Raw genomic sequence first — 55,383 nt, 5'->3', positions numbered from 1 at the left:
TCGATCTGCTCGTCCGACCCGAGCATCACTATCGAGCGCAGCGCGAGGCCGCCCTGCACGCCGCCGATGGTGGTCACCGAGCCGTCGCCGCGCGACATCTCCATCGCGGCCAGGCCCGATGCCATCTTGGAGATCCTCGGGAGGCCGGGCACGTCCACGCCGTCGCGCAGGAAGTCCAGCTCGGCCATGCGCTTGACCAGGTCCATCGGGACCTCGTACCGCTCCCAGTAGCCGTCGATGACGGGCAGGACCTCGTCCTGCACGAACTGACGGACGGCGAGCTGGTGCGCCCGCTCCTCCTCGGTGACGTCGGCGAAGGCGCCGGCGAAGTCGATGTCGAGCGGCTGCGTGAGGTCGTAGTCGGGCGCCGTCACCCCGGGAGTCTGAGTCATGCGTCCATGGTGCGGGGAACCGGGTATCAGGTCAAGCGAGACTACGTCTCACCCGAGTGTGTCGTCGGCGTGGCGGCAGACACGCCCGTGGGCCCAGGCGCGTCGGCCGACGGTACGCGATCAGGCCGTCACCACTACGTTGTCCGGGTCGGCGCTCTCCTGGCGGCTGATGCGCCACCACGCGAAGAACCCGAACAGCGTGAACAGGCCGTAGAACACGTACATCAGGGCGGTCGCCCAGTAGCCGGCGGAGAACAGCAGGGGAACGCCGACGAGGTCGACGGCCACCCAGATCAGCCAGAACTCGACCCAGCCCTTGGCCATGCCGTAGGTGGCGAGCACGGAGCCCATGAAGATCCAGGCGTCGGCCCAGACCGGCTCGTACGAGCCGAGGGTCCGGAAGAGCGGGGTGAGGAGCAGCGTGCCGGCGAACATCCCGGTCAGGAGGCCGACGCGGGCCCGCCACGAGGCCCAGCGGGGGTGCACCGCCACGGTTCCGACGCCGCCCAGCCGCTCGGTCTGCCGCCAGCGGTACCAGCCGTAGATCGAGACCGCGATGAACATGATCTGGCGGCCGGCCTGGCCCAGCATGTCGGCCCGCGTCGTCTCGCCGAACCAGGAGCCCATGAAGACGGTGAAGAGCAGGATGTTGCCGACGATGCCCACCGGCCACGCCCACACCTTGCGGCGCAGCCCACCCAGCGCGGACGCCAGCCCGAACAGGTTGCCGATGACCTCACGCCAGTAGATCTGCTGGTCGCCGACCAGGAACGTCGCGTCGTAGGCGGCGCGGAACCAGTCCATGTCTCTTCCCTCTCCGAATGTCCGCACACGGGGACTCCGGGGTGAGGGCCGGCGCGCCACGAGGGCGCCGACGACGGCGCGGAGACGTGGCCCGGAGGGGGCGACGGCGCGCGCCGCACGTGCTTCCTCCCATCCGGACTTTGACCGTCGGTCCTGGAATCTCACCAGGTCAACCGGGCCTTCCTTCAGGGAGGCCCGGGTCGCGGACTATGACCGCCGGCTCGGAATTTCACCGACCCCGGAGCACGTGTGCATCTGCTGCACGATGTCTAGCGGAACACAGGATGCCATGGGCTCATTCCCGCCCGGAACACCCCGGAGTGTCTGACTGCAGACTCAGACGAGCGCGTCCCGGACGGCGCGGGCCACCTCGTCGGGCCCGGCCAGGCCCTCGACGACGGCGACGACCACCCGGCGGGTGGGCGGGACGCCGTCGGCGGACATGCTGCTGGCCGCGGTGCCGAGGACGGCGGCCCGCCGCAAGTCGGCGAATGCCTCCTCGAGCTCAGGCCGCAGGTCCAGCGACGGGGTGCGCAGCCAGCGCCGCAGGATCGAGTTGTGGACCGCGACCACGGAGGCCGCGAACGCTATCGACGCCGTGGAGGTCGACCGATCGGGCGGCAGCGTGTCCCGCAGGTAGTGCGTGAACGCGCGCTCGTAGCGGTGCGTGGTGATGAGCTCGCGGTCGCGCAGGGCGGGCACCTGCTGCAGCAGTGCGTACCGGGCGAGCGACGTCTCGCGCTGGCCCACGTGGTGGTCGAAGACCATCCGTGCCGCGCGGCACACCTCGAGGTACGGGTCGACGTCGGGGTCCCACGCGCGGCCGAGGTCGTGCCCGGACTCCTCGCTGGTGCGGGCGTCGGGCCGGGTGGCGGCCAGCATGACCACTACCTCCTCGAGCAACAGCTCGTGGTCGGCGAAGACCACGTCCTCCTTCGAGCGGAACCGGCGGAAGAACGTCGCGCGGCTGACCTTGGCCGCGTCGGCGATCTCCTCGACGGTGGTTCCCTCGTACCCCTGCCGGGTGAACAGGTCCACCGCAACGTCGACTGCCTGCGCGTGCGTGTGGGTACGAACGGCGGTCATGCCAGGCAGGCTACCTCGTGCCCCAGGGGCAGCGTGAAGACTCTTTGAGCGATCAATGGTGTTCATGGCTCGAATTTTCCCGAATGGCGGAGATCTTCCCGGACCGCAGTCTGCGCAGGTAACGCACCTCGCGCACGGCCATCAAGAGACCGAGCACACCGGGCACCGCAGACCAAGGATGACCGAGCACGACGCCCACGAGACACACCAGAGAGATCACCCCGCCGCCGACGACGGTGGCGAGACTTCCCCAACGGATCCCGGTCACGCAGTGAGCGTAGTCTCCTGCGCGTGACTGAGACCGCTACCAAGCCCGTCGTCGACGTATATGTCGACCCCCTGTGCCCGTTCGCCTGGATCACGTCCCGCTGGGCCCTCGAGGTGGCCCAGCTCCGCGACGTCGAGCTGACCTTCAAGCTGATGAGCCTGTACCTGCTGAACAAGGACCGGGACATCCCGGCCGACTACCGGGCCCGCATCGAGCTGTCGCGCGGCATCGGCCGCGTCGCCGCGGCGGTCCAGACGGATCACGGCCCCGAGGCGTTCTCCGCGTTCTACACCGCGGCCGGGACGCGCATCCACAACCAGCGGGACAAGGACTTCGACGCCGTGACGGTAGCGGCGCTCGCCGAGGCCGGGCTGCCCGCCGCCCTCGCGGAGGCGGCGGCGTCCGAAGGCTACGACGTGGAGCTCGCGGCCTCCCACGAGGCCGGCATGAAGCCCGTCGGGGACGACGTCGGCACGCCCACCATCCACGTCGACGGCGTCGCCTTCTTCGGCCCCGTGCTCACGCGCATCCCGCGCGGCGAGGAGGCGGCAGCCCTGTTCGACGCCTCCGTGACGCTGGCGCGGTACCCGTACTTCTACGAGATCAAGCGCTCCCGCACGACGTCCCCGGAGTTCGACTAGCCCCTTGGCTGTGGGGGTGATCATTGCGCCTAAAAGGGGCGCGAAGTCGCAACGATCACGCCCACAGCCGACGTCGGAGTGGCGTGGCATTGTTGAGGCCGTGACTCTCGATCTGCGAATCTTCACCGAGCCCCAGCAGGGCGCGACGTACGACGACCAGCTTGCCGTCGCCCAGGCGACCGAGCGGCTCGGGTTCAGCGCGTTCTTCCGCTCCGACCACTACCTCGCGATGAGCGGTGACGGCCTGCCCGGCCCCACCGACGCGTGGACGACGCTCGCCGGCCTCGCCCGCGACACCTCCACCGTCCGGCTCGGCACGCTGGTGTCGTCCGCGACGTTCCGGCATCCAGGCGTCCTCGCCATCCAGGTGGCGCAGGTGGACCAGATGTCCGGCGGCCGCGCGGAGCTCGGCCTCGGCACCGGCTGGTTCGCACGCGAGCACAGCGCCTACGGCATCCCGTTCCCCGACAAGCGGTTCGGCATCCTCGAGGAGCAGCTCGCGATCATCACCGGCCTGTGGGGCACCACCGTCGGGGAGAAGTTCTCGTTCTCCGGCGAGCACTACCAGCTCACGGACTCGCCGGCCCTGCCGAAGCCCATCCAGCCGAAGATCCCGGTACTCATCGGCGGCGGCGGCCCCCGCCGCACGCCCGCGCTCGCGGCCAAGTACGCCGACGAGTACAACCAGTCCTTCCCGGAGATCGACGCGATCGGCCCGCGGATCGAGGTCATCAACAAGGCGCTGGCCGACGCCGGGCGCGCGCCCGAGTCGATGGTCCAGTCGGTGGCGCTCGTCGTCGCCGTCGGGCAGGACGAGGCCGAGTTCGCCAGGCGTGCCGCGGCGATCGGTCGTGAGCCGGCCGAGGTGCGCGAGCACGGCATCGCCGGGACCGTCGCCGAGGTGGTGGACCGGCTCAAGGCTCTCGAGGCCGACGGTGTCCAGCGGGTCTACCTGCAGGTGCTCGACCTGGCGGACCTCGACCACCTCGACGTGATCGCGCGCGAGGTGCGTCCGCAGCTCGGCTGATCCACGGCCACGATCGGCCGGCCACGCGAAGACCGCGTGGCCGACCGACCGGGACGAGCTACGGGCCGAGACCCTCAGCGGGTCACGGGCACCGGAAGAGGGCCGACGGCGAGTACCGCGTCACCGTCGTCGTCGTGCCGCCGCTCACGTGCTGGTAGCGGACCGTGACGGCGGTGCGCAGCGGGATCGTCTCGCCCGCGCCGGAGCAGGTGCCCCAGTTCGTGTGCTGCACGGTGTCGCGCTTCTCAAACCAGCCGTCCCTGTCGGCCTTCCAGGTGTTGGAGACGGGGCGCCACTGGCCGCCCAGGTATCCCTGGATCTTCAGGTCCAGGACCATGACGTTGTAGTTCCGGCCGCCGACGACGTCCGTGACGTGCGCCTCGCCGAGGAACTGTGGCCCGTCCTTGTGCAGGTAGACGCAGCTGCGGACCTGGGCAGGCTCGTGGAGCGCGGGAACGCAGGAGCGGTAGTACACCGCCTCGGTCGGGGCCATCTGCGAGGCGGAGGTCGGGGCTGCCGCGATGTCGGAGGTATCGCTGGCCTGTGCGGGAGCTGCGACCGCAAGGGCGGCAGCGACGCCGACACTGGCGACGGCAGCGGTGAAGCGGGAGATGGTTCTCATGTAGTTGTGTCCCTTTCTGGGGTGGGAGCTCGGCTACGAGCGCCGCCACGCTGGACGGCAATGTCTTGTACCGATATGTCCGGGGATCGCAATCCAATCACGAGGCGGGTCGCCGCACCGGCTGAACGCGTGTATAAGATGTTAAACATGCGTTCAGTCGAGACTGTCGAGGGGCGCGGGGGGACCACCCCGCCGTCGGGCAACGGTGTGCCCGCCGACGTCGACCGCACCGCGCGCGCCCGGATCCGCGACGCGGCGGTCCGCCGGTTCGCAGTGGAGGGGTTCGGCGCATCGGTGCGCGCGATAGCCAAGGACGCGGGTGTGAGTGCCGGACTCGTGATGCACCACTTCGGCTCCAAGGAGAAGCTCCGCACCGAGGTCGACGCACACATGCTGGCCACTATCCGCCGGCTCAAGCGCGAGAACGTCGCCGAGGCCGCTGCGGGCCAGAGCTTCCTGCACAAGTTCGCGGCCGTCGAGGAGAACGCGCCCATCGTCGGGTACGTCCTGCGGTCCATGCAGGACGGCAGCCCGCTGGCCCGGGAGTTCATCGACCACATGGTCGCCGACGCGGTGGGCTACACCCGGGATGGTGTCGCTGCCGGCGTGATCGTGCCCAGCCGGGACGAGGCCGCGCGGGCGCGCTACCTCACGCTCTCCTCGCTCGGTGCGCTGCTGCTCGAGGTGACGCTCAGCCCGCCGTCCGACCCGGGCGACCTCGGGGCCATAGTCCGCGACTACTTCGCGAACAGCTACCTGCCGATGATGGAGCTGTTCACCGAGGGTTTCCTCACGTCCCGGCGCATGCTCGACGAGTACCTCATGTACGTGCCGGACCCGCCGTCGCCGGGTGGGGGAGCGCCCGCGACCCCTGGCTGACCGGCGCCCGCCGGTCGCACGAGCGCCACCCCTGACACGTCCCCGTACCGACGTCAGAGAGCGAGCGAGCCATGACCGCGACACCAGCGATCGAGATTCACGACCTGTACAAGTCCTTCGGCAGCGTGCAGGCCCTCGCCGGCCTGGACCTGGCCGTCCAGCCCGGAGAGATCCGCGGCTTCCTTGGTCCCAACGGGGCCGGCAAGTCCACCGCCATCCGAGTCCTGCTCGGCCTGCTGCGGGCCGACTCGGGCTCCGCGCGGCTGTTCGGTGGCGACGTGTGGCGAGACGCCGTCGAGCTGCACAAGCGCATCACGTACGTGCCCGGCGACGTGAGCCTGTGGCCCAACCTGACCGGCGGCGAGTGCATCGACTACCTCGCCCGGCTCAGCGGGCGCACGGACAAGGCGCGGCTCAGGGCCCGCAAGGCCGAGCTGCTGGAGCGGTTCGAGCTGGACCCGCACAAGAAGGCGCGCACGTACTCCAAGGGCAACCGGCAGAAGGTCGCTCTGGTCGCGGCCTTCCTGACGGATGCGGAGCTGTACGTGCTCGACGAGCCGACCTCCGGCCTGGACCCCCTCATGGAGGCCGTGTTCACCGAGTACATCCGCGAGGCCAGGTCCGTTGGCCGGTCCGTGCTGCTGAGCAGCCACATCCTGTCCGAGGTCGAGAAGGTGTGCGACACCGTCACGATCATCCGCAACGGCACCGATGTCGAGTCCGGGACGCTGGACGAGCTGCGCCACCTCACCCGCACCAGCGTGACCGCGGTGGTGGGCGCCGACCCGTCGTCCGTCGAGCGGCTGCCGGGTGTCCACGACCTGGTCACCACGCCGGCCGACGGCGCCACGCGGGTCACGTTCGACGCCGACAACGCCGAGATCGGCGCCGTCCTGTCCGCCGTCACCGCGCTCGACGTGCACAGCTTCACCGCGACCCCGCCGTCCCTGGAGGACCTGTTCATGCGCCACTACGGCGACGTGCTGGACTCCTCCGACGCAGCCGCCGGGGCCGCCTCGGCCGCCGATGGATCGCCGGCGGCGAGCCGCAAGGCCGGTGCGCGATGACCGCCGCCGTCGCGACCCCACCGGTCGCCGTGCGCGGGCCGGCCTTCGGGTCCACGCTCACCGGCACGGGGCGCCTGCTGCGCTTCATGCTGCGCCGGGACCGGCTGCGGCTCCTCATCTGGCCGCTAGGTATCGCCCTGCTGTACGCGGGCAGCCTCGGCGAGTACGTGATCCTCGGGGACGACCCGGAGGCGATGGCGGTGCGGGCAGCCCTCATGACCACGCCCGCGATGATCGCCATGGCCGGCCCGGGGTACGGCGTCGACAACTACACGGCCGGAGCCGCTGCGGCCAACGAGCTCATCCTGTGGATACTGCTCACGCTAGCCGTGATGAGCATCCTCCAGGTTGTGCGCCACACGCGCGCCGAGGAGGAGAGCAGCCGGTCCGAGCTGATGCGCGCCGGCGCTGTGGGGCGGCAAGCGCCGTCGGTCGCGGCGCTGCTGCAGGTGCTGATCGCCAACGTGATCGTCGCCACGGTCTCGGGCCTCGTGCTGGTCGCCTACGAGTTCGACGCGGCCGAGTCGTTCACCATGACGTTCTCGATAGCCCTCGGCGCGCTCGTGTTCGGCGCCATCGCACTCGTCGCCGCGCAGGCCATGGAGCACGGGCGCGGCGCGACCGGGGCCTCGCTCGCGGTGCTCGGTGCCGCCTACGCGATCCGGACCATCGGCGACATCCAGGAGGAGCACGGCAGCGCACTGTCCTGGCTGTCCCCGATCGCGTGGGTGCAGCAGACCCGGGTGTTCGTGGACATGCGCTGGTGGCCGCTCGGCCTCTGCGCAGTCGCGATCCTGCTGCTCATCGCGCTCGCCACGGTCCTGGGCTCGCGCCGCGACTTCGGTGCCGGGCTCGTCGCGGTGCGCGGCGGCCGGGCAGACGCCGCGCCCACCCTGACCGGACCGCTCGCCCTTGTCTTTACCCAGCAGCGCATGGGCCTGATGTGGACAGCGCTCGGGCTCGGACTCATGTGGTTCGCCACAGGAAGCGTGGTCGAGGCCGTACCCGAGATGGCCGAGTCCGTGGCGGACAACCCGGTGTACGCGGCGATCCTGGGCCAGAGCGAGGACCTGGTCCGCACCTTCCTCGGGGTGTTCGGCCTGTACGTGGGGCTGGGTTCCGCGGCGTTCGCGGTGGCGATGACGCTCCGGGCCAAGGGCGAGGAGGAGAGCGGCCGCACCGAGCTGGCGCTCGCCAAGCCAGTGGGACGCGCGCGGTGGCTCGCCTCCGGTCTGTTCTGGGCGGCGTTCGGCACCGTTGTCGTGCAGGTGAGCGGGGTGCTTACCCTGTGGGCCGGCGCGATCTCCTCCGGCGTGGAGGAGCCCGGCTTCCTCGACTACCTCGAGCTGGCCCTCGCGTACCTGCCTGCTCTCGCGGTGATGGTCGGCCTCGCCGCCGCGCTCTACGCGTGGGTGCCGAAGGCGACCGGGATCGCATGGGTGCTGTTCGGCTACATGTTCGTGGTCGGCCTGTTCGCGGACTTGTTCGACCTGCCCGACTGGGCGCGCGGGATCTCGCCGTTCTGGTGGGTGGGCGACCCGATGCTGGAGGGTGTCGAGGCGTCTCACATGTGGGGCCTCTCCGGTGTCGCCGCCCTGCTGTTCCTGCTGGCCTTCATGGGCTTCCGGCGGCGTGACCTGCCGAGCGTCTGACCGCCGTCCACCGCCAGGCCCGCACCCTTCCGGCTGTTGTCGGCACGCGCGTTCCGGTAGGGTGCGGGACGCCGTCCGGCGTCAGCAGGCAGGTTTTCTCACCGCCACTCCCGGACCGTGCCCCGCCGAGTCCAGTGAGGATGGACCGATGATCTTCAAGGCCGTAGGAGACGGCCGCCCGTACCCTGAGCACGGGCGCTCGCAGACCCGCGACTGGGTGGACGTGCCGCCGCGCCAAGTGCGGCTCGACGAGCTGGTGACCACCAAGCGCACGCTCGATCTCGACACCCTCCTGGCGGAGGACTCCACGTTCTACGGCGATCTTTTCGCGCATGTCGTCGAGTACGAGGGGACCATGTACCTGGAGGACGGCCTGCACCGCGCGGTGCGCGCCGCACTCCAGCAACGTCCTGTCCTGCACGCTCGCGTGCTCATCCTCCGCTGACTCAGGTAGGTTTCATCGCGTGACATCCCCCGGGTACGACCAGGCGCGTGTGGAGCGCCGTCGCCGAGAGCACGAGCGCCAGGCCGTGGTCTTCGGCGTGCTCATCGCGTTCCTGGCGGTCTGCGGCATCTTCGCTCTCGCGGTCTATTCGGGCGCCATCAGCTCGCCGTTCAACCGGCCGTTCACGACGGTGGGCGTGACGGAGCAGGAGACCTACCCGGTGCCGTGCGTGCCGGAGGCCTCCGGGCAGCCCGACGGCGCCCTCCCGTCCGCATACTCGGACACTCAGGTCCGCGTGCTCAACGCCTCCGGCGAGTCGGGTCTGGCCACCGCGCACGAGTCCGTCCTGGCGGACCGCGGGTTCAACATCGTGGGCAAGGGCAACGTGCCGGTGCTGCTCCAGGAGTCGGAGATCCGGTTCGGCCGGAAGGCGATCGTGCAGGCGTACACGCTCGCCGCGCAGTTCCCGGAGATCCGGCTGGTCCTGGACGACCGGGTCGATCGCAAGATCGACCTGCTCATCGGCGAGGACTACGTGCCGCCACTCGACGTGGAGGACGTCCAGCTGACGGCCGACCAGCCGCTGCGGAACGCTGAGGACTGCGTGCCGGCGGACTCGATCGATCCTGTGGAACGGATCTTGCCGGCCAAGGACGACAACGAGGCGCAGCCGGCGAAGTAACGGCGGTTAGGGTCTGTGCTGTGCTGACGCCGTCCTCGGGAGCCGTGGGCTTCGGCCGCGCGCTCCTGTGGGCGGCGGTGGTGCTCGGGCTCGCCCTGACCGCCCACCTCGAGGCGGGTGGCCACGTCCCGCCGGCCGAGGCGATAGCGCTGCTCGGCGCGCTCCTCCTCGCGGTGACATCGGTGGCGGTGCGGCGGCAGATCCGCTGGCCGGGCGGCCTCGCCCTCGCGGGCATCGGCCAGTACGGCCTGCACCAGGTCTTCTCGTTCCTCGGCGGCGCCTGCGCGCCGTCCACGCTGCCCGACGGCGGGGCGTCCTCCGGGGCGCATGCGCACCTGGCCGGCTCTGCCGCGGGCACGCTCGGGGAGTGCATCGGGGCCGGGCCCACGGCGATCGGCCCGGGGATGTTCGTGTGGCACGCCCTGGCGACCGTCGTGTCCGTAGGGCTGCTCGTTGGCGTAGAGCGCGGTGTCTGGCTGCTCGCGTCCTGGCTGGTCCGGCCGCTCCTGGTGGAGCCGCTGTGGGTCCCCGTGACCCGGCGCGCCCCCGCGCTCGTGGCGCTCGAGACGCCGTCGGGTTCCGTGGACGTGGACGTCGCGCCGGGGCGAGGGCCGCCGTCGTCGGTCTGGGCGATGTACCTCGCGGCCTGACGGAACCCCACCCCGTGAAGCGTCTTCGCTCCGCTGCGGCGCTTCGAGCCGGGGAGTCGGGCGGGAGGTGCGTCGCCGTGCGCCACCCTCACCCACCAAGACCGAAGGATCCCAAGTACATGACTCGCTTCAGCATGCCCACCCGGCGCGCCCTCGCGGCCGTCCCCGCCACGGCAGCTCTGGTGCTGCTCCCCACATCCGCGTACGCGCACGTCACCGTGAACCCCGACTCGACCGCCGCCGAGAGCTACGCGAGCCTCGTGTTCCGCGTACCGACGGAGTCGGACACCGAGTCGACGGAGAAGCTCGTCGTGGACCTGCCCGCGGACACCCCGTTCCTCAGCGTCACGCCGCGCACCCTGCCCGGCTGGGACGTCGAGGTCGAGGTCAGCAAGCTCGACGAGCCGTACGAGGTCGAGGGTGCGACCGTCTCCGAAGCGCCCTCGCGCGTCACCTGGACCGCCGAGAAGGGCAACGAGGTACCGCCGCACGAGTACCAGGAGTTCGCCGTCCGGGTCGGCGCCCTGCCCGAGGCGGGCACCGATGTGGTGCTCCCCGCCCACCAGACGTACACCGACGGCACCGTCGTCGACTGGGACGACCTGGTCACGGGCGACGGCGAGGAGCCGGAGGCTCCCGCGCCCGTGTTCACGACCACCGCCGCCGAGGCGGGGGAGGGACACCACGGCGCCGCCGCGGAGTCGGACGACTCCGCCACGGTGGCCGGTGAAACCTTGGCCGCGGGCGCCGTCGACCCCGTGGGTCGCTGGCTCGGCGCGGCCGGCATCGTGGTCGGCGCCGCGGGGATCGGCGCGGTGCTGTTCACCCGCCGTCGTTCCTGACGCCTCGCGGACGGGTCTCGACAGGCTTGACCACCGGGTGGTCCGTTCCGGTGGTCGAGCCTGTCGTCGGTGCTCGGGCCTGGCGAGACCTGTATCCGTCAGATCTTCAGCAGGGCCTGGACCGGGGTGTGGTCGCTCGGGTAGCGGCCACCCCGGTTCCAGGTGTTGATCGCAGCCGCCAGCACCTCGATGCCGGGCGTGGCGAGGATCCAGTCGATCCGCACCCCGTCGGGGTTCGGCGTCTCGTAGTCGTGGAACGTGTCCATGTACGGGGTGAGCCGGCGGTCGGCGGCGAGCCAGGTGTCCTGTAGCCCGCCCTGGGTGACCAGGACCTCGTACGGCGCCGAGCCCTCGGCCGCGGCGTTGCAGTCGGCGGTGAACACGACGGGGAGGCCTGCCTCCGCCACCTGGTCGCGGACCACCTGGGCACTGCGCACCTGCGCGTTCTCCGACTCGTGGTCGAAGTGCGAGTTGATGTGCAGGAAGTCGCGCCCCGTCACGTTGTCGTGCAGCTCGGCCCAGGTGACGATGCGGGTCACGGTGTTGCCCCAGGTGGCGGAGGCAATCAGGTCCGGGGTGTCGGACAGCCAGAACTGGTCCCACCACTTCACGGTCAGCCGGCGCGCGTCGTAGAAGATGCAGGAGTGCTCCCCGCCGGCGCCGCCGTCGCGTCCGAAGCCCACCATCTTGTAGGCCTGGCCGAGCCCGGCCTCGACCGCGGAGAGCTGGTGGAAGAGCGCCTCCTGGACCCCCAGGATGGTCGGCTGCTCCCGCCGCAGGAACTCCGTGGTGAGTGGGGCGCGCTCCGGCCAGTGGTCGGGCTCGCCAGGCTGCGTCTCGCCGTCGTCGTAGCGGATGTTGAAGCTCATGGCGTGCAGCAGGTCGCCGCGTGCGGGGCCGATGATGCTGGACATGGGCTCTCCTCCCGGGCGACCTGCCCGGCTGTCTGATCGCCCGAATGACGAAGGGCTCGCACCGAATGGTACGAGCCCTTCTGACTGCGGAGGATGGGGGATTCGAACCCCCGAGGGCGTTAACCCAACACGCTTTCCAAGCGTGCGCCATAGGCCACTAGGCGAATCCTCCTCGCGCTCCACCAGGGCGGGCGCGCGGGCCACGGACCGGAGTCTGGCGCGGCCTGACGAGGATACCGGACGCCGTGCTCGGACAACGAATCGGAATTCGGTGCCAGGCTGTGAGGTCGCGTACAGCGGGCTCCACCTCGGTTCGGCCGGGCCGCCGAGATCGGTTAGGCTTGCGGTAGACCCCTCGTGCGGCACCACCTCGCCGAACTCCCCCAGGGCCGGAAGGCAGCAAGGGTAAGTGAGCTCTGGTGGGTGTGCGAGGGGTCGCCTATTTCCCCGTCTTCTGGCGGCTCCGCCAGCATGTGGACGCTCTTTCGTCCGCATCGTGGGATTTGCCCCCCGGAAATTCGCCCCGACGTCGTCCAGTGACGCACGATGTCCGCGTGACCCGCACCTGGACCGTCGCCACGACGTCGCGCATCTGCCGCGACGCCATGTGTAGCGGCCGCGTGCGCGGCGGGCGAATGTGCGAGCGCTGAGAGCGCCGCACGTTCCCGCGGCTCCCTGAGGGCCGCTCCGCACAGTCCCGCGAGCTCGCCACGTTGCTGATGGCCGTGGCCCGCCGCCGTTGCACCCCGGCCTGCGCCAGGCGCCGGCCCCCCGCTTCCTGAGCACAGGCATACCCGCGCCCGTGCGCCCCGAGAGGACCACCCATGTCTCGCTTCACCGCTGTGCTGTCCACCGGTCTCGCCGTCGCCGCCACCTTCGCCCTGAGCGGCTGCGGAGCCACGGAGGTCACGGCCGCCGCCGGCACCACCGACGACCCCGTCCGGATCGGTGTCGTCAACTCCGGCGACGACTACTGGAACACCTTCGCCGACCTGGCCGAGGAGGTGGGCATCAGCGTCGAGCTGGTGAACTTCAGCGACTACCAGCTGCCCAACCAGGGCCTGACCGACGGCGACCTCGACCTGAACCAGTTCCAGCACCTGCAGTTCCTCGCGGGCTACAACACCGCCTCCGAGGAGGACCTCACCCCGATCGGCGCCACCGCCGTCTACCCGCTGGGTCTCTACTCGCAGCAGCACGACAGCGTCGAGGACATCCCCGAGGGCGGCGAGGTCGCCATCCCGAACGACGACAGCAACCAGGCCCGCGCGCTGCTCGTCCTGCAGGAGGCAGGGCTGGTCGCGCTGCGCGACGGCGGGAGCGCGTTCTCCACGCCCGCCGACGTGCTCGAGGACGAGTCGCGCGTGACCGTGACCCCGGTCGACGCCGCCCAGACGGCACTCGCCCTGCAGGACGTCGACGCCTCGATCATCAACAACGACTTCGTGGGCGACGCCGGCCTGACCTCGGAGGACGCGATCTTCTCGGACGATCCCGACTCCGACGCCGCGGCCCCGTACATCAACGTGTGGGTCGCCCGCGCGGACGACGCCGACAACGAGGTGTTCCAGCAGCTCGTCGAGATCTACCACTCCCCGGAGGTCGAGAAGGGCGTGCTGGAGGCCTCGGGCGACACCGGCGTCATCAAGGACAACCCGTCCGGCGAGCTCCAGGAGATCCTGGCAGGCATCGAGGAGGACGCCACACGATGACGACCGCGACCGGCAGCATCGTGCGGTTCGAGGGCGCCTCCAAGGTGTTCCCCGGCAACGGGCGCGGCGGGGAGGTACGCGCCGTCGACGGGGTCACCCTCGACATCCACGAGGGCGAGATCTTCGGCGTCATCGGGCAGTCGGGCGCCGGCAAGTCCACGCTCGTCCGCCTGATCAACGCGCTCGAGCGCACCACGGGTGGCGACGTCGTGGTCGACGGCGTCTCGCTCGGCGCCCTGAACGAGGCGCGCCTGCGCCCGGTGCGGGCCGGGATCGGGATGGTGTTCCAGCAGTTCAACCTGCTCGCCTCGCGCACGGTGGCAGGGAATGTCGCCTACCCGCTCGAGGTGGCCGGCTGGCCGCGAGCCCGGCGCGATGCCCGCGTGACCGAGCTGCTCGACTTCGTCGGCCTGTCGGAGAAGGCGGGCGTGCACCCCTCCGCGCTGTCGGGAGGCCAGAAGCAGCGCGTCGGAATCGCCCGGGCGCTCGCCACCAACCCGCGGATCCTGCTGGCCGACGAGGCGACGTCGGCCCTCGACCCCGAGACCACGCGCGGCGTGCTGGACCTGCTCCAGCGCGTCAACCGCGAGCTCGGCGTCACGGTCGTCGTGATCACGCACGAGATGGACGTCGTCCGCTCCATCTGTCATCGCGTAGCCGTGATGGACAGCGGGCGTGTCGTCGAGGTGGGCGAGTCCTACCAGGTCTTCAGCGTGCCCTCGCACGACGTGACCCGGCGGTTCGTGGCCACCGCGCTGCGCGACCGGCCGTCGCCCGAGGTTCTGGCGCGCCTGCGCACGCGGCACGCCGGGCACATCGTGACCGTCGGTGTGGACGAGGCAGCCGGGTCGTCGGCGGTGCTGACGCGCACGCTGCGGGAGCACGGCGTCGACGGGACGGTTGTGTTCGGCGGCATCACGGAGGTCGCTGAGCGGCCGTACGGGTCCCTGACCGTGGAGCTCGTCGGTGATCCTGCCGCGGTGGACGCCGCCGTGGCGGCGCTGCGCGACGTCACCTGGTTGGACGACCACGGGAGGGCCGCCGCATGAGCTGGGACATGCTGACACCGCTGCTCTGGGAGGCCGCGGGGCAGACGGCGTACATGGTGCTGATCACCCTGCTGGTGGGCGGCTTCCTCGGCCTGGCCCTCGGACTCGGGCTGTACCTGGCGCGGCCCGGGAACCTGCTGGGCAACCGGCTCGTGTTCGCCGTGCTGAACCTCGGCGTGAACGTGGTGCGCCCCGTGCCGTTCATCATCTTCCTGGTGGCGCTCGGTCCGCTGACCCGCACGGTCATCGGCAAGACGATCGGCATCGAGGCGTTCACGTTCGCGATGTGCTTCATGGCGACGTTCGTCTTCGCGCGGCTCGTGGAGCAGAACCTCGTCTCCATCGACCCCGGCGTGGTCGAGGCCGCCCGGGCGATGGGCGCGTCGCCGCTGCGCATCGTGCGCACGGTGCTGGTCCCGGAGGCGCTCGCGCCCCTGATTCTCGGGTACACGTTCCTGTTCGTCGGCGTGCTCGACATGTCCGCCATCGGCGGGTACCTGGGTGCCGGCGGGCTGGGCGACTTCGCGATCGTGCAGGGCTACCGGCAGTACGACTGGGCGGTGACCGCCGTCGTGGTGGTGCTGATCGTGCTGATCGTCCAGGCGGTGCAGTGGCTGGGGAACGCCCTGGCGAGGCGTGCGCTGCGGCGGTGACGGGGCTCAGGTGTCCGACGACGTCGGGGCGAGGCTGCGGTCGGCCTCGGCAGTGAGGTTGGTCGCGAGAAGGACGGCCAGCCCGGACACGTCCTCGGCGTCGAGCATTGTGCGGTAGCTGGACCGCTGGTCGACGCGAACGATGGCCGGAAAGCCGTACTTCCGAACGGTCTGATAGGCGATGAGCGCCCGACCGGTCCGGCCGTTGCCGTCGCTGAACGGCTGGATGCGTTCGAACGCGATGTGGCTCTGCGCGAATGCCTCCAGGAGCGGAGGGCCGTCGAGGTTCGCGGTCTGCCACTCGGTCTGGTCGATCCACCGTTGCATGAGCTGCGGGACCTGGGAGGGTGCTGCCGGGCGCCCGGCAGCCCCGGTGGTGCGGTTGCTCGACGATCTGTACCGCCCATGGTCGTGAGCCAGATGATCCATGAGCACGCCGTGCAGGTCCGTGACCAGGCGACCGGTGAGCGGCTCGTCGACCGCGACAGCGCGAAGTACTCGAGCGAGCGCGTCGCGATGGTTCGACACCTCGTAGAGCTCGCGTAGTGGTGTCCCTGCCCTCGGGGTCAGCTCGTCGACGAGGAGGGTGATCGTGTCAGCGAGAGTGAGCGTGTTGCCCTCGATCGCGGACGAGTTGTACGCCAGGCGGGCGAGGACGTCGTCCGCGTAGGCCGGGTCGAAGACGCCGGTGGCCTGGACCTCGTCGTGGAACCTCGCGTGGTCCAAGGTCATCGGCGGATCCGCCGCTTGTCCAGGATCGCGGAGAGCTCGTCGAGGTTCATGCCCTCGTACTTGTTGACGGCACGAAGCTCGAGGACGCCGCCGCGGACCGTGACCTCGACGGGGTCGCCGACGCCGATGCCCAGCTCCTGCAGGTCGGCAGGGCTGATCGTGACGCCGGCAGAGTTGCCGATGGTGACAATCTTCTTCCGCATACGAACACGATAGCGCCACGTACGAACAAGGGCGAGGGTGGAATTTGACGGTGCCGGCGACTCGGTCTTGCGCGCCGAAGGAGTGGTGTGGATGGCCGTCCCCCGAGTGTCGGTGAGGCCGTCTATCGTTGCGGGGGTGAGCACCGCCCTTTACCGCCGCTACAGGCCCGAGACGTTCGCCGAGGTGATCGGCCAGGACCACGTCACGGGCCCCCTCATGCAGGCCTTGCGCAGCGGCCGGGTGAGTCACGCCTATCTCTTCAGCGGTCCGCGGGGCTGTGGCAAGACGACGTCGGCGCGCATCCTCGCGCGCACGCTGAACTGCGCGAAGAACACGCCCGAGTCGCCGATCGACACCCCCTGCGGCGAGTGCGCCTCGTGCGTCGAGCTGGCGCGCGGCGGGAGCGGGTCGCTCGACGTGGTGGAGATCGACGCGGCGTCGCACAACGGTGTCGACGACGCGCGTGACCTGCGCGAGCGCGCCACGTTCGCCCCGGCTCGCGACCGGTACAAGATCTTCATCCTCGACGAGGCGCACATGGTGACGCCGCAGGGCTTCAACGCGCTGCTGAAGATCGTCGAGGAGCCACCCCCGCACATCAAGTTCATCTTCGCGACCACGGAGCCGGACAAGGTGATCGGTACCATCCGGTCGCGTACGCACCACTACCCGTTCCGGCTCGTGCCGCCGGACGTCCTGTCCCCATACCTCGAGCAGCTCTGCGCCGCCGAGGGGATCGAGGTGGGCAGCGGCGTGCTCCCGCTGGTCACCCGGGCAGGCGGCGGCTCGGTGCGCGACTCCCTCTCGGTGATGGACCAGCTCATCGCAGGCGCGACCGGCGGCGTCGTGGACTACGACCTCGCCGTGGGCCTGCTCGGCTTCACCCACGCGACCCTCCTGGACGACGTCGTGGACGCGCTCGCCGCGCGCGACGGCGGCTCGATCTTCCGGGTCGTGGACCAGATCATCGCGACGGGGCACGAGCCCCGCCGGTTCGTCGAGGACGTCCTGGAACGCCTGCGCGACCTCATCGTCATCGGCGTCTCGGGCGACGCCGCCAGCGCCGTGCTGCGCGGCATTCCCACCGACCAGCTCGAGCGCATGCGCACCCAGGCCGGCCGGCTCGGGGTGGCGGAGCTGTCCCGGGCGGCGGACCTCGTGAACGCGGCCCTCACCGAGATGACCGGCGCCACGTCGCCACGCCTGCACCTGGAGCTCCTGTGCGCGCGTCTGCTCCTGCCGGGTGCCGACGACGGCGCGGCGGGACTCGCCGCACGCATCGACCGGCTCGAACGGGGCGGCATCGTCGCTTCCGGAGCACCGGCAGCTTCCAGCCCGGGCAGTGCGTCTGCCGCAGACCGCACGCCGGCCCAGGAGCCGACGCCGGGCGGGCTCGCCGGGTCTGCCGCCGCGCGGGCCGTGCTCGATGCGCGCAAGAAGCGCGGGGAGTCCGAGCAGCCGGCGCCTGTGGCCCGGCCTGCCGCCCCCACTGCCTTGCCAGGGCCGGAACCTGCTCCGGTGGCAGCGGCTCCGGTGGTATCGGCCGTTGTGCCAGAGCCCGGGCCGACGGCCGAGGCCCTTCCTGAGCCTGAGGCGCCTGTCAAGCGGGAACCCGTTGCTCCGGAGCCGGAATCGGCCCCCACCCCGTCCGCCTCTGCTCGGCCCACACCCGAGCCGTCGGCCACTCCGGCCGCACCGCCTGGCGCCGAACCGGGAGTCACCACGGAGACCGTCCGACGGCGCTGGCCGGAGGTGCTCGGAGCACTCGCCGCCGCACGCGTGACGTGGTCGCTCGTCGGGCCCAACGCCCAGGTCGCTGCGCTTGAGGGAGGCACGCTGAAGCTTGGCTTCGCGGCCCCCGGACTGGCCCGCGCGTTCTCGAACGCGCGGCACACGAGTGCCGTGGAAGAGGCGGTCTATCAGACGCTGGGCATCCGGGTACGGGTCGAGGCGACGCTCGACGAGGGCCCGCCCGGAGGTGGCGGTGCGCCCGGCGGTGGTACTTCCGGTGGCGGCCCGTCGGGCGGCGGGGGCTCGGCGTCGTCGGGCGAGCCGCGGCGCGAGGCCCCAGCGCCCGCTGCTGCTCCGGAGCCCGACTGGCCCGACGTGCCCGCGCCCGGCGGTGGCGGCGCCACTGTGTCCGCGCCCGCGGCCCAGGCGGTCGCGACGTCGGGCGCGCAGGTGGGGCTCGCCACGGCACCGGCCCAGGGGAGAGTCGCGGTCGCCGACCGCCCCGAGCCGTCTCGCCCCGAACCGTCCCGGCCCGAGCCCACGGGGCCCGAGGCGGGCCGCCCGGTGCCGTCGCGTCCCGCCGCCCGGCCGTCGGCGGCGAGCGCGGCCGACGAGGCCTGGCTCTCGGGCGCCAGCGCGACCGAGCCCCCCTCGGACTACGACATGCCGGAGCCCGAGCCGGTCTACGAGGAGCAAGCCCCGCCACCGGCGAAGGCCCCGATGTCGGGTGCGGGCGGCGCGCGGGAGGCCCTGCGACAGGCGACCGAACGTCGGGCACGTGCGGCGAACGGCCCGTCCATCGAACCGCGCGTCGGGGCTCCGGCGAGCTCAGCGCCCAGGCCGGCGCCATCGGATGACGGGCCGGACTTCTACGACGAGCCGTCCGCCGACGACCCGGACATCACGTCGGCCGGGCTTACCGGCGTGCCGCTCGTGGTCCAGGTGCTGGGCGGAACGGTGATCGACGAGATCGTGGAGCAGGCGTGAGCGAGGAGGCGTGAGCGGCGCCATCGGCCCGATCACCACGCTAAGGATCGTCGCGGCCGTCGTGGAGCGTTCCGACGGTCGGCACCTGCTCGTCCGCAAGCGGGGCACGCAGGCGTTCATGCAGGTGGGCGGCAAGATCGAGCCGGGTGAGGAGCCGCTCGCCGCGCTGGTGCGGGAGTTCGAGGAAGAGGTCGGGCTGCGGCTCGACCCGGCAGACATCGAGAGCCTCGGCCGGTTCGTTGCGCCCGCTGCGAACGAGCCCGACCACGTCGTCGACGCGCACGCCTACCGGGTGCGGCTGCGTCCCGGTACGGAGATCGCGGTCCAGGCCGAGCTCGAGGAGCTCGTCTGGATCGACCCGGCCGACCCGGTCGCGAACTACCCCCTGGCGCCGCTGTCCCGCGATCTGCTGGTCGCGGCGGGGCACTGAGCGGCGCCATCGACGGCCGTCTTGACGAGCCCGGAGAACGCCTCAGTGTTCGGCGCCCTCCGCCCGATACCGGGCCACACGCTCGGCGCGCTCGCGCTCCATCCGGCGTCGGGGGTCTCTGTTCTCCGACTGCTCGGCGGGTCCGGCCACGTGCAGGAGCAGCCAGTTGAGTCGCCACATGAAGCGGTAGCCCAGGGTCAGACCGTCGCGGTTGGGCATGCCCAGCCTCCATTCGCTTGGTGTACTAATAGTTAGCACACTAACTGATAATCTGGCCAACGTCCGAGAGGAGCCACATGACTGTCACACCCGGGGCCGCCGCGGCGTCGTCCGTCCCCGCCGAAGAGCTCGCCGACGGCGGCGCGCCCGACCCCGAGGATCTTCTGGCGCTCGACCGTCAGGTCTGCTTTGCCCTTGCCGTCGCCTCGCGCAGCGTCATCGCGCTGTACCGGCCGCTGCTCGAACCGATGGGACTCACGCACCCGCAGTACCTGGTCATGCTTGCCCTGTGGGAGCAGTCGCCGCTCTCGGTCAAGCAGCTCAGCGGACTGCTGCGGCTCGACCCGGCCACCCTGTCCCCGCTGCTCAAGCGCCTCGAGGCGATCGGCTACCTGACGCGGCGCCGAGACGAGCGCGACGAGCGGGCGCTCGCCGTGGAGCTCACGGAGGAGGGCCGCGCCCTGCGTGCGCAGGCGCTGCTCGTGCCGCCCGCGATCATGGGGCGCCTAGGCCTGTCCGTCGAGGAGCTCAAGGTGCTCCACAAGAGCCTCACCCAGGTCATCGCGGCTGCCGCCCCGTAGCCGACTGATCGGGAGGCGTGTCAGAGGCTCCTGGCACACTTCGTGCATGCCCCACAACACCACCCTCCGGACCGCCTCCGCCCGCTCCGTGGAGGAGCTGCGGATGCTCGTTGAGGCTGGAGCCACCGTCAAGTACCTGCACTTCTGGGGGCACCAGCCCGAGCCTGACGGGACCCCCGGCAGGGGCAGCCTCAGCCAGTGGTTCGAGGCGCCGTTCGTCGTGGACGGCGTCCGATACCGCACCGCTGAGCACTGGATGATGGCGGAGAAGGCACGCCTGTTCGGGGACCAGGAGGCGGAGCGAGCGGCGATCGACGCCGCGAATCCCGCGCTCGCCAAGGCCGCCGGGCGTACCGTCCGCGAATTCGACGACGCCGTGTGGGACCGCGAACGGTTCGAGATCGTGGTGCGCGGCAACACCCATAAGTTTGGGGCGCACCCCGACATGCGTGAGTTCCTGCTACGCACCGGGTCGCGAGTGCTCGTGGAGGCAAGCCCGCGAGACCGCGTCTGGGGTATCGGGATGGGCGCGAAGAACGAGAACGCCGAGAACCCGGCTGCTTGGCGTGGCCTCAACCTGCTGGGCTTCGCTTTGATGGAGGCCCGAGAGCGGCTTCGGGGCTGAGCTGCTGGACGACGGACGGGCGACTGGCCTCGGGCGGAAAAGATCGCGACTCCGCCGTCGTCCTGCCGCTACGTTCCGTGGATGCGCACAATCCCCGGCTCAATGAATCCGGACGTTGTCCGTGCCATCGACGCGCGCCTCGACCGTCTCGAGGAGGAGCACGACATCAAAGTGCTGTGGGCGATCGAGAGTGGCAGCCGCGCCTGGGGATTCCCGTCGCCGGACTCGGACTACGACTGTCGCTTTCTCTATGTGCGCCGCGTCGGGGACTACCTGAGCCTGCGTGCGCGGCGTGACGTGATCGAGACACCCCTCGACAAGGTCTTCGACGTCAACGGCTGGGATGTCCGCAAGGCCCTCGGACTGATGGTCAAGGGAAATGCGACGGTGGGGGAGTGGCTGCGCTCGCCGATCGTGTACCGCGGTGATGTGGCTTTTCGCGACGAGCTGCTGGCTCTGGCCGAAGACATCGTGGACCGGGACGCGTTGAGGAGGCACCACGTGCACGTGGCCAGGAACAACCTGGCTCTGCTGGCATCGAGCGGTGTGGCAAAGAAGTTCTTTTACGCGTTGCGTCCGGCCGTCACGCTGCGCTGGATGCGATTGCGCGAGACCACGGCACCGCCCCCGATGGATCTGCCGACACTCGTAGCGGAAGCCGCGCTTCCCGAAAGCCTCAGAGCGGTTGTCGACGAGCTGATCGGTCGCAAGGCGCGCACAAGAGAGATGAGCTCGATCGTTGTGCAAGACGTCCTCCTGGACTTCGTCGAGACGGAGCTGCGGACGGCGGAGGCGATGCTGTCAGACTTGAGGTCGCCGGGAACAGGCGAAGCCCGTGAACGTGCTTGGACCCTTGCGGAGGAGGCGTTCCGGCGGCTGATTGGTGACTCGTCGGGCGCTCGCTAGCCTGTGGGTGACCAGACAGCGGGCTGATCGGCCGCGCTGCCTCGCTCGACGTCGGGTGTCAGTGTCTCGTGGCAGAGTCGAGCCCATGGCGAACCTGCAGCTCGCGAAGCTCACCCCGGACAACCTCTTTGCGGCTATCCAGCTGCCGCCCCAGGCAGGCGACGAGGAACCCGTGGCACCGGTCGCCTGGTCGGTCGCCGAGGCGTACGTCAATCCCACCGCGTGGCCCCGGGTTGTCCTTGACGGCGACGAAGTGGTCGGCTTCATCATGGCGAACTGGAACCCGGACGAGGAGATCCCGGAGTTCCGGGCCGGGATCTGGCGTCTGAACGTGGCACGCGACGCGCGCATGCGCGGGGTGGGCAGGTTTGCCGTGGAGCAGGTCGCCGAGGAGGCCCGACGGCGCGGGCTCGACCGCATCACCGTCCTGTGGGTCCCGGGCACCGACGGGCCGGAAGAGTTCTACCTGCGCTGCGGCTTCCGCAAGACCGGGAACATCCTGTTCGGCGAGGTGGTGGGAGAGCTGCTGCTCTAACCGCCCAGCCAGGCCTGGATCCCGTCGAGCATCTCCCGCTTCAGCGCGGCCGGCGCGTGTGACGCCGCGACCGATGTCGCCGCGATCGTTGCGAGCTCCGGTTCGGCGCACGCTTGCCGCGCGATCTCGTACTGGCCCACCATCCCTACCCCGAACAGCAGCGGGTCGTCGGTCGCAAGGGCGACCGGGACGCCGTCGGCCAGCAACGCCGGCACCGCGTCCAGGGCAGGCGTGACGCCGAACGGCGGGTACGACGTCGGGCAGACCTCGAGCACGATCTGGCGCTCCGCCAGGAGCGCGACCACCGTCGGATCCTGGAGCGCCGTCAGCCCGTGCCCGATCCGCGTGGCGCTCAGCAGCTCGACACACTCGCGCACGTGCCACGCGCCCTCGTAGAACCCGGCATGCGGCACGCGCGCCAGCCCGGCGTCCGCCACCAGCCTGAATGCCGGGACGAAGTCGCTGACGCGTCCGCGCCGCTCGTCGTTCGAGAGCCCGAAGCCCACGACGCCGTCCGGCGCGTACCTCACCGCGAGCCCGGCGATGCGTTCCGCGTGCTGCGGGTCCGCGCCCCAGCTCGCGGCGAGGACCACGCCCGCCGGCCGGCCGCGCGCGGCGTCGAGCAGGGCCTCGACCACAGCTTCGAGCGATCCGAACCATCTCGCGTACGACGTCGGGTCCACCTGCAGCTCGGTCCAGCCGACGCCGTCGGCGGCGTCCTGCTCCACCGCCTCGCGGACCACCCGCGCGATGTCCTCAGCGGAGCGCACCGCCTCGCGCGCCGTGTCGTACCGCGCCTGGAACGCGTCCCAGCCGTGCACGACGCCGGGCGCGATCGGCACGGCGGGAAGCAGCGGGAGACCGTAGTACGCGGCGAGCTCGGCAGCGGTCGAGGGCCGCATCGACCCCGTCAGGTGCAGGTGCAGGTTCGCCTTGGGCAGCGCGCGCAGGTCGCGGGGCATGCCAGGGAGTCTGGCATGCCCCGCGCCACCTGCCACCGGCAACGGCTGCCGGCCACACCACCTGCAACGTCAGCCGTCAGGCGTCGGCCTTCTCCAGCGGTTCAGCGGCGTCGGGCCCGGGCTCCGTCACGGCGACCGGCTCGCCGGCCACGTCGGCACTGGAACCCGCCGAGAGTCCTCCCGACATCGCGTACTCCTCCTCGGGCGACAGCACCAGGCGCGTGCGTCCCACCAGCGCGAACAGCGCCAGCCCCACCACGAAGACGACCAGGAACGTCACCACCGCAACCTGGAACGCGCTGTTCAGCAGGATCCCGAGGAGTGCAGCTACCGAGATCACACCTGCGACCACCGCGCCCCAGACGCCCGTGGGGCTCTTGTAGGGGCGCACGGCGTCGGGGAACTTACGGCGCAGGATCACGAACGACACCATCTGCATCACGTACGCGATCACCGCGCCGAACACCGCGATGAAGAGGATCACGCCCGACGCCGCCCCCGCTGCGTCAGGGCTGACCGCCGGGACCACGAGGAGCACCAGCGTGAGGATCACGAATCCGATCACCGCGGTCGCGACCAGCGACACCCACGGCGTCTTGTGCTTGGCGCCGGTGAGCGACAGGAACGTGGGGTAGTAGCCGGCCCTGGAGAGCGAGTACATGTTGCGCCCGGCGGCGAACAGGATGCCCTGGAGCGAGGCGAACAGCGCCACCAGCGCGAGCAGGGCCAGCACGCCGGCCGCCTCCTCCGGGAGGAACGCGCGGAAGCCGGCCAGCAGCGGCTCGTCGCCGTCGCCGGGTGACACGGTGATGGCGGCGGTGCCCGTCACCGCGGGGTTGAGGAACAGCACGGCCACCCCGAAGATCGCGAGGGTGACGACGCCCCACACGGAGGCCCGGGGGATGTCGCGGGCCGGGTCGTGCGCCTCCTCGGCGGCGAGCGGCAGCTCCTCGATCCCGAGGAAGAACCAGATGGCGAACGGCAGGGCGTAGAGGATGCCGATCGTGCCGAACGGCATGAGCTCGGTACCGCCGTCGGCCGGCACCACGTCGTTCAGGCGGGAGAAGTCGACCGCCCCGGACGCGAGGGCGGCCACCGCGAAGAACGCCAGCACCACGAGCGAGATGACGGCGACCACCAGGGCCAGCCGGAAACCCACGCTCGCCCCGAGGGCGTTGATCGCCACGAAGGCCACGTACAGCACGATCCACCACACCCACTGCGGCAGCGACTGGCCGGTGAAGGCGCTCAGCGCGGAGTCCGCGTAGACACCGGAGAACCAGACGACGACGGCGGTGGTCACGACGTATTCGATGGTCTCGGCGAACCCGGTGACGAACCCGCCCCACGGCCCCATCGCGGCCCGCGCGAACGAGTACGCGCCGCCGGTGTGCGGCATGGCCGCGGACATCTCGCCGATCGAGAAGATCATCGTGAAGTACATGATCGTCACGAACACCATGGCGATGAGCATCGGGACCCAGCCCGTGGTGCCGAGGCCCACGTTCCAGCCCGAGAACTGGCCGGAGATCACCGCGGCGATCCCGATGCCCCACAGGCCCCAGAATCCGGCGCTGCGCCGCAGCTGCCGCTTCTCGAAGTACTGGCCGTCGGCCTGGGTGTAGGTGACGCCCGCGGCGCCGGGCGCCGTTCCGGTTGTTGCCATTCGGTCCTCCAGTGAGTTCAGTGGCCGAGCGCCGTGAGCGCGTCGGTGAAGCCGTCGATCAGGCGGTCGAGGTCCTGGTCGTCGAACACGAGGGGCGGGCGCAGCTTGAGCACGTTGCCGGGTCCGCAGACCGAGGTGAGGATCCGGCGCTCCCGCAGCGCCTCGACGACGTCGAGGGCGGCGGCGACGTCGGGCGCCTTGGTCTCCGGGTCCGCCACCATGTCGACGCCGACGTAGAGCCCCGCGCCGCGCACGTCGCCCACACGCGGGTGGTCCGCGGCGGCCTCGCGCAGGGCGGCGAGCATCCGGGCGCCGACGTCGGCGGCGTGATCCTGGAGCTTGTCCTCCTGCAGCACGTCCAGCACGGCCTGCGCTGCCGCCATCGACACGGGGTTGCCGCCGTAGGTGTTGAAGTACGGGATGTGGTCGCCGAACGAGGCCAGAACGTCGGTCTGCGCGGCCAGCGCGCTGACGGGGATACCCGCGGCCATCGGCTTGCCCAGGGTCACGATCTCGGGCACGACGCCGTGGCGGGCGAACCCCCACATCGCGTCGCCCGTGCGGCCGAAGCCCGGCTGCACCTCGTCGGCGATGAACACGCCGCCGGCGCGGCGCACCACCTCGATGGCGGGCGCGAGAAAACCTGCTGCGCCCGCTGGGTCGGGGAACACGCCGTCGGACGAGAAGATCGAGTCGGCGAGGAACGCGGCCACGCGCACGCCGCGCCGCTCGAGGTCGGCCACCTGCTGGGCCACCTGCTCGGCGAACCACCGCCCCAGGTCCTCGGCGGCGACGGGCGTCCGGTACGGGTCCGGTGCCGGGACGGTCCGCACGTCGAGCGCCAGCTCCTGCGCGGAGCCCAGGGCGGGCGACAGCGCCGACGTCAGCTCGGTGTTGCCGTGGTAGGCCTCGGCGCTGACGATGACGCCGGTGCCGCCCGTGTGCGCGCGGGCGACGCGGACGGCCAGGTCGTTGGCCTCCGACCCGGTGCACAGGTACATGACCCGGTCCACCTCGTCCGGCATCGTGCCCAGGAGCGCCTCGGAGTAGTCGACTATCCGCTCGTGCAGGTACCGCGTGTGCGTGTTGAGGGCCGCGGCCTGCTCCGCGATCGCCGCCACGACGCGCGGGTGGGCGTGGCCCACCGAGGCCACGTTGTTGTACACGTCGAGGTAGTCGTTGCCGTCCGCGTCGAAGACGTGGGCGCCGCTGCCGCGCACCAGGTGCACGGGCTCGCGGTAGAAGAGTCGGTAGGCGGAGCCGAGAACGCCCGACCGGCGGTCCACCAGCTCTGCGGTCCGCGGCGGCAGGCCGCCGGTGGGGTCACCGGGCCGGAAGGCATTGGTGTCCATGATCGTCGAACGGGTAACCACGGGCAGTGCTCCTCACGCTCGCGTCCCACCTCGCGTCCCAGGGAGGGATCCACGGCCGCCCGGCCGTCCGCAGGACGGTCCCATAGTGACGGCGGCGTGTAACCCCCGGCACAGCCTGGCGATGACGGTCTGGTAACCGTTCGGCGGGATACCCACCCGGCTTATTTCGCGCCGGTGACTTGCGTGAATTTCCCGTTGCGTCCCTTGTGTCCACGTCCCCCGCGGCGCACCATGGCAGCGGCCGCCCGCCTCCGCTCCCAGCCTGAGGAGCATCGACATGCCCGTCACCGCCGCAGCGCAGTCCGCATCCGGTCCGCAGCCACCCACGCCGTCGGCCTCGCTCGCCGCGTTCGACGCGCTGGTCCCCGGGGACCAGGCACCCGGCTGGCTCCGCGACGGCGTGGCCGCGTCCTGGCAGTTCGGGTCGGCCGCCGGCGGCGACGTCGCCATGCGCCTCATCACCGTCTCGGAGAACGCGACGTTCCTGGTGACAGCCGACGGCGACCCGGTCGCCGTCGTGCGGGTCGCCCGTCCCGGATACCTGGCCGGGGCGGACGCGTTCGAGTCGGAGGTCGCCTGGGTGGCGGCGCTCGCCGCCGACGGCGTCTGCCAGGTGCCGGCCGCGCTGCGAACCGGGTCCGGCACGTTCTGCGCGGCCCTGGCCGACGAGGCCGGTACCGACTGGTGGTGCGTCGCCTACGGCTACGTCACCGGGCGCATCCTGGAGGACCTCTTCAGCGACTCCGCCGCGGGTGCGGGCGCCGCCGACCCGACGTCGTACTACCGCGAGATCGGCGCCATCAACGCCCGGCTGCACGAGCACGCGCTCACCTGGGCCCCGCCCGCGGGGTTCGCCCGCCACTCGTGGGACGTCCCGGACATGCTCGGTCCGACGGCGCGCTGGGGACGCTGGGAGGACGCCGTCGACGGCGCGGAGCGCAGCCTGCTGGAGGAGGCCCAGGCGGCGGCGCTCGCGACCGTCGGCCGGGCCCCGCGCGACGCGGCCGCCTGGGGGCTGGTACATGCGGACCTGCGGCCGTCGAACATCATGATCCAGGGGGAGTCGCTGACCGTCATCGACTTCGACGACTGCGGCCACACCTGGTTCCAGTACGACTTCGCGGCCGCGCTGAGCTTCCTGGAGCACACGCCGGAGGCGCCCACGATGGCCCTGGAGTGGCTGGCGGGGTACACCTCTGTGCGGCCGCTGGCGCGGGACGCCGTCGAGCTCGGGTGCGCCCTGTCGATGGTGCGACGCCTGCAGATGCTCGGCTGGACCACGACCCACCGCGCCGACGCCCTGCCGCCGGACCTCTGGTCCGCGCAGGTGCCCGGCACGCTCGCCGTGGCCGAGTCCTATCTCCGCAACCCGACCTGGCTGCTGGACTGACCCCGACAACCGAGGGAGCCCCGACCGCATTACGGGCTCCGGTTTCGGCGCCGGACCAGGTGAGAAACAATGTCGCGTCGCCGAGCGAGAGGACGTGCCCGAGCATGTCGCGGATCCTGACCCGCTCCACCCCCCAGGCCGAGGGGGTCGATCCCGCAGCGGTGCGGCGTCTCGTCGACCACCTGGACCGTCTCGAGGACGTGCACAGCGTGATGGTGGTGCGGCACGGCAGCGTGATCGCCGAGACCTGGTGGTACCCGCACACGGCCGGTCGTCCGCACACCATGTTCTCGGTCAGCAAGAGCTTCACGTCGACGGCGGTCGGCATAGCGGTCCACGAGGGGCTCATCGCTCTGGACGACCACGTCGTCGACCTCCTGCCGGACGACGCCCCCGCCGACCCGAGCGACCATCTCCGCGCGATGCGCGTGCGCGACCTGCTGACCATGACGACGGGCCACAGCGCCTCCACCATGGAGGGCATCGACCGGACGATCTCCCTGCCCGGCTCGGGCTGGGCGCGCGCAATCCTGGCGGAGCCCGTGGAGCACGAGCCGGGCACGCAGTTCGTCTACAACACGGGCGCGACGTACCTGCTGTCCGCGATCCTGCACCGGCGGACGGGGCAGCGGCTGCTCGACTACCTGACGCCTCGCCTGCTGGAGCCGCTCGGCATCACGCACGCCGCGTGGGAGCAGGACCCGGACGGCATCGACGTGGGCGGTTTCGGGCTGTCGATCACCACTGAGGAGATGGCGGCGTTCGGCCAGCTCTACCTGCAGGGCGGCCTGTGGGAGGGTCAGCAGCTGGTCCCCGCGGAATGGGTGGCGGCGGCGACGGCGAAGCAGGTGCCGAACGGCACGGACGACTCGTCCGACTGGAACCAGGGCTATGGCTACCAGTTCTGGCAGTGCCGGCACGGCGCCTACCGGGCCGACGGTGCGTTCGGGCAGTACATAGTCGTCTGGCCCGAGAAGGACCTGGTGATCACCATGACGTCGGGCCTCTCCGACCTGCAGTCGGTGCTGGACGTGGTGTGGGACTCGCTGCTGCCCGACGACGCCTGGGTCGCCCCGGGCGCCGCCGAGGCGCCGATGCTCGGCCGGGCGGACACCGCCATCCCGTTCGAGCCGGCGCTGCGCACGCCGGCGGGGGCGGCGTCGACGCCGATCGAGGAGTCGCTGCGGGGCGTGACCTACGAGCTCGAGCCGAGCCAGTGCGACGTCAGCGCCCTGACCCTGGGCCGCGACGTGCACGGCCGGACCGAGGTGGCGTTCACGATCGGCGGGCTGGACCACTTCGTGCGGTTCGGGCACGGGGAGTGGAGCCAGGGCAGCTGCTCGCTCATGGGCGCTCCGGCCGACGTCGCGACCGCCGCGGCCTGGACCGACGAGTCGACGCTGCGCGGCCGGATGGTGTTTCTCGGCACGCCGTTCGAGTGGCGCGTGGCGCTGCGGTTCTCCGGCGACGGCGACGAGGTGGCGGTGCTGATCGACCAGAACGTGGCCTTCGGCGAGCGCGGCCTGCTGGACGTCACGGGCAAGGCGCGCCGAGGCTGACCTCCGGCGTCATCCCCTGGTCGTACGCCGGGTTCATCCCCTGGGTCGAGGGTTCAGGTCGGTCAGTCGCGCTAGTGTCCCGGGCATGACACCAGACGGTGGTATCCGTGCGCAGGGCGTGCGGCGTTCGTTCGGGCCGGTGCACGCCGTGGCCGACGTCGACCTGGTCGCCGCGCCAGGTCGAGTCACTGCGCTCATCGGGCCCAACGGGTCGGGCAAGACGACCCTCCTGCTCATGCTCGCGGGGCTCCTGACGCCCGACGCGGGCGTCATTCGCATCGCCGGGGCGGACCCGGTGGCCCAGAACTACGTGGCGCGCTCGCGGACCGGCTGGATGCCGGACGTGTTCGGCACGTGGGACTCCCTCACGGCGCGCGAGGTGCTGACCACGGTCGCGGCGGCGTACCGGATCGACGCGGCGGGCGGGCGGGCCCGCGCGAGCGAGCTGCTCGAGCTCGTGCACCTGTCCGAGCTCGCCGACCAGCCCGCGCACGTCCTGTCCCGCGGGCAGAAGCAGCGCCTCGGCCTGGCGCGCGCGCTGGTGCACGACCCCGACGTGCTGCTCCTCGACGAGCCCGCCTCCGGCCTGGACCCGCGCTCGCGCGTGGACCTGCGCGTGCTGGTCCGCCGGCTCGCGGCCGAGGGCAAGACGATCCTGGTCTCCTCGCACGTGCTCACCGAGCTCGACGAGATGGCCGACGACGCGGTGTTCATCTCGCGCGGGCGCACTGTCGCCACGCGGTCCGTGGCCGACGGCGACCGGCCGCGCGAGTGGCGCCTGACCGGGCTGGACCCCGAGGCCCTCGCGGCCTGGCTGGCCGAGAACGGCACGCCCCACCGCAAGGAGGCCGACGGCCCCGGCATGCTCGTCGAGCTGACCGGCGACGCCGCGGCCGCGGCGCTGCTGCGGTCCGCGATCGAGGCCGGTATCGACGTGTCGAGCATCGCCCCCGCGGGCGGCGTGCTGGAGCAGGCCTACCTGGCCCTGGAGGAGGAGCGACGATGAGCGTTGACGTGGAGGTCGTCGAGACGGCGCCGTCCGCCGGCGGAGCACCCGCCGGGCGTGGCGCCTGGTCACTGTCCTGGCACGGCCTGCGCACCGTGGCGGTGCTGGAGCTGCGGCAGCGGGTGCGGTCGACGCGGTGGAAGGCCGCGCTGATCGTGTGGTTCCTGGTGGTCGGGCTGGTCACGCTGCTCGCGACGGGCGCGTTCAGCATCCTGGCGGGCGACGAGATGGGCGGCGAGTCGTTCGGCGGGACGGTCTACAGCATCGTCGTCGGCTTCGTGCTGTTCCTCGGGCTGCTCGTGGCGCCGACCCTGTCGTCGGGCGCGATCAACGGCGACCGGAACGCCGGCACGCTCGCGACGCTGCAGGTCACCCTGCTGTCGCCGGCGGAGATCGTGCTCGGCAAGCTCGCCGCGTCCTGGATCGCTGCGCTCGCGTTCCTCGTGGCGAGCATCCCGTTCCTGGTGTGGGCGCTGGCCGGCGGCGGCGTGTACTGGCTGTCGCTGCTCACGACGGTGCTCATGCTGGCGCTGGTGCTCGGCGTCGTGTGCGCCATCGGGCTGGGCTTCTCGGCGCTGGTGGGCAAGACTTCCGGCTCGGCGGTGCTGACCTACCTGACCATCGGCGCGATCACCGCGGTCCTGCCGATCGTGTTCGGCCTGCTCGTGCCGGTGACCACCACCACGGAGACCGTGCGCGTGTGGGACATCGAGTCCGGGTACACCTGGGAGGAGACCAAGGCGCCCGACTGCGAGTGGCGAACGGTGGAGTACGAGGTGTGGCACAGCGAGCGCACCTGGTGGCTGCTGGCCCCGAACCCGTTCGTGGTGGTCGCCGACGCGCAGCCGCTCAACGGCGACCCGGACCAGCTCGCCGAGGACGGCAACATGCTCGCGATGCTGCAGTACGGCGTCCGGTACGCGCGGACCGGTGACACCGGGCCGTTCGACTGGTGCAGCGGTTACATGGGCGAGAGCGGGACGGACTCGCCCGTGGAGCCCGTCGAGGTCACCGACCAGCTCGTGTGGCCGTGGGGACTCGGCTTCGACCTGCTGCTCGGCGCGGGCGGCGTGGTCATCGCGGTGAACCGTCTGAAGGTCCCGACGGCGCAGCTCCCGAAGGGCACCCGCGTCGCCTGACCGGCGTCAGGAGTGGAGGGCGTCGTACTCCGCCTCGGCGGCTACGTCGTCCTCCACGTCCAGGCGCAGGTGCGCCAGCAGCACCTGCAGCACCCGCAGGGCCGACGCCGCGCGCTCGCCCCACAGCGAGAAGTAGGAGAACTGCCACCACCACAGGGCCTCGAGCTCGTGGCCGGTGTCGTAGTGCTGCAGGCCCTTGGCCATGGCCTCGGCGACGCACGCGAGGTCGCCGGACAGCGACGCCGCGCCGACGTCCTCGCCCAGCACAGGGTCCACGACCTCGGTGTAGTCGTCGAACCCGTCGAACATCTTGGACAGGGCCTCGCGCAGCGGGTCGAGGTCGGTGTCGGGGCCGGCGTCGGGCTCGTAGCGCTCCTTGGGCACCACGTCCACGATCGCGGCGAGCCGCGCCCCCGCCGCGAGCAGGTCGGACGTCGCGAGAGTGAGCAGCGAGAGCTCCGCCCCGGGCATCCCGCCGGACGCCACCTGGGTCACCGTGGACAGGAACGTGCGTGCCTGTGCGGACACCTGGTCTGCGACCTCACTGAGGTCCGAGCCGGGGGTTATCTCACTCATCGTGGTCCCACCTACTTGTCGTTGCCGATGACACGACGGCCTTCGAACGCGCGGCCGAGCGTCACTTCGTCCGCGTACTCCAAGTCTCCACCCACCGGCAGACCCGAGGCCAACCGCGAGACAGTGATTCCCATGTGGGCCATCAGTCGGGAAAGATAGGTCGCCGTGGCCTCTCCCTCGACGTTGGGGTCGGTGGCCAGGATGACCTCCTGCACCGTCCCGTCAGCGAGCCGGGCCAGGAGCTCGCTGATCCGCAGGTCGTCCGGCCCGATGTTCTCGATGGGATTGATGGCTCCGCCGAGCACGTGGTAGCGGCCGCGGAACTCCCGGGTGCGCTCGATCGCCACGACGTCCTTGGGCTCCTCCACGACGCAGATCACATCGTCGCTGCGCCGCGGGTCGAGGCAGATGCGGCAGCGCTCGGACTCCGCCACGTTGCCGCACAGCTCGCAGAACCGCACGCGCCGCTTCACCTCGGTGAGCGCGTCAACCAGCCGCTTGACCTCCTGGTTGTCGGTCGCGAGCAGGTGGAACGCGATGCGTTGCGCGCTCTTGGGCCCGACGCCGGGAAGCCGGCCGAGCTCGTCGATCAGGTCTTGGACCGCGCCTTCGTACACAAGAGGTCAGCCTACGGGTCGGCACTGACACCCGGGCTGTCCGGCGTCCTGCGGCGGCACGTGCCCCGCGGTGCCGCGATATAGGCACAATGCACCCGTGCCCGAACTCGATGTCCTCACCATCGTCCTGCTCCTGCTCGCCGGCCTCGCCGCGGGCTGGGTCGACGCCGTGGTCGGCGGGGGCGGCCTGATCCAGCTGCCCGCACTGCTGCTCGTCCCCGGGATCAGCCCCGTGCAGGCCCTGGCGACCAACAAGCTCGGCAGCATCATGGGCACCTCCACCAGCGCGATCACCTTCTACCGGCGGGTCCAGCCGGACCTGCGCACCGCGGGCCCGATGGCGCTGGCAGCCCTGGCGGGCGCGTTCGGCGGCGCCATCGGCGCCTCACACATCCCGGACCAGCTGTTCAAGCCGATCATCCTCGTGGTGCTCGTCGGCGTGCTGACCTGGACGCTGCTCAAGCCGAACGTCGGCCAGCACGACAACCTGCGCTGGGTCGGCAACGGGCACAAGCGGATCGCTGCCCTGATCGGCCTGCTCATCGGCGCCTACGACGGGCTGCTCGGCCCGGGCACGGGCACGTTCCTGGTCATCAGCCTCGTGAGCGCCCTCGGCTACTCGTTCCTCCCGGCGTCGGCCATCGCCAAGATCGTGAACTTCGCGACCAACCTCGGCGCGCTGATCTTCTTCGTCCCGAGCGGAGCCGTCATCTGGGCCCTCGGCCTCGGGCTGGGCGCGGCCAACCTGGTCGGCGCCTACATCGGCGCGCGGATGGCGGTGGCCAAGGGCTCGAAGTTCGTGCGCATCGTCTTCGTCGTCGTGGTGGGCGCCCTGATCGCCCGCCTGGCCTGGGACGTCTTCGCCTGACGTCGCCGGCTGACGTTGCCGCCCGACGCCGTTCTGAGGGGGCCGTTCGTCCCGCACGGTGAACGCCACAGCCACGCCCGCGCCCGGCGTCGTACGATCGAGCCGCAAACCCAAAGCACCCGGCGGGCCGTTGAGAGAGACGGAGGCCGGCTACAGAAGGCAGGCAGCATGGCACTCGTCGTGCAGAAGTACGGTGGATCCTCGGTCGGGGACGCGCGCAGCGTGAAGCGCGTCGCGAAGCGGATCGCCGAAGCGAAGCGAGCGGGCAACGACGTGGTCGTCGTGGTGAGCGCCATGGGCGACACCACCGACGAGCTCCTCGACCTCGCCCAGCAGATCACCCCGCTCCCGCCCCAGCGAGAGCTCGACATCCTCCTCACCGCGGGCGAGCGCATCTCCATGGCGCTCCTGGCGATGGCGATCAACAACCTGGGCGTGAAGGCCAAGTCCTACACGGGCCAGCAGGCGGGCGTCATCACCGACGCCGTGCACGGGCGGGCGCGGATCGTCGACGTCGTGCCGCACCGCATCCGCGAGACGCTGAACAAGGGGCAGGTCGCCATCGTGGCCGGCTTCCAGGGCGTCACCGAGTCAACCAACGACGTCACCACCCTCGGCCGCGGAGGCTCGGACACGACCGCCGTGGCGCTCGCGGCGGGCCTGGGCGCCGACGTCTGCGAGATCTATACCGACGTGGACGGCGTGTTCACCGCCGACCCGCGCATCGTCCCCGCCGCACGGAAGATCGACCGGGTCTCCTACGAGGAGATGCTGGAGCTCGCGGCCTGCGGCGCAAAGGTGCTGGCGCTGCGCAGCGTGGAGTACGCGCGCCGGTACAACGTTCCGGTGCACGTCCGGAGCTCGTTCAGCGCCCACGACGGCACGCGCGTGGTCGCGGCCGACCTGATGTCGAAGGAGAATGCCATGGAAGCCCCGATCATCTCCGGTGTCGCGCACGACCGGTCCGAGTCCAAGATCACCGTGATCGGTGTGCCGGACGTTCCCGGCATGGCCGCCCGCATCTTCGAGGTGGTGGCCGGCGCGGGCGCGAACATCGACATGATCGTGCAGAACGTGTCGGCCGCGGCCACGGGCCTCACCGACATCTCGTTCACGCTGCCCGACGGCGACGGCCCCGCCACCATGGCCGCCCTCACCGCGGTGCAGGGCGAGCTGGCCTTCGACTCGCTGCAGTTCGACGACCAGATCGGCAAGCTGTCGCTCGTCGGTGCCGGCATGAAGTCGCACCCGGGCGTCTCGGCGCGGCTCTTCGGCGCGCTGCGGGACGCGGGCATCAACATCGAGATGATCTCCACCTCGGAGATCCGGATCTCGGTGGTGACCCGTGCCGACTCGCTGGACGACGCGGTGCGCGCCGTGCACACCGCGTTCGAGCTCGACGTGTCCGACGGCGAGGCCGTCGTCTACGCAGGAACGGGGCGCTGACATGGTCGCCATCTCTGATCAGGGCGTGCACCTCGCCGTCGTCGGCGCGACCGGCCAGGTGGGCGGCGTGATGCGCCGCCTGCTGGAGGAGCGGGGCTTCCCCGTGGCGTCGATCCGGTTCTTCGCGTCGGCCCGCTCGGCGGGCACCACCCTCCCGTTCGCCGGGGTGGACGTCCCCGTGGAGGACGTCGCGGCGACCTCGACCGACGACCTCGCCGACCTCGACATCGCGCTCTTTTCCGCCGGGGGCGGCACGTCGCGCGAGCACGCGCCGCGGTTCGCCGAGGCGGGAGCCATCGTGGTCGACAACTCGTCGGCGTGGCGGCGCGACCCGGAGGTCCCGCTGGTCGTCTCCGAGGTGAACCCGGAGGCGATCGCGGAGGCCGTCAAGGGCATCGTGGCCAACCCGAACTGCACCACCATGGCCGCGATGCCGGTGCTCTCCCCGCTGGCGCAGGCCGCGGGGCTGGAGCGGTTGCGCGTGGCGACGTACCAGGCCGTGTCCGGCTCGGGCCTGTCCGGCGTGGCCGAGCTGGCCGGCCAGGTGCACGCCGCCGTCGGGCAGGAGATCGAGGGTCTGGTGCACGACGGCGGGTCCGTTGACCTGCCCGACCCCAAGGTCTACGTGGCGCCCATCGCGTTCAACGTGCTGCCGCTGGCCGGCAACCTGGTCGACGACGGCTCGGGCGAGACCGACGAGGAGCAGAAGCTCCGCAACGAGTCGCGCAAGATCCTCGGCCTGCCCGACCTGGCCGTGGCCGGCACCTGCGTGCGCGTGCCCGTGTTCACCGGGCACTCGCTGTCGATCCACGCGGAGTTCGGGCGACCCATCACGCCGGACGAGGCCCGCAAGCTGCTGGCCGACGCCCCCGGCGTCCAGCTGGCCGACGTCCCGACCCCGCTCGCGGCGGCCGGCGTCGACCCGTCCCTGGTGGGCCGCATCCGCACCGACCAGTCGGTCCCGGACGGGCGCGGCCTGGTCATGTTCGTCAGCAACGACAACCTCCGCAAGGGCGCAGCCCTGAACGCCATCCAGATCGCGGAGCTGATAGCGGCCGACCTGGCGGAGCTCGAGGCACTGGACGCCGCGGAGGCCTCCGAGGCAGGGGAGTCCTGACCCGCCCGAGGTGACAGGACCGCCCGAGAGGGGCGGGGCAGTGTGTGCACATCCGTGCACACGCTGCCCCGCCCCTCTCGTCGTTCCGCAAAGGGCTTGCGCATCACCGAACCTCTGTGGTTCAGTAGTCCAGTAATGAACCCTTGAACGTCAGGACCGACACATGTTCGACGGACCCGAGCCGATATACGTGCAGATCGCAACGTGGATCCGCGCCCAGGTGCTCTCCGGCGAGCTCGGCGAGGAGGAGCAGGTCATGTCCACCACGCAGTTCGCGACGACCTTCCGGATCAACCCCGCGACGGCCGCCAAGGCGTTCTCCGGGCTGGTCGAGGAGGGCGTGCTGTACAAGCGCCGCGGCCTGGGCATGTTCGTCGCGCCCGGGGCCCGCCAGAAGCTGCTCGCCGACCACCGGAAGCGCTACTTCGAGGAGGTCCTCGACCCGGCGCTGACCCAGGCCGACATCCTCGACATCCCAGTCGCCGACATCGTCGACTACGTGCTCGGCCGCACCCCTCGCTCCGGCGGCGGTGCCGCCACGAAGGAGAAGTGATGAGTATCGCCCCGTTCGGCGCCGCGCTGGACTCCGTCGCCGTGCACTACCCCACATCGTGGCGGATGACGCAGCAGGGCACCGTCGCGAGGGAGACGGGCGGCACAGCACTCGACGGTGCGACGTGCACGTTCCCCGCTGGTGCCATCACCGGCCTGCTCGGCCGGAACGGCGCCGGCAAGACGACCATGATCGGCCTGCTGGCCGGGTTCCGGCGGCCCACCTCCGGCACGGTCCGCGTGGGCCCGGAGGGCTACGAGCGGGACCCGTGGGAGAACCCGGCGATCGTGTCGGGCGTGCAGGTCGTCCGCGAGAGCGGCGACGTCATGCCCGACGAGAAGGTCGGCGTCACGCTCAGGCACTACGGGGCCGTGCGGCCCGAGTGGGACGCCGACTACGCGGAGCGGCTGCTCGACCTGTTCGAGGTCGACACCCGGAAGAACCCGGCGAGCCTGTCGCGCGGGAAGCGGTCGGCACTCGGCGCCACGATCGGCCTGGCGTCGCGCGCCCCGCTGACGATCTTCGACGAGGTGTACCTCGGCATGGACGCGCCGACGCGGTACGCGTTCTACGACGAGCTGCTCAAGGACTACGCGGAGCACCCGCGCACGATCATCCTGTCCAGCCACCTGGTGGGGGAGACCGAGCGGCTCTTCGAGCACGTAGTGGTCGTCGACCGCGGTCGGGTGCTTCTCGCCGAGCCGGCCGAGGACATGCGGGCCCGGGGAACGAGCCTCACGGGGAACGCCACCGCCGTCGACCACCTTGCCGCCGGGCACCGGCTGCTGCACCGCCAGGAGCTGGGCCCCACCGTCATGGTCACTGTCGAGGGCTCGCTCGCCGAGCAGGAGGCGGCCGAGGCCGCCGACTCCGGCGTCCAGGTCGGATCGGTCCCGCTGCAGGACCTGTTCGTCCACCTCACCAGCACCACCGCACAGAAGGAGAGCGAGCGATGAGCGTCGCCGGCAACCTCGAGGAACGCGGGCGTCTTGCCCGACGCCGCTCCACGCGCGCGGCCGAGAACGTGCTCACGAACGGCATGCTGGTCGTCGGCGCCTGGTTCTGGGGCACGATCATCCTGACCAGCGTGGTGATCGCCGCGGTCCAGGGCTGGTTCGGCGGCCTGGACGGCGGCACGCTGCAGTACACCCTCGGCTCCGCGCGCTGGTTCATGTTCTCGTTGGGCCTGATCCTCGCCACCACGACGCTGCCCATGCACCTCGCCGCCGGGGGCACCCGGCGCTCGTTCGTGGACGGGCTGATCCGGAGCTCGGTGTTCGTGGGGCTCGCGACCGGGATCGTGACGGCCGTGCTGCTGCTGATCGAGGAGCTGGCCTGGGGCGCGATCGGCTGGGACTGGCAGTTCAGCCAGGGGCTGGTGCCCGAGGGCAGCTTCGCGGTCACCGCCGCGAGCGAGACCCTCGTGATCGCCACCTACATCCTCATCGGGGCGATGCTCCCGGCGGGCTACCAGCGGTTCGGGGCGTGGGGCGGCAGCCTCTGGGTCCTGGCACTGCTGTTCCTCGTCATCTTCGTGGACTGGGCGGTGCACACCGGCTACGTCTTCGGCTGGGACACCCTGGCCGACGCCGGCCCCGGTAGAACGCTCCTCGGTCTCGGCGGTGGCGTCCTGGCCGTGGCGATCGCGTCGTTCGGCGTCGACCGCCTGTACCGCGGGGTGTCCCTGCGGTCGACGATCGGCTGAGCGCACCATTCGATCAGGAGCCCCGCTCCTGGAGCCCCCGGACCCCCTGAATTCACCTACGCTCTTGTCATGAAGCCGTTCTTGTTGCTGGCGACGCGCGCCGAGGACCTCGCCGCGGACGGCGAGTACACGGCGTTCTGCCAGTACGGCGGGCTCGAGCCGGAGCAGCTGCACCGGGTGCGCCTCGAGCGCGACCCGCTGCCGCCCGTGAACCTCGACGACTACTCGGGCGTCATGGTGGGCGGTGGGCCGTTCAACTCCTCGACCCCACCGGAGCAGAAGGGTCCCGTGCAGCGGCGCGTCGAGGCGGAGCTCGCGGCCCTGCTCGACGAGATCGTGGCGCGCGACTTCCCGTTCCTGGGCGCCTGCTACGGGGTCGGCACGCTGGGCGCGCACCAGGGGGCGGTGATCGACGGGACGCACGCGGAGCGGCCGGGCCCCGTCATGGTGGAGCTGACGCCGGACGCGGCGTCGGACCCGCTGCTGGCAGGGCTGCCGCAGGCCTTCCCGGCCTACGTGGGCCACAAGGAGGCCGTGCGCAAGCTGCCCGACAACGCGGTGCTGCTCGCCTCGTCGGCCGACTGCCCGGTGCAGATGTTCCGGATCAAGGAGAACCTGTACGCCACGCAGTTCCACCCCGAGCTGGACATGGTGGGAATGGTGCAGCGGGTTGTCGTCTACCGGGGCTACGGCTACTTTCCGCCCGAGGAGGCGGAGCTCGTGCAGGAGCGGGTGGTCGCCGTGACGGTCACCGAGCCGATGCGCATCCTGCGGGCGTTCGTGGAGCGTTACGCACGGTAGTGCAGGTTGCGGGCTGCTGGGCAGCGACGGAGTGTGATCGACCGCATCCTGGAACCCGGTAGACAGGCGGCTGGCCTGCGGCTACCGTCTTGGCCGTGGACATTCGTTGGTATTGGCGCTTTACGTCGGCTCCCGGTGGAGCTCGGCGGGCGCACGCCTGACCAACCTTCCACCCGGAGCCAGGGCCTGGGACGCCGATCGCGTCCAGGCCCTTCGTCTTGACCGAGACGGGCCGCTCCGGACCAGGAGTCGGTGGCGGGCCGTCCGGTTCCTCGAACCAGTGACCTCGCCAACCAGGAGCCCCGATTCCGATGAGCATCACCCCCGCGGAACCCAGCACCGAGGTATCCGACCTCGGTACCCGCACCTCCGACCTGCGCATTCGCGCTCTCGACCCGCTGCCCGCCCCGAACAGCCTGCTGGAGTCGATGCCGCTCGGCACCGCCCGTAGCGACCTCGTCACGACGTCCCGCCGCGAGGTGCGCGACGTCCTGACCGGTGAGGACGACCGCCTGCTGACGATCGTCGGCCCGTGCTCTGTGCACGACCCGGTCGCCGCGCTCGACTACGCCGCCCGGCTCGCCACGCTCCGGCGCGAGCTGTCCGACGACCTCGTCGTCGTGATGCGGGTGTACTTCGAGAAGCCGCGCACCACCGTGGGCTGGAAGGGTCTCATCAACGACCCGCACCTGGACGGTTCGCACGACGTGCGGCTCGGCCTGAACCTCGCCCGCGAGGTGCTGCTGGGGGTGCTCGACGCCGGAGTGCCCGCCGGGGCCGAGTTCCTCGAGCCCACCAGCCCGCAGTACATCGCCGACGCCGTGACCTGGGGCGCGATCGGTGCCCGCAACGTGGAGTCGCAGGTGCACCGGCAGCTCGCCTCGGGCCTGTCGATGCCCGTCGGGTTCAAGAACGCGACTGACGGCGACGTCCAGATCGCCGTGGACGGCTGCATCACCGCCGCGAGCGAGCACACCTTCTTCGGTGCCGACGGCGAGGGCCGTGCCGCCGCCGTCGAGACCACCGGTAACCCGGACTGCCACGTGATCCTGCGCGGCGGGCGCTCCGGCCCCAACTACTCGACCGAGGACGTCGCCGAGGCCCTGCGCGTGGCGCGCACCTCCGGGCTGGGCGGCGCCGTCGAGAACGGCGTGATCGTGGACGCGAGCCACGGCAACTCGGGCAAGGACCACGTGCGCCAGGCCGGCGTCGTGCACGAGATCGCCAACCGCATCGCCGACGGCGAGCGCGGCATCACGGGCCTCATGATGGAGAGCTTCATCGAGGCCGGCGCGCAGAAGCCCGGCCCGCTGTCCGAGCTCACCTACGGCCAGTCGGTCACCGACAAGTGCATGGACTGGGACACCACCGAGGACCTGCTCCGCGAGCTGGCCAAGTCGGTCCGCGAGCGGCGCGGCTGAGTCCGGTCCGCGCTGCTTGAGCTTCGCCCCTGCGCTGGTCGAGCTTGCCGAGTCCTGTTCGACAAGCTCGACCGCCGAGGCCGAGCAGAAGGCCGACTTTCGTGGCTTGTTACCGCGCAGAGGCCATAACCTCCGCGCATGACGAGCGTCGAAGCGGTGGACCCGGCCGAAGGCACGGAGACAGAGTCGCCGCGCCGGCGCCGCGGGAGCCGGATTGCTGTCACGGTGATCGTGGCGCTGCTCGTCGGCATTGGCGTATGGCAGGGCGTGGCCCGCGTCGGGCGGATCGAGACGGGCTCCTCCGGTATGTCCTCCGGTCTCGGGCGACCGCCCTGCATGCCCCGCTGCGACTTCTATGCGGCGTTCGACGAGACCGAGGACGTCGTGGTGGCGCATGAGGTGAGCAACCCGTCCCTGTGGCCTGTCACAGTGATCAGCACGGATCCCGAGGCGTACCGGTTCGAGCCCTTGGACGACGATCCGGCGCAGGACATCTCTTTCGTCGACAGCCACATCGGCTGTGTTCCCCAAGGGACCCAGAGCGCCGTCGTCGTCCCGCCGGGTCGCTCTGTAGCCATGTGGGTCGTCAACCCGCAGGGCGGCACGAAAATGGGTCCAGACGGTTGGCGCTTGTTCGACGGTGCACGCCTGAGGGTCCGGTCGCTGGGCGTCGAGCGCGATGTCTTCGTGCCGCACCCCGGGACGCTCTATGTGGACGGCTCCCGGGGCAGCGAGGAGTTCACCAATGCTCTGGAAGGCGTGTGCAAGGACTGAGTGGCAAGCCGCCATTCCGTGGACGCCTGGCGCGCCGGGGCCCTAGCCTCGCATGATCAGCGTCGAGGCAGTGGAGTCGGCCGAGGCCGCGGAGGCAAAGAAGCTGAGAATTTGGCGGGGCACCCGGATCGCGGGCGCCGCGGTGGTCGTGGCTTTGATCGCAGGTGTCGTCGCCTGGCAGGTTGCGGCACGCACGGCGGGTGTGGAACGGGGTTCGTTCAGTACCAGCGGGGCTGGTACGACTCTCCCGGACTGCGTCCCCGGCGACAGCATCTGGGCGATGTTCGGCGGAGAAGAGGACGTCGTGGTCGTGCAGACGGTTCGCAACCCGTCGCAGTGGCCCGTCATGGTGATCAGCACGGATCCGGAGGTATACCGGTTCGAGCCGATGGCTGACGATTGGCGGGGCGACTACACGTTGGTCAGCGACCCCGCTGAAGGCGCACCGGACCGCGCCGACACCTCCGAGCGGGTTGTCATTCCGCCGGACCGTGAGGCGGCCATGTGGATCGTCAATCCGCAGGGCGACGTGCCATTGTGGGACGGAGGCTGGTATGGCTACTCGGACGCACCGCTGAGGATCCGGTCCCTCGGTGTCGAGCGCGACGTCCGCATGCCTTACCACGGGATGATCTACGTGAGCGGCAAGGAAGGCATCGGTCGCCTTGGCAAGGCCATGCAGGAGGCATGCGATGCCTGAACGCGAAAGTCCGCTTCGGGAACGAACTCAGGTACCGAATCCTGCTCGGATCCGTACCTGAGGTCATTCTCGAAGCGGCCCCGCCAAGCCTCTCGAGGCGTCCCGAGTGGCTACGACTTGCGCGGTTGGACGCTGCGTTCCAGTCGGGCCAGCTCGGCAGGCGGGAACAACTCCGCCGGCCAGACGTTCACCACAGGTGACCCGATCTGCTGCAAGAACACCCACTGTCCGCGTGATCGAACTGATGCGAGCCCGTCGAACGACAACGTGGTCTGCGCCCAGGGGCTGTGCAAGACCAGGAAGTGCGCACCGATGCCTCCCTCGAGAACTACACCCTCGCGTAGCCGCTGACGGAACCTCCTCCGATTCACGAGGTAGCTCAGCCCCAGAACGACGACGACGATGCCGAGCGTGGGCACGAGCGCGTAGACGGGCCCCCACAGTACGCGGGTCAGTGTGCCGTAGCGGTCGTCGAAGGAAATTCCGATCAAGAGGGCAAGTGCCAGCTCGATACCGGCGACGAACAGCCACCAGACTGGCCGAACCAGAGTCAGTCTGAGGAACGCGCCCGCCGCTTGGCCGGCCGAGTAACGTGTTGCGACCCAGCGGCCGGTCATCGGAGTGTCAGTCACGTGACGATTCTGCCGCCCAAGAGGCGGCACCGCTCACGCCACCGCCGGCTCCATCTCCTCCTCGGGCTCGGACTTGGGCTCCACAGGCTCGGAAGCCGGCCGCGCGAGCGCCACCACCACGTACGCCACGATCGAGACGATCGCCCCGTAGATCGTGGGCCAGCCGTCGAACGTCGCGGGGACCAGGTCGTTCGGGATGTACGCGATGTCGTTGGGCGCCCCGTAGATGGTGGGCGTGAGCACGAACAGGCCGAACCGCACCACGAGGCCGGTGACCATCGCGGCGACCGCCGCAGCGGTGCCGCCGCGCTTCCAGAACACCCCGAGCAGGAACGGGACCGCGAGACAGGCCAGCATCAGGTCGAACGCGAGGGTGAGCAGGATCCCGGTCTGCGCAACGGTCAGCGCGATCACGGTCCCGACCACGACGATCGGCAGCATCGCGAGCCGCGTCCAGCGCAGCAGCGGGTCGTACGTCCCGTCGGCCGGAGCGACGCGGCGCACGCCCAGGATGTTGCGCACCGCCACCGCGGACGTGGCCAGGATCGCGCCAGAAGCGGTGGAGAACGACGCCGCGACGATGCCCGAGAGCACCAGGACGGCGAGCCACACCGGCGCGTGGTCCGAGAGCAGCGTGAAGAGCATAGGCCCGTCGGTGGCGTCGATGCCGATCGCCGCCGAGCCCAGCGCCACCATCGCGAACGCGACGCCGATCGCGGCGGTGCCGGCGGCGGCGGTGAAGCAGGCGCGGCGTGCGATCTGCGGCGTCCGGGCCGAGAAGACGCGCTGCATGAAGTCGATGGCGACGATGTCGCCGATGCCGAGCGAGATCAGCGTGGCCCAGTTGATCGGCGCGCCGAGGTCGGTGGAGGTCAGCTGCTCCATGTCGAACGGCCCCATGCCCTCGGGCACCTGGAAGCCGATGGTCATCCCGAACCAGATCACGAGCGCAGCCGTGGCGACCAGCGTGATGACTATCTGGACGGCCGCGGTGTAGGCGTCGGAGAACATGCCGCCGCCCACGGTGTAGATCAGCACGAGGGTCACGGCGATCACGACGCCTGCCCAGTACGGCAGCCCGGCGAAGTGCTCCAGGAGGAAGCCGCACGCCACGAGGTTGCCGGCCATGAGGATCGCGAACGCGAAGATCATCAGCACCGACGCCGCGACCTCGACACCGCGCCCGTAGCGGTTCCGGTAGTAGTCGGCGAGCGTGTACAGGCCCATGCCGTTGAGCCGCCTGGCCAGGAAGAGGCCCGTGAGCAACAGGCAGATCGCCAGGCCCAGGGCCAGCGACGCCCCCGACCAGAAGCCGAACAGCGACGTCAGGTCGGTGTTGCCGACGGTGGCGTTGGAGTCCACGGCGGCCGCCATGAGAGACGCCCCGACGAGCGGTACGCCCAGGCGGCGCCCGGCGACGAGGTAGTTGGCCGAGTCGCCGTCGACCTTTCGGGCGACGACTATTCCGATGACGACGACGGCGAGCACCGTCGCGCCGATTCCTGCGATGATCATGGGTGGCTCCTCAAAAGAGGGCCGCGTGGCGCGCGGCAGAATGGATGGGGTCCGGTAGCAGGACCCATTCACCTCGCCGCGCGTCACACCCGTGTCGCGCGTGTGGAACGACTGCGTTAATTCTGTCGGGCGACAGGTTTCTTGCGACGGACCGTATCGGCCAGTGCGGAGCCCGCCTCATGAGCCCGGGCGACGGCGTCGTCGTCCAGTCCCAGCAGCCGTAGTACCAGGTCCGCGTAGCGCTGCCCGGCCCTCGCGGCGTCGAGCCCCGGCTCGTCGCGGCGCCGCAGGATCACGCTCTCCACGAAGGTCAGGACCATGGCGGTGGCATCGTCGGGCCCGACGTCTGACCCGACAGTTCCCGAGACCAGGTCGCCGTACGCGGCCCGCAGCTGCTCGCGATGCTCGCGGAAGGTCGCGAACCCGTCGTCGGCGACCTCGGGCAGCAGGTAGAGCGCGCCGATGTTGAGGTCGCCCGAGCAGAGCAGCTCGACGTCGAGCCGCGCGAGCGCCCAGAGCCGCACTGCCGGCGCCTCCGGCCGGGCGAGCAGCAGCCGCGCGGACTCGAGCGAGGGCTCGACCGAGTCGAGCAGCAGCCGCTGGAGGATCGCGGACTTGGTCCCGAACCAGTGGTAGATCGACGCCTGGCGCACGCCTGCGGCGTCGGCGATCGCGCGGGTCGACGTGGCCGTGTAGCCCACCGTGCAGAAGAGGCGCGCGGCCGCGGACAGGAGGTCCGACTCGGTGCCGCGGCCCGTGGGCGAGGCGCCGTCGGCGCGGGGGCGGCCGGGGCGCCGCGGTGTGGGCGTGGCGCCCTTGTCGACGATCGAGGAGGTCACTCGCCTGACGCTACCCGGTGTAACTCAGGATTTACCTCGCTGTACGCCCGGGGGAAACACTCGGGCGAAAACCTATTCCTGTCACTCGACAGAAACCCATGGAGACCCCAGGAGGTGCCATGACCACCGCGACCACCACGGGCGCGAAGGCCCACGCCCGCGAGCAGGAGCTGGCAGCCGCAGCCGAGCTGCCCCGGGTGCTTCACCCCGCGTCCGCCTACGTGGGCGAGCTGTCACCGGGCGTCTCGGCGGGCGACCTCGTCTGGGCCGAGACGGTGCCGCCCGGCGGGTACACGAGCCTCGTGGTCGCCGCCGGCACACGTGTGCGCGTGCGGGACACGACGGGCGACGCATGCGCCCACCTGCTGGTGTTCCACGCCGATCAGCCGACCGAGCGCCTCAACGTTGCCGACACGGTCAAGGTCCAGTGGCAGGCCTTCCTCACCGCGGGCCACCTCCTCCTGTCCGACCAGGGCCGCGCGCTCGCGACGATCGTCGAGGACACGGCCGGCAACCGTGCCGACGCGCCGCGCCACGACGCCCTGTTCGGCACCTCCACGCTGGTCCGCAACGCGGAGCGCTACGGCAGCGGGGACGTGTTCGGCCCCAGCCCCGCCGGACGCGAGCTCTTCGCGCTCGCCGCCGCCAAGCACGGGCTGACGCGGCGCGACATCCCCCCGAGCGTCACGTTCTTCGAGGGCGTGTCGGTGTCCGACGACGGACGGCCCGCCTTCGTCGGCTCGTCCGGGCCCGCGAGCATCACCCTCGTGGCCGAGCTGCCGCTGATCGTGCTGCTCGCGAGCACCGCCCACCCGCTGGACCCCAGGCCCGAGTTCACCGCCGGCCCGCTCGACGTCGTGGCCTGGCCCGGGGCGCCGACCGTGCCCGGCGACCCCGCGTGGGACGCCACGCCAGAGGGCCGCCGCGCGTACGAGAACTCGACAGCCCACCGCCGCACGCGAGGAGCAGACCGATGACCACAGCCCCAGCCACCGCCGCCCCGCTCGCGATCGTTCCCCCGGAGGTCGCAACGGACGCCGTCGTGATCCACGACGAGACCGTGGCCGCCCGCAACCCCTGGACCCGGGTGATCGCCGCCGGAGACACGCTCACGATGGTGGACGTGGGCGGCAACCAGGCCGTCGACTTCCTGGTCTACGACGCGCACGACACCGAGCTCCGGTACAGCGCCCCCGACACCCTCCAGGGCCAGGACACGATCTACCTCACGACCGGCAGCGTGCTCCGCGACGCCGAGCACGGCCCGCTCATGACCGTCGTGGCCGACACCTGCGGCCGTCACGACACCTTGGGCGGCGCCTGCTCCAAGGAGTCCAACACCCTGCGCTACGGGCACCACACGCGGGCCCAGCACGCCTGCGTCGAGAACTTCCTGCTGGGCGGATCCAGGCATGGGCTCGGCAAGCGCGACCTGGTCTCCAACATCAACTGGTTCATGAACGTGCCGGTGGACCCGGACGGCGCGCTCGGCATCGTGGACGGCATCTCCGCCCCCGGCCTGGCCGTCTCCGTGCGGGCGGAGCGCGACGTGCTCGTGCTGATCTCCAACTGCCCGCAGATCAACAACCCGTGCAACGGGTTCGACCCGACGCCCGTCCGGGTGATCGTGACGCGCCCATGACGGGGCTGCCCTACGACACGCTGCTCGTCGCGAACCGCGGTGAGATCGCCGTACGAATCATCCGGACGGCGCGCGCCCTTGGCCTGCGCACCGTCGCGGTCCACTCGGCGGCCGACGCCGGGGCCCTGCACGTGCACCTCGCCGACGAGGCGGTGCCGCTGGGGCCAGCCCCCGCCGCGCAGAGCTACCTGCGCGGGGACCTGGTGGTGGAGGCCGCGCTGCGAACCGGCGCGGGCGCGATCCACCCCGGGTACGGCTTCCTGTCCGAGAACGCGGGCTTTGCCCGCCAGGTCGAGGAAGCCGGGCTTGCTTTCGCCGGGCCGACGCCGGAGCACCTGGAGCTGTTCGGCGCCAAGCACACCGCGCGGGCTGCCGCGCAGGCGGCCGGTGTTCCCCTGCTCGCCGGGACCGGCCTGCTCACCGACGTCGACCACGCCGTTGCTGAGGCCGTGCGGATCGGGTTCCCCGTGATGCTGAAGGCCACCGCCGGCGGCGGCGGGATCGGGATGCGTGCCTGCCGGGACGCCGACGAGCTGGTCGCCGCCTGGGACGCCGTGCGCCGGACGGCGGCTGCGGGGTTCGGCACGGCCGACGTCTTCCTGGAACGGCTCGTCGAGCGCGCGCGCCACATCGAGGTGCAGGTGTTCGGCGACGGCGCGGGCGGCGTCGTCACGCTGGGCGACCGGGACTGCTCCCTGCAGCGCCGGAACCAGAAGGTGGTCGAGGAGGCGCCCGCGCCGCACCTCCCGGACGCCGTCCGCACCCGGATCGCCGACGCCGCCCGCGACCTGGCCGCGTCCGTGGGCTACCGCTCGGCGGGCACAGTCGAGTACGTCTACGACGCCGAGCGCGAGGAGGCCTCGTTCCTCGAGGTCAACACGCGCCTCCAGGTGGAGCACCCCGTCACCGAGGCCGTCTACGACGTCGACCTCGTCGCCTGGATGCTGCGGCTCGCCGGCGGCGACAGCGGCATGGTGCGCGAGTGGCTCGACGCCCCGCGCGCCCCTCGCGGCGCCGCCGTCGAGGCCCGCGTCTACGCCGAGAACCCCGACCGGGACAACGCCCCCAGCGCGGGGACGGTCACGCACGCCGCGTTCCCGGCGGACGTCCGCGTCGACACCTGGGTCGAGGCCGGCACCACCGTCTCGGCGCACTACGACCCGCTGCTGGCCAAGGTGATCGCCGGCGGCGAGGACCGTGAGCAGGCCTGGGCCGCGCTCGCCCGTGGCCTCGACGGCTCCCGGATCGACGGCGTGGCCACCAACCTGGGCCTGCTCGCCGCGCTGCCGGACCACCCCGACGTCGTCGCTGCTCGCCACGACACCGGGACGCTGGCGCACGTCGCGGACGCCTCGCCGCGGTTCGAGGTGATGCGGCCGGGCATGCTGACCACCATCCAGGACTGGCCGGGCCGCACGGGGCTGTGGCACGTGGGCATCCCGCCGTCGGGGCCGATGGACGACCTGTCGTTCCGCCTCGGCAACCAGGCCCTGGGCAACCCTGAGGGTGCGCCCGGCCTGGAGTGCACGCTGCACGGCCCGGCGCTGCGGTTCCGCACCGGCGCCACAGTCATGGTCACGGGCGCGCCGGCGCCGGTGACCGTCGACGGCGTCCCCGCGGCCCAGTGGGAGCCGCTCTCCCTCGGGCCGGGCGCCGTGCTCGACGTCGGAGCCCCCGCCCGCGGCATGCGCACCTACGTGCTGGTGGTGGGTGGGATCGACGCCCCACAGATCCTGGGCTCGGCGGCGACGTTCGACCTGGGCGAGATCGGCGGCACCACCGGCGCGCCCCTGCGCACGGGTGACGTAATCCGCCTGGGCGACCCCTCCGGGTCCGGGCAGGCGAAGCCCGTGCCGCCGGAGGAGCGGCCGGAGATTCCCGAACGGTGGGAGGTTGCGGCCCTGGAGGGGCCGCACGCGGCGCCGGAGTTCTTCACGATCGAAGACATGGCCGAGTTCTACGCCACGGACTGGGAGGTGCATTTCAACTCGGCGCGCACCGGCGTGCGGCTCGTGGGCCCGAGGCCCACCTGGGCGCGGTCCGACGGCGGCGAGGCCGGCCTGCACCCCTCGAACATCCACGACACGCCGTACGCCGTGGGCGCCGTCGACTACACGGGCGACCTCCCGATCCTCCTGGGTCCCGACGGGCCCAGCCTGGGCGGCTTCACCTGTCCGGCGACCGTGGCGGTGGGTCACCTGTGGAAGCTCGGCCAGCTCCGGCCCGGCGACACGGTTCGCTTCGTCCCCGTGGGCGAGGCGCAGGCGGACGCCCTGCGCGCCGCACCGCTGCGGCAGGCCATCGCCGACCGCGACGCCGTGTCCGACGGCGGTGTGCTCGCCCGCGTGCCGGCCGTGATCCGGGGCGGTACGCAGGTGTCGCCCGAGGTCACGTACCGGCGCAGCGGCGACGACAACCTGCTCGTCGAGTACGGGCCCATGCAGCTCGACGTCGCCTCACGCATCCGGGTGCATGCGCTGGCCGAGGGCCTGTACGAACGGCTCGGCGTGCCGCGCGACGCCGCGAGCACGTACGACCCGGCGGTGACCCGTGCGCTGCGGGCCGCGGGAGTCCTCGACCTGACGCCCGGCATCCGGTCCCTGCAGGTGCACCTCGACCCGGCGGTACTCACCCTGCGGCAGACGCTCGACCTGGTCCAGGAGGTCGACGCCGCGCTACCGCCCACCGCCGAGCTCGTGGTGCCCTCGCGCACCGTGTGGCTGCCGCTGTCGTGGGACGACCCGGCCACGCGCGAGGCCATCCGCCGGTACATGGCCGGTGTGCGCGACGACGCCCCGTGGTGCCCGTGGAACATCGAGTTCATCCGCCGGATCAACGGGCTGGACACGGTGGAGGACGTCTACCGGACGGTCTTCGACGCCGAGTACCTGGTGCTGGGCCTGGGCGACGTGTACCTCGGCGCGCCCGTGGCCACCCCGCTGGACCCGCGCCACCGGCTGGTGACCACCAAGTACAACCCGGCGCGCACCTGGACGCCCCAGAATGCCGTGGGCATCGGCGGCGCCTACCTGTGCATCTACGGGATGGAAGGGCCTGGCGGGTACCAGTTCGTGGGCCGCACCACGCAGGTGTGGTCCACGCACGCACAGCGCGGCTCGTTCCGGCCGGGAACCCCGTGGCTGCTGCGGTTCTTCGACCGGATCCGCTGGTATCCGGTGTCCTCCGAGGAGCTCGGGGGGCTGCGTGACCAGGCCGCCGCCGGCCGTCTCGAGCTGCGGGTGGAGGACGGCGAGTTCGCCCTCGCCGAGTACCAGCGGTTCCTCGAGCAGAACGCCGGGCCCATCGCGGGGTTCCGCGAGCGGCAGGCCGCCGCGTTCCAGGCCGAGCGCGAGGCCTGGGCGGCGGCGGGGGAGTTCGAGCCGCGGCCGGAGCCGGTCGCTGCGCCCGCCGCCGTCGGCGTGCCGGTCCCGCCCGGCGCGCACGGCGTCGAGGCGCCGTTCGTCGGCACGGTGTTCCGGGTCGACGTCGAGCCGGGCGACGCGGTGGTGCCCGGCGACACCCTCATCACCCTGGAGGCCATGAAGATGGAAGCACCAGTCACCGCGACCGCCCACGGCGTGGTCAGCTCCGTGCACGTGGCGACCGGAGAGCAGGTGGGGCCGGGGCGGGTGCTCGTGGTGGTGGCTGAGGAGATGGCGGCGTGAACGCGCTCGTCGAGCGGGTCGAGGCCGCGTATGCCCGGGTCGCCGAGGTGGACCGGCCGGAGGTGTGGATCGACCTGCGTGCGCGCGCCGACGTCTTGGCCGACGCCGACGAGGTCACGCGGCGGCTCGAGGCGGGGGAAGAGCTGCCGCTGGCCGGGCTGCTCGCGGCGGTGAAGGGCAACATCGACGTCGCCGGGCTGCCGACGACGGCGGGGTGCCCGGCATTCGCCTACTCGCCCGACCGGGACGCGACGGCGGTCGCCCGCCTGCGGGCGGCCGGTGCGCTGGTGCTCGGCACCACGAACCTCGACCAGTTCGCCACCGGCCTGGTGGGCACGCGCAGCCCGTACGGCGCGGTGCGGCATGCGACGGCGCCGGAGCGGATCTCGGGCGGGTCGTCGAGCGGTTCCGCCGTCGCGGTGGCGCTGGGAATCGTCGACGTGGCGCTCGGCACGGACACGGCCGGGTCGGGCCGGGTGCCGGCGGCGCTGCACGGGCTCGTCGGGATCAAGGCGACGCGCGGCGTGGTGCCGGCGACCGGCGTCGTGCCCGCGTGCCGCTCGCTCGACTGCGTGACGGTGCTGGCGAGGGACCTGGCCACTGCGCGCCGGGCCCTGCTGAGCCTGGCCGGGCCGGACGGCGTCGACCCCCTGGCGCGCGACCTGCCCCCGGACTGGCACGCGGTGCGGGGCGCCGGGTCCGACGGCGGCCCGCCCGTCGTCGCGGTCCCTGCGCCCGAGGCGCTGGGCCCGCTCGCCCCCGGCTGGGCGGAGGCCTTCGAGGCTGCCGTCGACCGCCTGGTCCGTGCGGGCGCGCGCGTGCGCCGGGTCGACATCGGGCCCCTGCTGGCTGCCGCGCGGCTGCTCTACGAGGGGGCCTTCGTCGCGGAGCGGTATGCCGCCGTGGGGGAGTTCGTGGCGAGCCATCCGGACGCCGTCGACCCCGTGGTCGGCGCGATCATCGGCAGGGCGGCCGCGCCCCTGGCGCACGAGCTCTTCGCGGACATGGCCCGGCTCGACGAGCTGGGCCTGGCAGCGCGCAGCGCGCTCGCCGGCACGGACGCCCTCCTGCTCCCGACGACGACGCGGCACCCCACCCTCGCCGAGGTCGGGGCGAACCCGGTGGGCGTGAACTCCGACCTGGGCCGGTTCACCAACTTCGCGAACCTCCTGGACATGTCCGCTCTCGCGGTGCCGGCGGGGGAGGCGGACGGCCTGCCGTTCGGCGTCCAGCTGGTGGGGCCGGCATTCAGCGACGGCCTGCTCGCGGGCGTCGCCGAGCTGCTCGCCGAGGGTCACGTGGCGGTGCCGCCCGCATCGGCGCCGCCTGTCGTGGTCCCGATCGCCGTGGTCGGCGCGCACCTGAGCGGGCAGCCGCTCAACCATCAGCTCGTCGACCGCGGCGGCCGCCTGGTTGCTGCGACCACCACCGCGCCCGTGTACCGGCTCTTCGCCCTGGACACGACCCCGGCGAAGCCGGGTCTGGTCCGCGTGTCCGACGGCGGCGCCCCGATCGAGGCCGAGGTCTGGGAGCTGACGCCCGCCGGGTTCGGCGACTTCGTGGCTTCGGTCCCGGCGCCCATGACCATCGGCAAGGTGCTGTTGGCCGACAACACCGAGGTCTCCGGCTTCCTGTGCGAACCCGCGGCACTCGACGGGGCCCGCGACATCACGGCGTCCGGTGGCTGGCTGGCACACCTCGCGGCTCGCGGCTGACGCCGAGGCTCGGTCAGGTTGATAGTGCTACGTCGTCCGAGCTGGCAGGTCAGCCGCTCTGCGTCCAGGGTCCGACGCGTACCTCGGCACCGTCGAGGACGTCGAGCCCCGACGCCGGCGTCCCGTCCGTCGTCACGTCGAGCAGTACGGGATCGGCGCCCGGGACGGCGGTGACCTCGACCGTCGTGGTCGTGTCCGGGTCGTTGGCCGTCGACATGGCGCGCCACAGCAGCGGGGCGAGCACGGACTCGCCGTCGGGCACCACCACGCGGCCGGGCTCGACACCGGGTTCGTACGGTTCGATGGTGATGTCGGCCTGAGCCTGCCCGGCTCCGTTCCGGAAGACCAGGCCGGGCACGTTCTCGACTGCGCATGGCCCGCCCGACACGTTGCGGGCGTGCACCGACCCGCCACGTGTGCCCGCGGCCGAGTCCACGATGCCGAACGTGACCTCCAGGGTCTCGCCGGTGCAGGCGGGGGCCGCGGGATCGTCGGGCCAGGGTGCCGCCCCGCCGAACGGGTCGAGGGTGTGCGGCGCGTGCGACGCGGGTTCGGCCCCGGACACCCACCCTGTCGTCTCGGCGAAGCTCGCGTCGAGGACGGTGTAACCCAGCGGGCTGTCCGCAGTGGCAAAGACCTGTGCTTCGAGCCAGTGATGCAGGTCTGCAAGGCTCTTTGCGCCGGAGTCGGCGCCGGACCGAATCTCGAGCTGCTGTTGCTGTGCCAGATAGGCCACGTCCCGCACGTCCGGCCGGGCCGCCGCGGCGACCAGCAGCCGGACGGCGTCGACGTCGGGCACGCGGGACATGGCCTCGTACCGGGCACCCGGGGCCTCGAGCCCGGCGCCACGTTCCAGCTCGACCGCTGTTTCGGCCAGGGCCACCAGGTCGTCCGGGGACGTCGCTGTGACGTGGGCCGTCGCGGCGAGCGGATCGTCCTCCCACGTGCCGTCGCCGTCGCCGAGGCTGGTGCTCACGGTCTCGGCGCCGGCCCCGCGCAGCTCGTAGCCGTCCTCGACGGCGTCGGCCACGGAGTCCGTCAGAGTCCCGGTCACGCCGCGAGCTCCCGCCCCGATCGTGAGCCAGGGGCGGGCGGACGCGGAGTCCTCGGATTTCTCGGAGCCTGCGAAGAATTCGGCTGAGACGGCGATGTTGTCGTAGCCGTCCATGCGGCTAGCGCCCGCGACCAATAGTTGGTGCGCTTCGCCGGCGATGTCGCCCGCCGCGCCGGCGCCGAGCGTCTCGTCCAGCCGAACCTCGACGCGAACACTGCTGAGGGTGGTCGCTGGTCGTTCGCCGAAGTTACCGGCGACGGGCTCGGCGACCGTGGTCCGGCGGACCGCGACCTCGACCACACCGTCCAGCTCACGCACCGCGTCGGCGGCGGTCTCCAGCTCGGCGGCCGCATCGGACTCGGCCGGCGGGGCGGCGTCGGCCGGGATGCACCCGGCGAGCGCCAGCGCAGAGGCAGCGGCGAGTGCGAGGATCCGGGGCAGTGGCGGCACCGGTGAATCGTCCCACCCGGAGGTCAGCTCACGAAGGCCTCCAGCTCCTCGCGGGCCGGCTTCCTCCTGGACCTGATCAGTTCCTCCACACGCTCCATCTGCTCCCACACATTCACGGCCATCCCGGCCACGACCTGCCCGTCGAGCTGCCAGAACGCCACGAGCTCCCGGCTGTCGACGCTCCCGGAGACGACCACCTCGTCGTAGCCACCAGGGACGTCCACCCAGCCGGTGTACTCCATCCCGACCTCGAACTGGTCGCTGTAGAAGTACGGCAGCTTGTCGTACGGATCGGTGGAACCGAGCATCGCCCGCCCTGCATGCGTGCCGCTGTCCTGCGCAGTCGCCCAGTGCTCCACCCGCAACGGCCGCCCGTAGTGCAGTGAGGGGACGCTCGCTACGTCGCCTGCAGCGAAGATGTCCGGGTGTGACGTCACGAGTGTTCCGTCCACGGCGATCCCGCCGCCCAGCGACGCGGGCCGCAGGTCCAGCCCGGCGGCCTCCGCGAGACCGATGTTCGGGCTGGCGCCCACGCCGATCACGACGACGTCCGCCCCGACGTGCGTGCCGTCCGACAGGTCGACGCCGGTGACCCGGCCGTCCGCGCCCCGCATCCGCGTGACAGTGGTGCGGCTCAGCAGCCGCACACCGTGCTCGGTGTGGATACCCGCGTAGAAGTCGCCCATCTCGGGCCCGAGCACGCGCCCCAGCGGGTGGGAGCCGCGGCCCACCACGGTGACGTCCAGCCCCAGGGACCGGGCCGACGCCGCCACCTCGAGCCCGATCCACCCGTCGCCGACGACGGCGACCCGTCCGACCCCCTCCAGCGACGCTTCGAGCAGCATGCTGGAGATGCGGTCGGAGTCGTCGAGGGTGCGCAGGTAGTGGACGCCGCCGAGGTCGGTGCCGATGACGTCGAGCGGCCGCGGCGTGGAGCCGGGCGCGAGGAGGAGCTTCGCGAAGGGGAGCGTGGCGCCGTCGGACAGCGTCAAGCTGTGCGCCGCCGGATTCAGCCCGACCACGGTCTCGTTGGTGCGGACGGAGACGGCGTGCTCGCGGTACCAGGCCTCGTCCAGCGGGAAGACGGCGTCACGCTCCGCCTCGCCGCGCAGGTAGTCCTTGCTGAGCGGCGGCCGCTCGTATGGATGGTGGGGCTCGCTGGTGACGACAACGACGTCTCCGTCGAATCCCTCGGTCCGTAGCGCTTCAGCGGCGCGCGCTGTCGCCAGGCCGCCACCGACCAGTACGAACGGGTTCATCGGACGCCTCCTGGACTAGGTAGGCGCCCAGTCTTGCATCCGGGGAGTGGACGGACATCTGGTCCCGGGCATGCTGGGGGCCGCCGCGAGGACGGGCTCGCGGCGGCGCCCGGTTCAGCGGATATGTGCCCAGGAGAGGTCGGCTGGTCGTCTCCGCCGTGGTGCTCGACGCCGGCCGGGTGGCCGGTAGCTGACCGTCCCGCTGCGATGCGGGGTGTGGCAGCCGATCGAGTACCGGCTGCGCGGGACACGCCCCTCACGCGGTCCGCCGACGCCGACGGCCGGCGTCCATGCCGGGACCGCCTCCCGGGCCTGCACCGGTCGGACCGGCTCTGGTCGGACCGGCTCTGGTCGGACCGGCTCTGGTCGGACCGGCTCTGGTCGGACCGGCTCTGGTCGGACCGGCTCTGGTCGGACCGGCTCCGGTTGGACGGGCTTGGGTTGGGCCGGGTCCGGTCGGGCAGGTTCGGGTGGTGTGGGCGCGAGGTAGGTATAGGTGTGCCCCGTGGGCGTGATCGTCTCCACCGCGTGCCGGCCGTCGATCTCTGCTGTCTTCTGCCTCCACCCGGGCGCCTGCTTCGCGTGATTGCAGCGCACGCACAGG

At 71.4% G+C, this 55,383-nt stretch carries 55 protein-coding genes, 1 tRNA gene, 1 other RNA gene and 1 riboswitch (1 of these 58 only partly in view); of the genes, 37 read left to right on the top strand and 20 right to left on the bottom strand.

Translation table 11 applies throughout. From position 1 onward, the window contains the following. From IE250_RS23080 to IE250_RS23065, 4 genes are all read right to left on the bottom strand, one after another. Positions 1 to 392 carry the start of an acyl-CoA dehydrogenase family protein gene (locus tag IE250_RS23080; RefSeq protein ID WP_189671673.1) on the bottom strand. It extends 829 nt beyond the left edge of the window, so the window shows 392 of its 1,221 coding nt (coding positions 1-392); it begins with the start codon at positions 390 to 392; the stop codon falls past the left edge of the window. A gap of 120 nt (positions 393 to 512) precedes the next feature. Continuing rightward, positions 513 to 1,196, bottom strand: coding sequence for a nicotinamide riboside transporter PnuC (pnuC, locus tag IE250_RS23075; protein WP_189671672.1), 684 nt, complete (start codon positions 1,194 to 1,196; stop codon positions 513 to 515). 115 nt (positions 1,197 to 1,311) lie between these two features. Beyond that, positions 1,312 to 1,447: riboswitch (FMN riboswitch) on the bottom strand. Between the two features lie 85 nt (positions 1,448 to 1,532). Then, positions 1,533 to 2,282, bottom strand: coding sequence for a TetR/AcrR family transcriptional regulator (locus IE250_RS23070; RefSeq protein ID WP_189671671.1), 750 nt, complete (start codon positions 2,280 to 2,282; stop codon positions 1,533 to 1,535). A 52-nt stretch (positions 2,283 to 2,334) separates the two neighbouring features. Continuing rightward, positions 2,335 to 2,550 (bottom strand): hypothetical protein, encoded by a 216-nt coding sequence (locus tag IE250_RS23065; protein ID WP_189671670.1) that lies wholly within the window; start codon positions 2,548 to 2,550, stop codon positions 2,335 to 2,337. A 23-nt stretch (positions 2,551 to 2,573) separates the two neighbouring features. Here IE250_RS23065 and IE250_RS23060 point away from each other — a divergent pair, with 23 nt between their 5' ends. Continuing rightward, positions 2,574 to 3,191: a mycothiol-dependent nitroreductase Rv2466c family protein gene (locus IE250_RS23060; RefSeq protein ID WP_189671669.1), complete on the top strand. Its 618-nt coding sequence runs from the start codon at positions 2,574 to 2,576 to the stop codon at positions 3,189 to 3,191. A gap of 100 nt (positions 3,192 to 3,291) precedes the next feature. Beyond that, entirely contained in the window at positions 3,292 to 4,218 is a 927-nt protein-coding gene (locus IE250_RS23055) for an LLM class F420-dependent oxidoreductase (RefSeq protein ID WP_189671668.1), read from the top strand. A gap of 82 nt (positions 4,219 to 4,300) precedes the next feature. Here the strand turns inward: IE250_RS23055 and IE250_RS23050 are convergent, their stop codons facing one another. Next, complete coding sequence (locus tag IE250_RS23050; RefSeq protein WP_189671667.1) at positions 4,301 to 4,840, bottom strand: hypothetical protein; 540 nt, start codon at positions 4,838 to 4,840, stop codon at positions 4,301 to 4,303. A 147-nt stretch (positions 4,841 to 4,987) separates the two neighbouring features. Between IE250_RS23050 and IE250_RS23045 the strand changes: the two genes are divergently transcribed. From IE250_RS23045 to IE250_RS23015, 7 genes are all read left to right on the top strand, one after another. Then, entirely contained in the window at positions 4,988 to 5,719 is a 732-nt protein-coding gene (locus IE250_RS23045) for a TetR/AcrR family transcriptional regulator (protein ID WP_189671666.1), read from the top strand. 71 nt (positions 5,720 to 5,790) lie between these two features. After that, positions 5,791 to 6,786: an ABC transporter ATP-binding protein gene (locus tag IE250_RS23040; RefSeq protein WP_189671665.1), complete on the top strand. Its 996-nt coding sequence runs from the start codon at positions 5,791 to 5,793 to the stop codon at positions 6,784 to 6,786. Next, complete coding sequence (locus IE250_RS23035; protein ID WP_189671664.1) at positions 6,783 to 8,438, top strand: ABC transporter permease; 1,656 nt, start codon at positions 6,783 to 6,785, stop codon at positions 8,436 to 8,438. Before IE250_RS23040 ends, IE250_RS23035 begins: the two co-directional genes overlap by 4 nt. A gap of 148 nt (positions 8,439 to 8,586) precedes the next feature. Then, positions 8,587 to 8,883 carry a type II toxin-antitoxin system VapB family antitoxin gene (locus IE250_RS23030; protein WP_189671663.1) on the top strand — a complete coding sequence of 99 codons (297 nt, stop codon included), beginning with the start codon at positions 8,587 to 8,589 and terminating at the stop codon, positions 8,881 to 8,883. 19 nt (positions 8,884 to 8,902) lie between these two features. Then, complete coding sequence (locus IE250_RS23025; protein ID WP_189671662.1) at positions 8,903 to 9,565, top strand: LytR C-terminal domain-containing protein; 663 nt, start codon at positions 8,903 to 8,905, stop codon at positions 9,563 to 9,565. A 20-nt stretch (positions 9,566 to 9,585) separates the two neighbouring features. Continuing rightward, a complete protein-coding gene (locus tag IE250_RS23020) occupies positions 9,586 to 10,215 on the top strand; it encodes a hypothetical protein (protein WP_189671661.1) in 630 nt (209 codons plus the stop codon). Between the two features lie 119 nt (positions 10,216 to 10,334). After that, complete coding sequence (locus IE250_RS23015) at positions 10,335 to 11,057, top strand: YcnI family copper-binding membrane protein (protein ID WP_189671660.1); 723 nt, start codon at positions 10,335 to 10,337, stop codon at positions 11,055 to 11,057. 98 nt (positions 11,058 to 11,155) lie between these two features. On the opposite strand, the gene IE250_RS23010 is transcribed toward IE250_RS23015, so the two are convergent. Then, positions 11,156 to 11,971, bottom strand: a complete 816-nt coding sequence (locus IE250_RS23010) for an endonuclease/exonuclease/phosphatase family protein (RefSeq protein WP_189671659.1) — start codon at positions 11,969 to 11,971, stop codon at positions 11,156 to 11,158. An 87-nt stretch (positions 11,972 to 12,058) separates the two neighbouring features. Next, positions 12,059 to 12,143, bottom strand: a tRNA-Ser gene (locus IE250_RS23005). A gap of 174 nt (positions 12,144 to 12,317) precedes the next feature. Here IE250_RS23005 and ffs point away from each other — a divergent pair. From ffs to IE250_RS22985, 4 genes are all read left to right on the top strand, one after another. After that, positions 12,318 to 12,414, top strand: an RNA gene (gene ffs / locus IE250_RS23000) — signal recognition particle sRNA small type. A 381-nt stretch (positions 12,415 to 12,795) separates the two neighbouring features. Further along, positions 12,796 to 13,683, top strand: coding sequence for a MetQ/NlpA family ABC transporter substrate-binding protein (locus IE250_RS22995; RefSeq protein WP_189671658.1), 888 nt, complete (start codon positions 12,796 to 12,798; stop codon positions 13,681 to 13,683). Then, positions 13,680 to 14,732 carry a methionine ABC transporter ATP-binding protein gene (locus IE250_RS22990; RefSeq protein ID WP_189671657.1) on the top strand — a complete coding sequence of 351 codons (1,053 nt, stop codon included), beginning with the start codon at positions 13,680 to 13,682 and terminating at the stop codon, positions 14,730 to 14,732. Before IE250_RS22995 ends, IE250_RS22990 begins: the two co-directional genes overlap by 4 nt. Beyond that, on the top strand, positions 14,729 to 15,385 hold the full coding sequence (locus tag IE250_RS22985) for a methionine ABC transporter permease (RefSeq protein WP_189671656.1): 657 nt from the start codon (positions 14,729 to 14,731) through the stop codon (positions 15,383 to 15,385). The genes IE250_RS22990 and IE250_RS22985 overlap by 4 nt, the downstream gene beginning before the upstream one ends. Before the next feature lie 6 nt (positions 15,386 to 15,391). On the opposite strand, the gene IE250_RS22980 is transcribed toward IE250_RS22985, so the two are convergent. Together IE250_RS22980 and IE250_RS22975 are read right to left on the bottom strand one after the other, a co-directional pair. Beyond that, the gene (locus IE250_RS22980; RefSeq protein WP_189671655.1) at positions 15,392 to 16,117 is read right to left on the bottom strand and encodes a Fic family protein; all 726 of its coding nucleotides are present in this window, start codon (positions 16,115 to 16,117) and stop codon (positions 15,392 to 15,394) included. Next, positions 16,114 to 16,320 carry an AbrB/MazE/SpoVT family DNA-binding domain-containing protein gene (locus IE250_RS22975; protein WP_189671654.1) on the bottom strand — a complete coding sequence of 69 codons (207 nt, stop codon included), beginning with the start codon at positions 16,318 to 16,320 and terminating at the stop codon, positions 16,114 to 16,116. The genes IE250_RS22980 and IE250_RS22975 overlap by 4 nt, the downstream gene beginning before the upstream one ends. A gap of 136 nt (positions 16,321 to 16,456) precedes the next feature. On the opposite strand from IE250_RS22975, the gene IE250_RS22970 reads away from it, so the two are divergent. Together IE250_RS22970 and IE250_RS22965 are read left to right on the top strand one after the other, a co-directional pair. Beyond that, positions 16,457 to 19,039 carry a DNA polymerase III subunit gamma and tau gene (locus IE250_RS22970; RefSeq protein WP_189671653.1) on the top strand — a complete coding sequence of 861 codons (2,583 nt, stop codon included), beginning with the start codon at positions 16,457 to 16,459 and terminating at the stop codon, positions 19,037 to 19,039. Between the two features lie 10 nt (positions 19,040 to 19,049). Next, positions 19,050 to 19,469: an NUDIX hydrolase gene (locus IE250_RS22965; RefSeq protein ID WP_189671652.1), complete on the top strand. Its 420-nt coding sequence runs from the start codon at positions 19,050 to 19,052 to the stop codon at positions 19,467 to 19,469. A gap of 42 nt (positions 19,470 to 19,511) precedes the next feature. On the opposite strand, the gene IE250_RS22960 is transcribed toward IE250_RS22965, so the two are convergent. Further along, positions 19,512 to 19,688: a hypothetical protein gene (locus IE250_RS22960; protein WP_189671651.1), complete on the bottom strand. Its 177-nt coding sequence runs from the start codon at positions 19,686 to 19,688 to the stop codon at positions 19,512 to 19,514. A 77-nt stretch (positions 19,689 to 19,765) separates the two neighbouring features. On the opposite strand from IE250_RS22960, the gene IE250_RS22955 reads away from it, so the two are divergent. The 4 genes from IE250_RS22955 to IE250_RS22940 all read left to right on the top strand — a co-directional run bounded on the left by IE250_RS22955 (position 19,766) and on the right by IE250_RS22940 (position 22,335). Further along, on the top strand, positions 19,766 to 20,269 hold the full coding sequence (locus tag IE250_RS22955; protein WP_229872707.1) for a MarR family winged helix-turn-helix transcriptional regulator: 504 nt from the start codon (positions 19,766 to 19,768) through the stop codon (positions 20,267 to 20,269). 46 nt (positions 20,270 to 20,315) lie between these two features. Then, positions 20,316 to 20,894 carry a riboflavin biosynthesis intermediates N-glycosidase gene (ybiA, locus tag IE250_RS22950; RefSeq protein ID WP_189671650.1) on the top strand — a complete coding sequence of 193 codons (579 nt, stop codon included), beginning with the start codon at positions 20,316 to 20,318 and terminating at the stop codon, positions 20,892 to 20,894. A gap of 81 nt (positions 20,895 to 20,975) precedes the next feature. Beyond that, complete coding sequence (locus tag IE250_RS22945; RefSeq protein ID WP_189671649.1) at positions 20,976 to 21,800, top strand: nucleotidyltransferase domain-containing protein; 825 nt, start codon at positions 20,976 to 20,978, stop codon at positions 21,798 to 21,800. 85 nt (positions 21,801 to 21,885) lie between these two features. After that, positions 21,886 to 22,335, top strand: a complete 450-nt coding sequence (locus IE250_RS22940) for a GNAT family N-acetyltransferase (protein WP_189671648.1) — start codon at positions 21,886 to 21,888, stop codon at positions 22,333 to 22,335. On the opposite strand, the gene add is transcribed toward IE250_RS22940, so the two are convergent. The 3 genes from add to IE250_RS22925 all read right to left on the bottom strand — a co-directional run bounded on the left by add (position 22,332) and on the right by IE250_RS22925 (position 26,336). Then, positions 22,332 to 23,297: an adenosine deaminase gene (gene add / locus IE250_RS22935; RefSeq protein WP_189671647.1), complete on the bottom strand. Its 966-nt coding sequence runs from the start codon at positions 23,295 to 23,297 to the stop codon at positions 22,332 to 22,334. The two genes, IE250_RS22940 and add, sit on opposite strands and share 4 nt — an antisense overlap. Positions 23,298 to 23,373: 76 nt before the next feature. Continuing rightward, a complete protein-coding gene (locus tag IE250_RS22930) occupies positions 23,374 to 24,963 on the bottom strand; it encodes an amino acid permease (protein ID WP_189671646.1) in 1,590 nt (529 codons plus the stop codon). Positions 24,964 to 24,980: 17 nt separating this feature from the next. Then, positions 24,981 to 26,336, bottom strand: coding sequence for an aspartate aminotransferase family protein (locus IE250_RS22925; RefSeq protein ID WP_189671645.1), 1,356 nt, complete (start codon positions 26,334 to 26,336; stop codon positions 24,981 to 24,983). 277 nt (positions 26,337 to 26,613) lie between these two features. Here IE250_RS22925 and IE250_RS22920 point away from each other — a divergent pair, with 277 nt between their 5' ends. The 4 genes from IE250_RS22920 to IE250_RS22905 all read left to right on the top strand — a co-directional run bounded on the left by IE250_RS22920 (position 26,614) and on the right by IE250_RS22905 (position 31,430). After that, entirely contained in the window at positions 26,614 to 27,726 is a 1,113-nt protein-coding gene (locus IE250_RS22920) for a phosphotransferase enzyme family protein (protein ID WP_189671644.1), read from the top strand. Between the two features lie 104 nt (positions 27,727 to 27,830). After that, positions 27,831 to 29,285 (top strand): serine hydrolase domain-containing protein, encoded by a 1,455-nt coding sequence (locus tag IE250_RS22915; protein WP_189671643.1) that lies wholly within the window; start codon positions 27,831 to 27,833, stop codon positions 29,283 to 29,285. A gap of 85 nt (positions 29,286 to 29,370) precedes the next feature. After that, entirely contained in the window at positions 29,371 to 30,291 is a 921-nt protein-coding gene (locus tag IE250_RS22910) for an ABC transporter ATP-binding protein (RefSeq protein WP_189671642.1), read from the top strand. Continuing rightward, the gene (locus IE250_RS22905) at positions 30,288 to 31,430 is read left to right on the top strand and encodes an ABC transporter permease (RefSeq protein ID WP_189671641.1); all 1,143 of its coding nucleotides are present in this window, start codon (positions 30,288 to 30,290) and stop codon (positions 31,428 to 31,430) included. Before IE250_RS22910 ends, IE250_RS22905 begins: the two co-directional genes overlap by 4 nt. Positions 31,431 to 31,436: 6 nt before the next feature. Here IE250_RS22905 and IE250_RS22900 read toward each other — a convergent pair whose 3' ends face one another. Next, on the bottom strand, positions 31,437 to 32,006 hold the full coding sequence (locus tag IE250_RS22900; RefSeq protein WP_189671640.1) for a DUF5063 domain-containing protein: 570 nt from the start codon (positions 32,004 to 32,006) through the stop codon (positions 31,437 to 31,439). 11 nt (positions 32,007 to 32,017) lie between these two features. Further along, the gene (recR, locus tag IE250_RS22895) at positions 32,018 to 32,623 is read right to left on the bottom strand and encodes a recombination mediator RecR (RefSeq protein ID WP_189671639.1); all 606 of its coding nucleotides are present in this window, start codon (positions 32,621 to 32,623) and stop codon (positions 32,018 to 32,020) included. Positions 32,624 to 32,720: 97 nt separating this feature from the next. Between recR and IE250_RS22890 the strand changes: the two genes are divergently transcribed. The 10 genes from IE250_RS22890 to IE250_RS22845 all read left to right on the top strand — a co-directional run bounded on the left by IE250_RS22890 (position 32,721) and on the right by IE250_RS22845 (position 42,008). After that, positions 32,721 to 33,491: a TSUP family transporter gene (locus IE250_RS22890; RefSeq protein ID WP_189671638.1), complete on the top strand. Its 771-nt coding sequence runs from the start codon at positions 32,721 to 32,723 to the stop codon at positions 33,489 to 33,491. 168 nt (positions 33,492 to 33,659) lie between these two features. Continuing rightward, the gene (locus tag IE250_RS22885; protein WP_189671637.1) at positions 33,660 to 34,937 is read left to right on the top strand and encodes an aspartate kinase; all 1,278 of its coding nucleotides are present in this window, start codon (positions 33,660 to 33,662) and stop codon (positions 34,935 to 34,937) included. Between the two features lies 1 nt (position 34,938). Then, positions 34,939 to 36,054: an aspartate-semialdehyde dehydrogenase gene (locus IE250_RS22880; RefSeq protein WP_189671636.1), complete on the top strand. Its 1,116-nt coding sequence runs from the start codon at positions 34,939 to 34,941 to the stop codon at positions 36,052 to 36,054. A 163-nt stretch (positions 36,055 to 36,217) separates the two neighbouring features. Next, a complete protein-coding gene (locus IE250_RS22875) occupies positions 36,218 to 36,607 on the top strand; it encodes a GntR family transcriptional regulator (protein WP_189671635.1) in 390 nt (129 codons plus the stop codon). Beyond that, complete coding sequence (locus IE250_RS22870; RefSeq protein ID WP_189671634.1) at positions 36,607 to 37,563, top strand: ATP-binding cassette domain-containing protein; 957 nt, start codon at positions 36,607 to 36,609, stop codon at positions 37,561 to 37,563. The genes IE250_RS22875 and IE250_RS22870 overlap by 1 nt, the downstream gene beginning before the upstream one ends. Next, positions 37,560 to 38,312: a hypothetical protein gene (locus IE250_RS22865; RefSeq protein ID WP_189671633.1), complete on the top strand. Its 753-nt coding sequence runs from the start codon at positions 37,560 to 37,562 to the stop codon at positions 38,310 to 38,312. The genes IE250_RS22870 and IE250_RS22865 overlap by 4 nt, the downstream gene beginning before the upstream one ends. 69 nt (positions 38,313 to 38,381) lie before the next feature. Further along, on the top strand, positions 38,382 to 39,113 hold the full coding sequence (locus IE250_RS22860) for a glutamine amidotransferase (RefSeq protein ID WP_189671632.1): 732 nt from the start codon (positions 38,382 to 38,384) through the stop codon (positions 39,111 to 39,113). 311 nt (positions 39,114 to 39,424) lie between these two features. After that, a complete protein-coding gene (locus IE250_RS22855; protein ID WP_189671631.1) occupies positions 39,425 to 40,534 on the top strand; it encodes a 3-deoxy-7-phosphoheptulonate synthase in 1,110 nt (369 codons plus the stop codon). A gap of 138 nt (positions 40,535 to 40,672) precedes the next feature. Continuing rightward, positions 40,673 to 41,308, top strand: coding sequence for a hypothetical protein (locus IE250_RS22850; protein WP_189671630.1), 636 nt, complete (start codon positions 40,673 to 40,675; stop codon positions 41,306 to 41,308). Between the two features lie 52 nt (positions 41,309 to 41,360). After that, positions 41,361 to 42,008: a hypothetical protein gene (locus IE250_RS22845; protein ID WP_189671629.1), complete on the top strand. Its 648-nt coding sequence runs from the start codon at positions 41,361 to 41,363 to the stop codon at positions 42,006 to 42,008. 110 nt (positions 42,009 to 42,118) lie between these two features. Here IE250_RS22845 and IE250_RS22840 read toward each other — a convergent pair whose 3' ends face one another. From IE250_RS22840 to IE250_RS22830, 3 genes are all read right to left on the bottom strand, one after another. Further along, positions 42,119 to 42,640, bottom strand: coding sequence for a hypothetical protein (locus IE250_RS22840; protein WP_189671628.1), 522 nt, complete (start codon positions 42,638 to 42,640; stop codon positions 42,119 to 42,121). A gap of 33 nt (positions 42,641 to 42,673) precedes the next feature. Then, complete coding sequence (locus tag IE250_RS22835) at positions 42,674 to 44,155, bottom strand: high affinity choline transporter 1 (protein ID WP_189671627.1); 1,482 nt, start codon at positions 44,153 to 44,155, stop codon at positions 42,674 to 42,676. Between the two features lie 116 nt (positions 44,156 to 44,271). Then, a complete protein-coding gene (locus IE250_RS22830; RefSeq protein ID WP_189671626.1) occupies positions 44,272 to 44,994 on the bottom strand; it encodes a TetR/AcrR family transcriptional regulator in 723 nt (240 codons plus the stop codon). A 119-nt stretch (positions 44,995 to 45,113) separates the two neighbouring features. Here IE250_RS22830 and IE250_RS22825 point away from each other — a divergent pair, with 119 nt between their 5' ends. The 4 genes from IE250_RS22825 to atzF are packed head-to-tail and all read left to right on the top strand — an operon-like array spanning position 45,114 to position 52,016. Then, positions 45,114 to 45,971: an urea amidolyase associated protein UAAP1 gene (locus tag IE250_RS22825; protein ID WP_189671625.1), complete on the top strand. Its 858-nt coding sequence runs from the start codon at positions 45,114 to 45,116 to the stop codon at positions 45,969 to 45,971. Further along, a complete protein-coding gene (locus IE250_RS22820; protein WP_189671624.1) occupies positions 45,968 to 46,636 on the top strand; it encodes an urea amidolyase associated protein UAAP2 in 669 nt (222 codons plus the stop codon). Before IE250_RS22825 ends, IE250_RS22820 begins: the two co-directional genes overlap by 4 nt. Further along, a complete protein-coding gene (uca, locus tag IE250_RS22815; RefSeq protein ID WP_189671623.1) occupies positions 46,633 to 50,301 on the top strand; it encodes an urea carboxylase in 3,669 nt (1,222 codons plus the stop codon). The genes IE250_RS22820 and uca overlap by 4 nt, the downstream gene beginning before the upstream one ends. After that, positions 50,298 to 52,016, top strand: coding sequence for an allophanate hydrolase (atzF, locus tag IE250_RS22810; RefSeq protein WP_189671622.1), 1,719 nt, complete (start codon positions 50,298 to 50,300; stop codon positions 52,014 to 52,016). Before uca ends, atzF begins: the two co-directional genes overlap by 4 nt. Before the next feature lie 49 nt (positions 52,017 to 52,065). Here atzF and IE250_RS22805 read toward each other — a convergent pair whose 3' ends face one another. Continuing rightward, the gene (locus tag IE250_RS22805) at positions 52,066 to 53,520 is read right to left on the bottom strand and encodes a DUF4232 domain-containing protein (RefSeq protein WP_189671621.1); all 1,455 of its coding nucleotides are present in this window, start codon (positions 53,518 to 53,520) and stop codon (positions 52,066 to 52,068) included. Between the two features lie 23 nt (positions 53,521 to 53,543). Further along, positions 53,544 to 54,779 carry an NAD(P)/FAD-dependent oxidoreductase gene (locus IE250_RS22800; protein WP_189671620.1) on the bottom strand — a complete coding sequence of 412 codons (1,236 nt, stop codon included), beginning with the start codon at positions 54,777 to 54,779 and terminating at the stop codon, positions 53,544 to 53,546. Between the last annotated feature and the right edge of the window lie 604 nt (positions 54,780 to 55,383).

Source organism: Promicromonospora soli (assembly GCF_014653785.1).
GTDB classification, from domain to species: Bacteria; Actinomycetota; Actinomycetes; order Actinomycetales; family Cellulomonadaceae; genus Promicromonospora; species Promicromonospora soli.
The sequence above is the reverse complement of the archived record's forward strand: the minus strand, read 5'-3'. Positions and strand labels throughout refer to the sequence as shown.

What these genes read in the sequence shown, in the direction of transcription:
- IE250_RS22855 (WP_189671631.1), top strand. Translation starts at nt 39,425, where the DNA reads ATGAGCATCACCCCCGCGGAACCCAGCACCGAGGTATCCGACCTCGGT.
- add (WP_189671647.1), bottom strand. Translation starts at nt 23,297, where the DNA reads ATGCCCCGCGACCTGCGCGCGCTGCCCAAGGCGAACCTGCACCTGCAC.
- IE250_RS23010 (WP_189671659.1), bottom strand. Translation starts at nt 11,971, where the DNA reads ATGTCCAGCATCATCGGCCCCGCACGCGGCGACCTGCTGCACGCCATG.
- pnuC (WP_189671672.1), bottom strand. Translation starts at nt 1,196, where the DNA reads ATGGACTGGTTCCGCGCCGCCTACGACGCGACGTTCCTGGTCGGCGAC.
- IE250_RS22850 (WP_189671630.1), top strand. Translation starts at nt 40,673, where the DNA reads ATGACGAGCGTCGAAGCGGTGGACCCGGCCGAAGGCACGGAGACAGAG.
- IE250_RS22860 (WP_189671632.1), top strand. Translation starts at nt 38,382, where the DNA reads ATGAAGCCGTTCTTGTTGCTGGCGACGCGCGCCGAGGACCTCGCCGCG.
- IE250_RS22825 (WP_189671625.1), top strand. Translation starts at nt 45,114, where the DNA reads ATGACCACCGCGACCACCACGGGCGCGAAGGCCCACGCCCGCGAGCAG.
- IE250_RS22985 (WP_189671656.1), top strand. Translation starts at nt 14,729, where the DNA reads ATGAGCTGGGACATGCTGACACCGCTGCTCTGGGAGGCCGCGGGGCAG.
- IE250_RS22905 (WP_189671641.1), top strand. Translation starts at nt 30,288, where the DNA reads ATGAGCGTTGACGTGGAGGTCGTCGAGACGGCGCCGTCCGCCGGCGGA.
- IE250_RS22835 (WP_189671627.1), bottom strand. Translation starts at nt 44,155, where the DNA reads ATGATCATCGCAGGAATCGGCGCGACGGTGCTCGCCGTCGTCGTCATC.
- IE250_RS22980 (WP_189671655.1), bottom strand. Translation starts at nt 16,117, where the DNA reads ATGACCTTGGACCACGCGAGGTTCCACGACGAGGTCCAGGCCACCGGC.
- IE250_RS22900 (WP_189671640.1), bottom strand. Translation starts at nt 32,006, where the DNA reads ATGAGTGAGATAACCCCCGGCTCGGACCTCAGTGAGGTCGCAGACCAG.
- IE250_RS22945 (WP_189671649.1), top strand. Translation starts at nt 20,976, where the DNA reads ATGCGCACAATCCCCGGCTCAATGAATCCGGACGTTGTCCGTGCCATC.
- IE250_RS22870 (WP_189671634.1), top strand. Translation starts at nt 36,607, where the DNA reads ATGAGTATCGCCCCGTTCGGCGCCGCGCTGGACTCCGTCGCCGTGCAC.
- IE250_RS23030 (WP_189671663.1), top strand. Translation starts at nt 8,587, where the DNA reads ATGATCTTCAAGGCCGTAGGAGACGGCCGCCCGTACCCTGAGCACGGG.
- IE250_RS22915 (WP_189671643.1), top strand. Translation starts at nt 27,831, where the DNA reads ATGTCGCGGATCCTGACCCGCTCCACCCCCCAGGCCGAGGGGGTCGAT.
- IE250_RS22845 (WP_189671629.1), top strand. Translation starts at nt 41,361, where the DNA reads ATGATCAGCGTCGAGGCAGTGGAGTCGGCCGAGGCCGCGGAGGCAAAG.
- IE250_RS22940 (WP_189671648.1), top strand. Translation starts at nt 21,886, where the DNA reads ATGGCGAACCTGCAGCTCGCGAAGCTCACCCCGGACAACCTCTTTGCG.
- IE250_RS23040 (WP_189671665.1), top strand. Translation starts at nt 5,791, where the DNA reads ATGACCGCGACACCAGCGATCGAGATTCACGACCTGTACAAGTCCTTC.
- IE250_RS22800 (WP_189671620.1), bottom strand. Translation starts at nt 54,779, where the DNA reads ATGAACCCGTTCGTACTGGTCGGTGGCGGCCTGGCGACAGCGCGCGCC.
- IE250_RS22995 (WP_189671658.1), top strand. Translation starts at nt 12,796, where the DNA reads ATGTCTCGCTTCACCGCTGTGCTGTCCACCGGTCTCGCCGTCGCCGCC.
- IE250_RS22955 (WP_229872707.1), top strand. Translation starts at nt 19,766, where the DNA reads ATGACTGTCACACCCGGGGCCGCCGCGGCGTCGTCCGTCCCCGCCGAA.
- IE250_RS22820 (WP_189671624.1), top strand. Translation starts at nt 45,968, where the DNA reads ATGACCACAGCCCCAGCCACCGCCGCCCCGCTCGCGATCGTTCCCCCG.
- IE250_RS23050 (WP_189671667.1), bottom strand. Translation starts at nt 4,840, where the DNA reads ATGAGAACCATCTCCCGCTTCACCGCTGCCGTCGCCAGTGTCGGCGTC.
- IE250_RS23070 (WP_189671671.1), bottom strand. Translation starts at nt 2,282, where the DNA reads ATGACCGCCGTTCGTACCCACACGCACGCGCAGGCAGTCGACGTTGCG.
- ybiA (WP_189671650.1), top strand. Translation starts at nt 20,316, where the DNA reads ATGCCCCACAACACCACCCTCCGGACCGCCTCCGCCCGCTCCGTGGAG.
- IE250_RS23015 (WP_189671660.1), top strand. Translation starts at nt 10,335, where the DNA reads ATGACTCGCTTCAGCATGCCCACCCGGCGCGCCCTCGCGGCCGTCCCC.
- uca (WP_189671623.1), top strand. Translation starts at nt 46,633, where the DNA reads ATGACGGGGCTGCCCTACGACACGCTGCTCGTCGCGAACCGCGGTGAG.
- IE250_RS22930 (WP_189671646.1), bottom strand. Translation starts at nt 24,963, where the DNA reads ATGGCAACAACCGGAACGGCGCCCGGCGCCGCGGGCGTCACCTACACC.
- IE250_RS22885 (WP_189671637.1), top strand. Translation starts at nt 33,660, where the DNA reads ATGGCACTCGTCGTGCAGAAGTACGGTGGATCCTCGGTCGGGGACGCG.
- IE250_RS22880 (WP_189671636.1), top strand. Translation starts at nt 34,939, where the DNA reads ATGGTCGCCATCTCTGATCAGGGCGTGCACCTCGCCGTCGTCGGCGCG.
- IE250_RS22920 (WP_189671644.1), top strand. Translation starts at nt 26,614, where the DNA reads ATGCCCGTCACCGCCGCAGCGCAGTCCGCATCCGGTCCGCAGCCACCC.
- IE250_RS22990 (WP_189671657.1), top strand. Translation starts at nt 13,680, where the DNA reads ATGACGACCGCGACCGGCAGCATCGTGCGGTTCGAGGGCGCCTCCAAG.
- IE250_RS22975 (WP_189671654.1), bottom strand. Translation starts at nt 16,320, where the DNA reads ATGCGGAAGAAGATTGTCACCATCGGCAACTCTGCCGGCGTCACGATC.
- IE250_RS23035 (WP_189671664.1), top strand. Translation starts at nt 6,783, where the DNA reads ATGACCGCCGCCGTCGCGACCCCACCGGTCGCCGTGCGCGGGCCGGCC.
- IE250_RS22960 (WP_189671651.1), bottom strand. Translation starts at nt 19,688, where the DNA reads ATGCCCAACCGCGACGGTCTGACCCTGGGCTACCGCTTCATGTGGCGA.
- IE250_RS22910 (WP_189671642.1), top strand. Translation starts at nt 29,371, where the DNA reads ATGACACCAGACGGTGGTATCCGTGCGCAGGGCGTGCGGCGTTCGTTC.
- IE250_RS23045 (WP_189671666.1), top strand. Translation starts at nt 4,988, where the DNA reads ATGCGTTCAGTCGAGACTGTCGAGGGGCGCGGGGGGACCACCCCGCCG.
- IE250_RS22875 (WP_189671635.1), top strand. Translation starts at nt 36,218, where the DNA reads ATGTTCGACGGACCCGAGCCGATATACGTGCAGATCGCAACGTGGATC.
- IE250_RS22865 (WP_189671633.1), top strand. Translation starts at nt 37,560, where the DNA reads ATGAGCGTCGCCGGCAACCTCGAGGAACGCGGGCGTCTTGCCCGACGC.